General features: G+C 45.8%; 50 protein-coding genes, 1 pseudogene and 1 riboswitch (2 of these 52 cut by a window edge). Of the genes and pseudogenes, 36 read left to right on the forward strand and 15 right to left on the reverse strand.

Annotated elements, in window-relative coordinates:
- On the forward strand, positions 1-1,284 hold the 3' portion of the coding sequence (locus MKY42_RS15925; RefSeq protein WP_339852480.1) for an amino acid permease. 66 nt of this gene lie to the left of the window's left edge; 1,284 of the gene's 1,350 nt are visible here — the last part of the coding sequence; its start codon lies beyond the left edge, outside the window; the stop codon is at positions 1,282-1,284.
- 18 nt (positions 1,285-1,302) lie between these two features.
- Here the strand turns inward: MKY42_RS15925 and MKY42_RS15930 are convergent, their stop codons facing one another.
- The 6 genes from MKY42_RS15930 to MKY42_RS15955 form a co-directional block, all read right to left on the reverse strand.
- Positions 1,303-2,064, reverse strand: coding sequence for a YqcI/YcgG family protein (locus MKY42_RS15930; RefSeq protein ID WP_090897993.1), 762 nt, complete (start codon positions 2,062-2,064; stop codon positions 1,303-1,305).
- An 83-nt stretch (positions 2,065-2,147) separates the two neighbouring features.
- A complete protein-coding gene (locus MKY42_RS15935) occupies positions 2,148-2,774 on the reverse strand; it encodes a LysE family transporter (RefSeq protein ID WP_339852483.1) in 627 nt (208 codons plus the stop codon).
- A gap of 112 nt (positions 2,775-2,886) precedes the next feature.
- Positions 2,887-3,510 (reverse strand): urea carboxylase-associated family protein, encoded by a 624-nt coding sequence (locus MKY42_RS15940; protein WP_339852486.1) that lies wholly within the window; start codon positions 3,508-3,510, stop codon positions 2,887-2,889.
- A gap of 111 nt (positions 3,511-3,621) precedes the next feature.
- Entirely contained in the window at positions 3,622-5,127 is a 1,506-nt protein-coding gene (locus MKY42_RS15945) for an amidase (protein ID WP_339852489.1), read from the reverse strand.
- Between the two features lie 136 nt (positions 5,128-5,263).
- Positions 5,264-6,244 carry a DMT family transporter gene (locus MKY42_RS15950; RefSeq protein WP_090898002.1) on the reverse strand — a complete coding sequence of 327 codons (981 nt, stop codon included), beginning with the start codon at positions 6,242-6,244 and terminating at the stop codon, positions 5,264-5,266.
- Positions 6,245-6,388: 144 nt separating this feature from the next.
- Positions 6,389-6,540, reverse strand: a riboswitch (FMN riboswitch).
- A gap of 83 nt (positions 6,541-6,623) precedes the next feature.
- Entirely contained in the window at positions 6,624-7,121 is a 498-nt protein-coding gene (locus MKY42_RS15955; RefSeq protein ID WP_090898005.1) for a DinB family protein, read from the reverse strand.
- A 136-nt stretch (positions 7,122-7,257) separates the two neighbouring features.
- Between MKY42_RS15955 and MKY42_RS15960 the strand changes: the two genes are divergently transcribed.
- The 6 genes from MKY42_RS15960 (at position 7,258) to MKY42_RS15985 (ending at position 15,296) form a co-directional block, all read left to right on the forward strand.
- Positions 7,258-7,818, forward strand: coding sequence for a CGNR zinc finger domain-containing protein (locus MKY42_RS15960; protein WP_179264844.1), 561 nt, complete (start codon positions 7,258-7,260; stop codon positions 7,816-7,818).
- Between the two features lie 221 nt (positions 7,819-8,039).
- On the forward strand, positions 8,040-9,416 hold the full coding sequence (locus MKY42_RS15965) for an amidohydrolase family protein (RefSeq protein ID WP_090898011.1): 1,377 nt from the start codon (positions 8,040-8,042) through the stop codon (positions 9,414-9,416).
- A gap of 614 nt (positions 9,417-10,030) precedes the next feature.
- Entirely contained in the window at positions 10,031-11,398 is a 1,368-nt protein-coding gene (locus MKY42_RS15970) for an amino acid permease (protein ID WP_339852924.1), read from the forward strand.
- 312 nt (positions 11,399-11,710) lie between these two features.
- A complete protein-coding gene (locus MKY42_RS15975) occupies positions 11,711-12,784 on the forward strand; it encodes a hypothetical protein (protein WP_339852495.1) in 1,074 nt (357 codons plus the stop codon).
- Positions 12,785-12,811: 27 nt separating this feature from the next.
- A complete protein-coding gene (locus MKY42_RS15980) occupies positions 12,812-13,744 on the forward strand; it encodes a tyrosine-type recombinase/integrase (RefSeq protein ID WP_179264841.1) in 933 nt (310 codons plus the stop codon).
- A 184-nt stretch (positions 13,745-13,928) separates the two neighbouring features.
- Positions 13,929-15,296: a collagen-like protein gene (locus tag MKY42_RS15985; protein ID WP_339852498.1), complete on the forward strand. Its 1,368-nt coding sequence runs from the start codon at positions 13,929-13,931 to the stop codon at positions 15,294-15,296.
- Here MKY42_RS15985 and MKY42_RS15990 read toward each other — a convergent pair.
- Positions 15,268-15,879 (reverse strand): hypothetical protein, encoded by a 612-nt coding sequence (locus tag MKY42_RS15990; protein ID WP_339852501.1) that lies wholly within the window; start codon positions 15,877-15,879, stop codon positions 15,268-15,270. The genes MKY42_RS15985 and MKY42_RS15990 overlap by 29 nt on opposite strands.
- A gap of 22 nt (positions 15,880-15,901) precedes the next feature.
- Between MKY42_RS15990 and MKY42_RS15995 the strand changes: the two genes are divergently transcribed.
- Together MKY42_RS15995 and MKY42_RS16000 are read left to right on the forward strand one after the other, a co-directional pair.
- A complete protein-coding gene (locus MKY42_RS15995; RefSeq protein WP_339852504.1) occupies positions 15,902-17,089 on the forward strand; it encodes a hypothetical protein in 1,188 nt (395 codons plus the stop codon).
- 64 nt (positions 17,090-17,153) lie between these two features.
- Complete coding sequence (locus MKY42_RS16000) at positions 17,154-18,362, forward strand: hypothetical protein (RefSeq protein ID WP_090898033.1); 1,209 nt, start codon at positions 17,154-17,156, stop codon at positions 18,360-18,362.
- 174 nt (positions 18,363-18,536) lie between these two features.
- On the opposite strand, the gene MKY42_RS16005 is transcribed toward MKY42_RS16000, so the two are convergent.
- Positions 18,537-19,466 (reverse strand): L-lactate dehydrogenase, encoded by a 930-nt coding sequence (locus MKY42_RS16005; RefSeq protein WP_090898036.1) that lies wholly within the window; start codon positions 19,464-19,466, stop codon positions 18,537-18,539.
- Positions 19,467-19,778: 312 nt separating this feature from the next.
- Here MKY42_RS16005 and MKY42_RS16010 point away from each other — a divergent pair, with 312 nt between their 5' ends.
- Together MKY42_RS16010 and MKY42_RS16015 are read left to right on the forward strand one after the other, a co-directional pair.
- Complete coding sequence (locus MKY42_RS16010) at positions 19,779-21,056, forward strand: hypothetical protein (RefSeq protein ID WP_090898039.1); 1,278 nt, start codon at positions 19,779-19,781, stop codon at positions 21,054-21,056.
- A gap of 135 nt (positions 21,057-21,191) precedes the next feature.
- Positions 21,192-21,401 carry a hypothetical protein gene (locus MKY42_RS16015; protein WP_090898042.1) on the forward strand — a complete coding sequence of 70 codons (210 nt, stop codon included), beginning with the start codon at positions 21,192-21,194 and terminating at the stop codon, positions 21,399-21,401.
- A gap of 454 nt (positions 21,402-21,855) precedes the next feature.
- Here the strand turns inward: MKY42_RS16015 and MKY42_RS16020 are convergent, their stop codons facing one another.
- Complete coding sequence (locus MKY42_RS16020; protein ID WP_090898045.1) at positions 21,856-22,308, reverse strand: hypothetical protein; 453 nt, start codon at positions 22,306-22,308, stop codon at positions 21,856-21,858.
- Between the two features lie 46 nt (positions 22,309-22,354).
- Positions 22,355-22,801, reverse strand: a complete 447-nt coding sequence (locus tag MKY42_RS16025; RefSeq protein ID WP_339852509.1) for a hypothetical protein — start codon at positions 22,799-22,801, stop codon at positions 22,355-22,357.
- A 187-nt stretch (positions 22,802-22,988) separates the two neighbouring features.
- On the opposite strand from MKY42_RS16025, the pseudogene MKY42_RS16030 reads away from it, so the two are divergent.
- The 11 genes and pseudogenes from MKY42_RS16030 to MKY42_RS16080 all read left to right on the forward strand — a co-directional run.
- Positions 22,989-23,221 (forward strand): annotated as a pseudogene (locus MKY42_RS16030) (phage holin family protein); the annotation flags it as partial.
- Between the two features lie 398 nt (positions 23,222-23,619).
- A complete protein-coding gene (locus MKY42_RS16035) occupies positions 23,620-23,988 on the forward strand; it encodes a hypothetical protein (protein ID WP_090898051.1) in 369 nt (122 codons plus the stop codon).
- Between the two features lie 23 nt (positions 23,989-24,011).
- On the forward strand, positions 24,012-25,244 hold the full coding sequence (locus MKY42_RS16040; RefSeq protein WP_339852512.1) for a sialidase family protein: 1,233 nt from the start codon (positions 24,012-24,014) through the stop codon (positions 25,242-25,244).
- Between the two features lie 497 nt (positions 25,245-25,741).
- Positions 25,742-25,951 carry a YolD-like family protein gene (locus MKY42_RS16045; RefSeq protein ID WP_339852515.1) on the forward strand — a complete coding sequence of 70 codons (210 nt, stop codon included), beginning with the start codon at positions 25,742-25,744 and terminating at the stop codon, positions 25,949-25,951.
- A gap of 551 nt (positions 25,952-26,502) precedes the next feature.
- Positions 26,503-27,561, forward strand: a complete 1,059-nt coding sequence (locus tag MKY42_RS16050; protein WP_339852518.1) for a collagen-like protein — start codon at positions 26,503-26,505, stop codon at positions 27,559-27,561.
- 213 nt (positions 27,562-27,774) lie between these two features.
- On the forward strand, positions 27,775-28,167 hold the full coding sequence (locus MKY42_RS16055; RefSeq protein ID WP_062319566.1) for a DUF2500 domain-containing protein: 393 nt from the start codon (positions 27,775-27,777) through the stop codon (positions 28,165-28,167).
- A gap of 184 nt (positions 28,168-28,351) precedes the next feature.
- Entirely contained in the window at positions 28,352-29,101 is a 750-nt protein-coding gene (locus MKY42_RS16060; protein ID WP_339852928.1) for a glucose 1-dehydrogenase, read from the forward strand.
- Between the two features lie 204 nt (positions 29,102-29,305).
- A complete protein-coding gene (locus MKY42_RS16065) occupies positions 29,306-30,991 on the forward strand; it encodes a hypothetical protein (protein ID WP_256222059.1) in 1,686 nt (561 codons plus the stop codon).
- A 159-nt stretch (positions 30,992-31,150) separates the two neighbouring features.
- Complete coding sequence (locus MKY42_RS16070; RefSeq protein ID WP_090898102.1) at positions 31,151-31,573, forward strand: cell wall hydrolase; 423 nt, start codon at positions 31,151-31,153, stop codon at positions 31,571-31,573.
- A gap of 108 nt (positions 31,574-31,681) precedes the next feature.
- Entirely contained in the window at positions 31,682-32,083 is a 402-nt protein-coding gene (gene gerQ / locus MKY42_RS16075; RefSeq protein WP_244192903.1) for a spore coat protein GerQ, read from the forward strand.
- A gap of 235 nt (positions 32,084-32,318) precedes the next feature.
- Positions 32,319-33,890 (forward strand): sigma-70 family RNA polymerase sigma factor, encoded by a 1,572-nt coding sequence (locus MKY42_RS16080; protein WP_339852523.1) that lies wholly within the window; start codon positions 32,319-32,321, stop codon positions 33,888-33,890.
- Between the two features lie 202 nt (positions 33,891-34,092).
- Here MKY42_RS16080 and MKY42_RS16085 read toward each other — a convergent pair whose 3' ends face one another.
- A complete protein-coding gene (locus MKY42_RS16085; RefSeq protein ID WP_339852526.1) occupies positions 34,093-35,949 on the reverse strand; it encodes an alkaline phosphatase in 1,857 nt (618 codons plus the stop codon).
- A gap of 378 nt (positions 35,950-36,327) precedes the next feature.
- On the opposite strand from MKY42_RS16085, the gene MKY42_RS16090 reads away from it, so the two are divergent.
- The 8 genes from MKY42_RS16090 to MKY42_RS16125 all read left to right on the forward strand — a co-directional run bounded on the left by MKY42_RS16090 (position 36,328) and on the right by MKY42_RS16125 (position 45,492).
- Positions 36,328-37,644, forward strand: a complete 1,317-nt coding sequence (locus MKY42_RS16090) for a hemolysin family protein (protein ID WP_090898111.1) — start codon at positions 36,328-36,330, stop codon at positions 37,642-37,644.
- A gap of 160 nt (positions 37,645-37,804) precedes the next feature.
- Positions 37,805-38,713, forward strand: coding sequence for a winged helix-turn-helix domain-containing protein (locus tag MKY42_RS16095; RefSeq protein ID WP_339852529.1), 909 nt, complete (start codon positions 37,805-37,807; stop codon positions 38,711-38,713).
- A 322-nt stretch (positions 38,714-39,035) separates the two neighbouring features.
- A complete protein-coding gene (locus MKY42_RS16100) occupies positions 39,036-40,760 on the forward strand; it encodes an ABC transporter substrate-binding protein (protein WP_339852532.1) in 1,725 nt (574 codons plus the stop codon).
- Between the two features lie 101 nt (positions 40,761-40,861).
- On the forward strand, positions 40,862-41,818 hold the full coding sequence (locus MKY42_RS16105; protein ID WP_090898117.1) for an ABC transporter permease: 957 nt from the start codon (positions 40,862-40,864) through the stop codon (positions 41,816-41,818).
- Between the two features lie 14 nt (positions 41,819-41,832).
- A complete protein-coding gene (gene opp4C / locus MKY42_RS16110) occupies positions 41,833-42,774 on the forward strand; it encodes an oligopeptide ABC transporter permease (protein WP_090898120.1) in 942 nt (313 codons plus the stop codon).
- A 9-nt stretch (positions 42,775-42,783) separates the two neighbouring features.
- Positions 42,784-43,767 carry an ABC transporter ATP-binding protein gene (locus MKY42_RS16115; protein WP_339852536.1) on the forward strand — a complete coding sequence of 328 codons (984 nt, stop codon included), beginning with the start codon at positions 42,784-42,786 and terminating at the stop codon, positions 43,765-43,767.
- Positions 43,760-44,725 carry an ABC transporter ATP-binding protein gene (locus tag MKY42_RS16120; RefSeq protein ID WP_339852538.1) on the forward strand — a complete coding sequence of 322 codons (966 nt, stop codon included), beginning with the start codon at positions 43,760-43,762 and terminating at the stop codon, positions 44,723-44,725. Before MKY42_RS16115 ends, MKY42_RS16120 begins: the two co-directional genes overlap by 8 nt.
- Positions 44,726-44,997: 272 nt before the next feature.
- Positions 44,998-45,492, forward strand: a complete 495-nt coding sequence (locus MKY42_RS16125) for a hypothetical protein (protein WP_339852540.1) — start codon at positions 44,998-45,000, stop codon at positions 45,490-45,492.
- A 6-nt stretch (positions 45,493-45,498) separates the two neighbouring features.
- Here the strand turns inward: MKY42_RS16125 and MKY42_RS16130 are convergent, their stop codons facing one another.
- The 4 genes from MKY42_RS16130 to MKY42_RS16145 form a co-directional block, all read right to left on the reverse strand.
- Positions 45,499-46,467, reverse strand: a complete 969-nt coding sequence (locus tag MKY42_RS16130; protein ID WP_090898131.1) for a hypothetical protein — start codon at positions 46,465-46,467, stop codon at positions 45,499-45,501.
- Positions 46,445-47,035, reverse strand: coding sequence for a sigma-70 family RNA polymerase sigma factor (locus MKY42_RS16135; RefSeq protein ID WP_090898134.1), 591 nt, complete (start codon positions 47,033-47,035; stop codon positions 46,445-46,447). The genes MKY42_RS16130 and MKY42_RS16135 overlap by 23 nt, the downstream gene beginning before the upstream one ends.
- Before the next feature lie 211 nt (positions 47,036-47,246).
- Positions 47,247-48,479, reverse strand: coding sequence for an aminopeptidase (locus MKY42_RS16140; protein ID WP_339852548.1), 1,233 nt, complete (start codon positions 48,477-48,479; stop codon positions 47,247-47,249).
- Between the two features lie 83 nt (positions 48,480-48,562).
- Positions 48,563-49,795 carry an aminopeptidase gene (locus MKY42_RS16145; RefSeq protein ID WP_090898139.1) on the reverse strand — a complete coding sequence of 411 codons (1,233 nt, stop codon included), beginning with the start codon at positions 49,793-49,795 and terminating at the stop codon, positions 48,563-48,565.
- Between the two features lie 214 nt (positions 49,796-50,009).
- Between MKY42_RS16145 and MKY42_RS16150 the strand changes: the two genes are divergently transcribed.
- The 6 genes from MKY42_RS16150 to MKY42_RS16175 all read left to right on the forward strand — a co-directional run.
- Positions 50,010-50,276: a hypothetical protein gene (locus MKY42_RS16150; protein ID WP_083678844.1), complete on the forward strand. Its 267-nt coding sequence runs from the start codon at positions 50,010-50,012 to the stop codon at positions 50,274-50,276.
- 184 nt (positions 50,277-50,460) lie between these two features.
- The gene (locus MKY42_RS16155; protein WP_339852553.1) at positions 50,461-51,270 is read left to right on the forward strand and encodes an MBL fold metallo-hydrolase; all 810 of its coding nucleotides are present in this window, start codon (positions 50,461-50,463) and stop codon (positions 51,268-51,270) included.
- A gap of 214 nt (positions 51,271-51,484) precedes the next feature.
- On the forward strand, positions 51,485-52,495 hold the full coding sequence (locus MKY42_RS16160; protein ID WP_090898148.1) for an aldose 1-epimerase: 1,011 nt from the start codon (positions 51,485-51,487) through the stop codon (positions 52,493-52,495).
- Positions 52,496-52,719: 224 nt separating this feature from the next.
- Positions 52,720-54,108 (forward strand): class II fumarate hydratase, encoded by a 1,389-nt coding sequence (gene fumC, locus MKY42_RS16165; protein ID WP_339852557.1) that lies wholly within the window; start codon positions 52,720-52,722, stop codon positions 54,106-54,108.
- 177 nt (positions 54,109-54,285) lie between these two features.
- Entirely contained in the window at positions 54,286-57,030 is a 2,745-nt protein-coding gene (locus tag MKY42_RS16170; RefSeq protein WP_339852560.1) for a CHASE3 domain-containing protein, read from the forward strand.
- A gap of 255 nt (positions 57,031-57,285) precedes the next feature.
- Positions 57,286-57,671 carry the start of a PucR family transcriptional regulator ligand-binding domain-containing protein gene (locus tag MKY42_RS16175; protein WP_339852562.1) on the forward strand. 1,237 nt of this gene lie beyond the right edge of the window, so only the first 386 of its 1,623 coding nucleotides appear in the window; it begins with the start codon at positions 57,286-57,288; the stop codon falls past the right edge of the window.

Consider the following 57,671-nt stretch of genomic DNA (forward strand, 5'->3'; position numbering starts at 1 on the left):
GGAGCAGGATGTACACTGGGAACCGGATTTTTCCTCGGAACAAGTCTGGCTATTCATTGGTCCGGTTTATCCGTGCTAGTACTTTTGGTGCTGGCTGCCGCGGGGACCTATTTTGTATTTGGAGCATTGGCACAGATGACGGCAGAAGATCCGAAAGAAGGGGCTTTTCGAACATATGCCGGTGAAGCGTTCGGCCCGTGGGCCGGTTTCGGAAGCGGATGGATGTATTGGTCTTCCGAAATGCTGATCATGGGCAGTTCATTAACGGCGCTTGGATTGTTCTCTCAATTTTGGTTTCCCAAATTCCCATTATGGACGTTTGTTGCGGTATATGCATGCATTGGATTATTCATCGCCGCATTGGGAGCGAAAGGGTTAACTCAAACGGAGAATGTGCTGGCCGTAATCAAGTTAGCCGCAACGGTTGCTTTCATCGCGATTGCAGCAGCGGCTTGTCTGGGCTGGTTAGATGTGAAGATTACACCGCAGAAAATAACGAATGAATGGTTCCCTCACCAAATAAAAGGCGTGTGGACCGGGTTTATTTATGCCTTTTTTGCCTTTGCCGGGATTGAGGTCATGGGTTTAATGGCAGCCAAGCTGAAAGAACCTAAGGACGCAGTGAAATCAGGCAGAGTGATGTTGTTAACCGTCAGTACGCTGTATGTTGTGGCGATTGCCTTAATCCTTCTTCTGGTTCCTGCTGCTAAATTAACACCGGACGAGAGTCCTCTCGTCAAAGCGATGTCATCGATTGGATTTACGGTCGTGGTTCATATTCTGAATGGGATTTTGATTATCGCCGGGTTCTCCACGATGGTCGCTTCAATCTATGCGATTACGTCCATGTTGGTTAAACTGGGTGAAGACGGAGATGCACCGAAGATGTTTACGAAGACTTGGGGGAAAAAGAACATGCCCCTATATGCATTAGGATGCACTGCGGCCGGATTAATCCTTTCTACTCTCCTGGCGTTATGGATGCCTAAGAGCCTGTTTGAATATGTAACAACCGCAGGCAGCTTGGTATTAATGTATACCTGGCTTCTGATTTGTATCACGTATATCAAGAAAATGAAGCCAACAAGCTGGAATCGCATCAAAGTATGGACTGCTATGATTCTTATCCTAGCTGCAGTAGCTGGGACAGCCATGGAAAAAGCCAGCAGAAGAGGTCTGCTGGCCAGTATAGGTCTTGTTGCATTGATTGCCTTGATTACTTACATTGTAAACAAAGTACGAAAACCGCGACCGTCACCCTCTACTGAGCCATCCAAGTCCTGAATGGGTGTCTTATATCAGCTATTTCGTTAATTTACTCATGGCTTGCTTCATACGCATGAAGGGACACTTGGAAGGGGTCTGCTCGTCATCGGGCAGGAAATATTGTTTCCATTCCAGATTATCCTGCTGTCCATACCACATGAGCGAAGGGTGAGCGGGAACGGCATCATAGGCTGCCAAACGTTTGCGAATCAAGGTTTTCATTTTCCGGCCAAGAGGTGTGCTGTCATTAATCGATTCAAATACCCACCGTGGTTGAAAAGCAAACATAAGATAAGGGAAGTGCCTGCTGGCTCTAAGCTCGTGCGCGGGAGTGGCACAGAAACAAAAGTATGGCTCCCCGCCAAAGCAAAATTCCCATGTGGCTTCATGCGGATCAGTCGAAATATGTTCAGGCCAGGAGGCAGTATCAAGTGAGCTTACCCGGTTAAGCATCTCCCAGAACAAGGACTGATACTGCTCTACCGTTGTGTTATTTCTCAAATCATCCGGTGTTTCGCATATGACAACCAAAGAAGCATAGTGTCCCGTATCCCGGGAAACAGGCCCATATTGACGAAGCAATTCCGCCATGTCTTCAGCAGAAGCTTGTGTACGTGGATCCCTTGTGAATCCGTATCTTAGATGTCCTGAAAGAAAACCCATGCGTCCGGGTACACAAGGATACGTATTCCCCTCATCTGCAATCATATTGGCAAATTTAGAATATGCGTCCTGCTGCCATTCGGGTAGACCTTTGAATGATGCATTTATTTCATCGGCACTGAACAGCTCTGCCATGAATTCCCCAACTCCATTCCACATGATACCGTTAACGTATTAATGCGGAAGGCGTTGGGTGACTGTCCAGTGTAGTTTTTATGTCAGAAAAAGATGGATCGTATTGCTTCAAGCCCGAAGTACAGGCCAAAACCGATCAGACAGATACCTGAGATGATGGAGATCCAGCGCAAAACGGTTTCGTTGCTGCGTTTATGAAATCGGCTGGCCATGCCAGCCATGATGACATCCCAAACAAGGATTCCTATGAAAATACCAGAACTGTATAGTAGCAGATGAGCGGTGTCGGTATGCTTCACCGTTGTAGCGAGAATTGAGCCGTAAATGCCCAGCCAGAATAAAATATTCAGGGGATTGGATAAAGCCATGAGAAAGCCAGAGACAAAGGATTTTCCAACCTTTGCTACTGCTGTAGAGGAAGCCTGGATGCCGTCTTTTAACTTGGACAGTGTTTCCACACCGGTATACACCAGAATAAAGCTGCCAAAAGACCAAAGAAACGAGCGCATGAACGGCGTGTCCAGAAAATGAGCAACTCCAAAGTAGATCAGAAGCATGTACACCAAATCGGCAAACATGGCTCCCAGTCCCAAAAACCAGGCATGCATAAAACCGTGCCGGGCTCCGCGATCCAGCTGAGCGGCATTAATCGGACCAATTGGAGCTGATAGTGAGATTCCCAGAATAATATAACTAAACAGTACAGACATATACGCGTTCACTCCTTAACGGGTTAGACGAATTGTACCGGTAAGTCACACACATATGGGTACAAGTCATCGTATTCCCGTCTGGAGCAAATTAGAACAAGCCGTGTATCACTTAATCTGCTATCGGCTCTACATCCAGCTGGATGGCTGTGCAGTGATATCCGTTGCATGAGCTTTCTTCACATGGGCAGGCGGATAAACCGATAACCAGATCGGTCAATGCCTCCATCTCCACATAATCACCGGCGCGCGAATCTGGAGCTACGACATCAATTTTGCCCAGATCATCTACGACTGATTTCATAAACAGATTAAACGGATAATGCTGATCCGGCGGCAAGATCCCGAACGGTTCAAGTGCCTGATTTAGGTTATGATAGCAGCTGGCATGATCCTTTTTGCCATATAACACTTCATACATTTCCGGACGACAGGCGGAGTTGAAGAAATCATGAACACCAACCGTGTCACGAACGATCTTGAGCAGTGGCTGATATTGATTGGAATACACGGATTGTCCTGGTTTGATCCGGTAGGACCGCAGCACATCCATCGTTACACCAGGGTCTAGTCGATTATTGGCATTTTGAGCATCATATGCAACAAAATCAACGACCTGCTGACCCTCCAAATCGGTCACCCGAATTAATGAACCTTTAGTTACCTCGACGGCATAACCCGTTTTGGCCGGGATACGAACAGACTGTTTATGGCGTTCCGTTGTATTCATATTCATTCGTCACATCCTCCGCTGTTTTTGCTTTCAGTATGCGGAGCTGACATGGCTTTCATGCACTTTGGCAAACATAAAACTCACATTGAAAATGATATAGGTTGTATTCAGTGTTTATACTGGAAACAGTGGATTACCCTTCATGCCGACCCATAGTTCGGATGTTTCCAGCTGACCAGCCAGATGAAGCAACCAGTCCTCACGGCCTTTCGTTGCCATAATTTGCACACCCATGGGTAGACCTTCAGGAGTCAGATGCACAGGGACACTCATGGCGGGTTGACCCGTCAGATTCGCGAGCTGAGTGAACGGAGTGTATGTTAAACTTGGTTCAAACATCTCATAAATCAACTGCTGCTGCTGGATCTTGTCCAAATCGCTAATACGCATCAGATGTTCAATCTGTTCATTATGAGGCGTTAATTCGCCGATTTTGGGTGCTGGAAAAGCATTTACAGGTGTGACATAAAAATCATACCGTTCAAACAATGTGGACATCTGAGCTGCGGCAACATCCCATTCGGCCAAACTATGTACGAACTCGGCAGCGGATACTTTTTTGCCGGCTTCTGCCAGAACCCAGGACTCGATCTCCATATCATCAGAGGTTAAAGCTCTACCCATAGAACGTTCCATGGAAGAGATCATCGCCGCCATTTCGCCGCTGTTCATCATGTAATAGTTCTCCATCAGTTTGACACCATTAACCGGACTCAGCTTTTCTTCAACCTCATGACCTTGTTCTTCCAGCCAACGAACCATCTTATAAACGGCTTCTTTGGCTTCATCACTCACAGGTGTACCTACAGGTGAAGCTGTCGTGTATGCAACCTTCAATTTGCGTTGATGAGGATAGTGAATATCAGCCAAGTAGCTGCCTGGAAAGAGGGGGGCATGGAACGCAGCTTCGGGTTGAATCACTTGCAGTGTATCCAGTAAAGCAGCACTGTCGCGAACGGAACGGGACAACGCAAAATCAATCGAAGCACCCTGCCACTGACGACCAACTCCCGGTCCAACAGGTGTCCGCCCACGTGTAGGTTTGAGTCCGAACAGGCCGCTGAATGAAGCAGGGATTCGGATGGAACCACCACCGTCACTGGCTCCCGCAAGGGGTACAATACCCGAAGCTACTGCGGCAGCGGCGCCTCCACTTGAACCGCCTGGCGAGTGCTTGATATTCCATGGATTTCGACTTGGACCGTGAAGGCGGGGCTCAGTAATATTTTTCAGGCCAAATTCTGGCGTATTGGTATGTCCAATGATAATGAAGCCTGCATCAAGCAGACGGGATACGAAATTGGAATTCCGCTGTGCATGATGCTCACGGAGAAGACGAGAACCCGAGGTGAGAATTTCACCTTCTAGGGATTGAGAGATATCTTTCAATAACAAGGGCACGCCGGCAAAGGGCTGCTCTCCCGGGCGAACCATACTCGCTTCCTGACGGGCGCGTGTTTCATATGTACGAATGACTGCATTAAGCTGTGGGTTCACTTCTTCCAGGCGTGCATACGCCGCTTCCAGCAATTCGACAGGGGATATCTCCCGTGCGCGAACCAACTCAGCCAAACCTATGGCATCGTAGGATGTATATGAAAATGATGAAGATGAAGACATGATGATCGTTCCTCTCTAAATTAACTTGATCTACTATTTCATAAGTCATCGTAACACCGGAATAGCGAAAAGACAAAAGGCACTGTACATCTTGAAGGATGTGCAGTGCCTTAATTGATTGGCTTTTATATAAAATTTAATTTGTACGAAGCTTTGGTGCACCATCAGCCGGAGTCGCTGAGCGTTCTTGCTGTTTGGAGATGGCGAATAGGGCGATCCAGATGAGGATGAAACCCAACAGCTGCTCCCAGGTAATTAAAGTACGGAATGCAATCCAGTTTACCAGTACACCGGCCATCGGGAAGCTCAGCTCTGCAAGTGTTGCAACTGAGGCCTTGGTGGAAGAGAGACCTTTGTAATATAACAGAAGACTCAGTAAGCCTGGCAGTAAGGCCTGACCCAGAATATTAAGTGCCACAGCCGCCTGTTCACCTGTAGCGGAAGGGAATGTCCAGGCAGCACCTTCGTTCCACGTCATAAAGATCAGCAGTGGCAAGGCTACGACAAAGCGCAGGGAGGTGACCGTTTCATAACGGGTTTGCCCCAGCATCAGCCGCCCCATAACCGTTGAACCGCCCCACAAGGCAGCTGCACCCAGTGATAACAGGCTGCCTGCATGAATCCAATTGTTCCAGTTGCCAAGGGGAAGAGTGAATCCGAACGTGAGCAGGTATGTTCCTGCAAGTGCTATGATAAACAGTCCACCGAAGCGACGAGGCAATGTTTCTTTCAACAAAAGCTTAGCCAGAACAATCGCAAATAGCGGCTGCATCTTTTGCAATAACAAAACCGTGTTGGGATCGTTATGCGTGAGCGCAAGGGTAAACAATACTGTAGCGAGAGCAGATCCTCCCCAGGAGATAAAGATCACGGCAATCCAGTGCCGTGCACGCAGGTTTTTCAGATCAGCCCGGAACTTCCATAACACGGGAATAGCTACAAGGCTGACAATAATATGTTCCACCAGTACAATCTGAGTGGAGGTCATCGTTTTAAGCAAAATAATGCGGAACAGCGGATCTACACCCCAGAGGGCGGCGCCAAGCACGACGAGCCAGAATCCGGTATTGCTTCGTTCCTTGAGGTAAACTGTTGATGCATGTTGGGTCTTTTCCATATTCAGGACTCCTTCGTCAGAACACGGAATCTTCAGTTGGCAAAGTCGACAAAAGCCCCCGTTTTGGTATACACCAAATAAACGGGGGCTCAATCATTGACATGTCGTACGAAAATAAGCCTTTCGTTAACGGCATGTTAATGTGTTGATCTTCTCTCATCCGGACTGTACCGTCGGCCTTGGAGTCACACCAAGTCAGTCGCTGAATCCCTACATTGGGTCAAACAGCGAGTCGCGGGCTGGTTCCGAAGAACATCACCGCCGGTTGGGAATTGCACCCTACCCCGAAGATCCTATTCAATTATATTGTGTATTGAACAAGCTGTAACATTAATAAGTCCATCTTATTCCTGTAAGCGCTAGCAGTTCAAGTGTTTTTTTAGAATATGATATTCCAGCTTCCCTGTTGTCTGCGTAGTAATACAATCTGTCCTGCATGATACGCATCGTGGAGCAGCCAGCGGGCAAGTGCATGTGCCCATTTTTCATCCGTATTCATGTAAGAGGCTTCAAGATCAGATTCTTCTAATGAAGCGAGCTGATCACGAAGCTGTCCGGCTAATAGTGTTGTATTTTGCATAAGTGTACTCCAGCCAGTGGTATCGGAAGGGTCGCCAGGATCTCCAAAGGTGGATTCATTGTTTTCGGCAGGTGTACCGGAGGGTGTTTTGCCCTGAATGCGACTCAACAAACGATGATTATAGTAATACATATGGTTGACCAACTGCCAGATGCTTAATCCACCGGATGATGGAACCCAGGTTGCCTGTTCAGCAGTCAGTCCTTCGATTGCCTTGGATAAAGGCACAATCCAGTTACATTGATCCCAGGTATCATCTTTCTGAATGAGCAATAGTTCTGTTGCTGTTGTAGTCATTGATTTTTCCTCCCTAAAATAAGTTCATGGTAACTAGCTAAAGTGCAAAAATGTGGTTACAATTAATATAACCCAAACATGAATGTTTGTAACTATCTTTTTCGTTTTAGGAAGTTACAATTTAGCGGAGGTACGTATGGATAGACTATGGACTGATTTTGTGAACAGTGATTACCACGACTGGCGTGGTGGGGATCGTTCAGAGGACAGGGTTGGCAAAACCGAATGGCAGCAAGGATTTCTTAAACAATGGCAACTGAATGCATCTGTACCTGCTTCTTCTGAAGAGGAGGAAGCCTTGAGAAACTTTAGAAATGAATTGCAGGCTCTTGCAACTCGTTTATCTGAAGGAAATCCATTATCGAGCAAAGATCAGGAATGGCTTAACGCCAAGATGAAGGAAGGTCAAGTCATAAGAAGACTGAACGCTGGAGATGAGGGACTGAAACTTTCACTTATTCCTGTGGGAACTCGTTGGCAGCAGGTCATGGCAGAGGTCGCAGCCGATTTTGCAATCACAGTAGTTGAAGGGGATGGGGGAAGAATTCGTATCTGTGACAATGCAGATTGTCGCTGGATTTTCTATGACGATACACGCAGTAGAACCCAGAAATATTGTGATGACAAGATGTGTGGTAATCTGATGAAGGTTAGAAGGTTTCGGGCAAAACGGAAGAAGGAACAGCAGCAAGAGTAGGCGTATACACTGAAAGTGTGATTTGCTGTACTTTGCGACAACCAGGAAAATACTCCAAAGAAAATATTTAAATCCAGAAATTGCATGTTACCAATAACTGCTATATAATATATATGTACTTAAAATAATTCAGTTAGTAGTTCAGTCAATTCAATTCAATTCAGTCAGAGATTAACACTCGGGATTCAAGCGTATATCCAACAAAAAAACAATGATTGGAGATGTGTCTTGTGGGGACAAGTTATCTACTGAAAAATGGTTGTGTATTGTCTATGGATTCGTCGGTGGGTCAATATAAGCGGGCGGACGTTCTCATTGAGGATTCTCTTATTACTGCTATTCAGCCTGATCTGAGTTGCACGGAAGCGGAAGTGATAGATGCATCGGAGATGATCATACTCCCTGGACTTGTAGATACGCACAGGCATGTGTGGGAGTCGCTTGTAAAAACAGCGGGAACGAACTGGTCACTGCCGGTCTATCTGCAAAATCTCTACTATGGGGCGATGGGAAGTAAACTCCGGCCACAAGACAGCTATATCGCCAATTTGCTAGGTTCATTGGAAGCGCTTAACGCAGGAGTGACCACGCTACTTGACTGGAGTATGCCGTATTCACCGGAGCACACGGATGAACTGATTCGCGGACTTCAGGATGCGGGGATTCGGTCGGTTTTCGCTTATGGTGTACCGGGTGAGACTACCTACTGGAACAGAGAGAGCCAGCTGACGTATTCGAATGATGTGAGAAGAATCAAGGAACAGTATTTTTCCTCACGGGATCAGTTGCTTACGTTCGGCCTAGCTATTCGTGGACCGGAGTTCAGCCATTGGGATACCACAGTGAAGGAAATTCAGCTTGCCCAAGAGCTGGATGCGATATGTTCCATGCATGTTGGCTTTGGAAGCTGGGGATCTGTAGATCGTTCGATAAGTAAAATGTATGAGGCTGGTTTACTGAGCCCAAGTCTGAACGTCGTACACGGTAATACGATGGATACGGATGAGTATAAAATGTTGGCCGATAGCGGCGCCTCACTGTCTGTTACACCGGAAGTGGAGATGATGATGGGGCACGGTTATCCGGCAACGGGGTACTTTCTCGAACATGGAGGAACTCCAACGCTCGGAGTGGATGTTGTAACATCAACAGGTGGGGATATGTTCTCCCAGATGAAATTTGCACTTCAGGCCGAGCGTTCCAGAGGCAATGAACAACTTTTGCAACAAGGTGAAATGCCTGGGGAGCTAAATCTGCAATCCAGTCAAGTGCTAAGATTTGCAACTTCTGCTGGAGCAAAGGCTCTGGGACTTGAAAGAAAGATAGGCACACTTACGCCAGGTAAAGAAGCAGATCTGATTATGATCCGAACCACCGACCTTAATTTGTTCCCGGTGCATGATCCGGTTGGAGCCGTCGTTCAATTTGCCAATCCATCGAATGTGGATACCGTGTTTGTAGCAGGTCGGCCCGTGAAGCGTGAAGGCAAGCTGCTGCATGTCGATCTGAACGAGGTTCGTCGGAAGGCTTTGGACAGCAAGGAATATCTGCTATCTCAATATCGGATGTCGGATGCAGAGCGAATTGTATTTTCATAAGTTAGATGATCCATGTGAATGAAAGAGTAATTCTTTTTCAGAATTCAATAGAGTGGATGTCCTTATCTGAATTATGGATCTAATAGTGTTGCGAGTGTGGGCCGCATACGGATATGCGGCTCTTTGGCGTACCTGTTTATGGTGCGTCATGACAGAGGGAGCAAGAAATAAACCGCAAAAAGAGGCGGAAAGTTACTCTATTTACATAGTTGCATGTAACAACGAGTTAATAATGTTTTGTTATAGAAAAAAGGGGTTAAAAAACTGCGCATAATATAAATTATACGCAGTTTTCGTTTAAATCGATTTTCATATTCGTCCCTGTCCAACAGATCATGATAATTTCCGCCTGAATCGCACAAAATATACGATCTTCCTAAAATAAATTTAACAAAGCAACGCGACAAAGTGTAGAAATCAATAGATTTTTGTAGTTGGCTAGTAAGATAGAACAAAGGGCTTTTTCATAGAACAGATGAACCAAACCAAAATTCGTAAAGTATAGGACACATTCATATTTTCAACACGAGAGGAAACTGTGTATGAATCAAAACCAGAATCGATCTTCCCTGTTTAGAAAAAAGCCGATTGCCACCGGAGATAACGAAAGCAATATGTTGAAAAGGGTGCTTGGCCCATTGGATCTGATGACTCTAGGGGTAGGTGCGATTATCGGTACGGGTATCTTTGTACTCACAGGCGTTGCTGCCGCAAAATATGCAGGTCCCGGTTTGGTACTGTCTTTTCTGCTGGCAGGTATTATCTGCGCCTTCGCTGCATTATGTTACTCGGAGTTTGCATCCAGTGTGCCTGCTTCAGGAAGTGCGTATACGTATAGCTATACCGCTTTTGGCGAAGTCATTGCCTGGATTCTTGGGTGGGATCTTATTCTGGAGTATGGATTTGCGAGTGCGGCTGTTGCCAGCGGCTGGTCTGGATATTTTCAAACGTTATTGTCCGGATTCGGGTTGCAAATCCCCCATGCGCTCACCAGTGCATTTAGTCCTGAAAAAGGAACCTATTTTGATGTCACCGCAGCGGCGATCACATTAATCATTACATTCCTGCTCACCCGTGGGGTGAAAGAGGCTGCTCGTGCCAACGGAATCATGGTAGCGATTAAAATTATCGTGGTGCTGATCTTTATCGGTGTGGGTGTGTTCTATGTACAGCCAGATAACTGGCAACCGTTTCTTCCGTTTGGCATCTCAGGGGTAACCGCAGGGGCAGCAACAGTATTTTTTGCATACATTGGTTTCGATGCGGTATCTACGGCTGCGGAAGAAGTGAAACGTCCTCAACGGGACTTGCCGATCGGTATCATTGCATCCCTTGCAATCTGTACCGTGCTTTACATCGTGGTATCGTTGATCCTGACAGGAATGGTGCCCTTTCACATGCTGAATGTGAGTGATCCGGTTGCCTTTGCCTTTGAATTTGTGCAGTTGAAGGGCTTGTCCTGGATTGTTTCGCTTGGAGCGATTACGGGAATTACCACGGTATTACTTGTTATGATGTATGGTCAGACACGTTTGCTTTATTCCATGTCACGGGACGGACTGTTGTCTCCGGTATTCTCCAAAGTCAGTGGCAAAAGCCAAACACCCGCTACGGGAACTTGGGTTGCTGGAATCATCGTCGCTTTATTCTCGGGATTCATCTCACTTGGCCATCTGGCAGAGTTGACCAACATCGGAACACTCTTCGCTTTCGCGGTGGTGAGTCTGGGGATTATCGTATTGCGGAAAAACAACCCGGAACTGAAGAGGGGATTCCGCGTGCCTTTTGTTCCACTCATTCCTATTCTGAGTGCTGTTGGCTGTATGTATCTCATGACACGTCTTGCAGCTCTGACCTGGATTACATTCTTCGGTTGGTTAATTATTGGTTTAATCATCTACTTTGCCTACGGTCGTCATCACAGTCATTTGAATCCGGCACGGCGTATATCGGACACGTTCAAAACAACTAAGGGGAAATAGCGTTCATAGCTGATTCCTATATTGTAGAGATATCGTGAAAAGTTAGTAAATTTATTTGTCACACTGAAACTATACGTGAATAGAGTCAACTGTATTGTCTCATACTGCATCGCCAAAGCGGCGCGGTATGGGGCTTTTTTTGTGTGAGCTGTTCGTTTGATTTGAAAAAAACGGTAATATTTAAGGTTATATATGGGTATCTAATAAGTAATATATCTGTCCTAGTGAGCGGAACCGGGGTTGCGGTCAGGGCAAATATGACATATATTTGGGGGTGTGACATGCCATCAGACATAGGAGAGGGGATGTATCATGAACATAGCATTACATACCAATCAACATCACCGAAATTCGAATTTCGGCTTTGCATTGGCGGATTCAGCCGTACTTGCAGAGACAAAGCTAATCCTTTCACATCCAGAGTACTCAAACGAATATCAATTGGATATTGATCCGCAGCGTCGTTTGAAGGATGGACGCAAAGTATCGGTAGTTGCACAGCATATGGATGCACCGCTGGATCGGCAAGATGCCATTATCATATATGGGGAAGAGCTGGGATTTGCACAATATACCGTTGCTCTGCGACCAGATAGTACATGCTCACTCACTCCCATTGAAGGAATAGATCATCCGATCATGTTGAATTGGGGTGACTTTGCAGAAGGGGAGTATGAGCTGCGAATTTCACTGCATGTCAAAACACCCCGCATCGCAGAGGGACCACTGGAGCCCGAGCAGCAAGCCATGGTGAAATATGCTCAGGTGGTAACTGTAGCGATATGTCTGTTTCCAGCCGAAGTTGTACAGATGAACGCTGTACCCGAGAAGGTCTGGACACGGGATAATCATGTGTTTGACTCCTACGGCAGTGGTGGCTTTATTCTCGCAGATCTGCCTCGTATGGCGAAACGTGTAGAAGATCTGATCGGTTCTGGAAACCATAATCTGATTGAACAATTCAGTGAAGGTGACCTCTCAGACACCTTGCTGGAGGACGGTCTCATGGCGATTGCCTGGGGAGTAACACCATGGTGTTATTCAATATATTCAGCTCCGGATGAACATTCGAGAACTTTACTTTCGGTAGACAAGCTGGGTGATGAACCTCAGACCACGGGAATATACCGTGTGCATCCTGAAATTAAACAATTAAGTATAGTGCCGGTAAACGAATTGGCATACTGGCCATCATGTACTGAGAAAGCATGGCCTGTAATCGATGTTGCGGGTGAAGGGGAGACGTTGCGTATGGACTTGTATGTTCAGATTTGTGAATCAGTGAATGGACTACACGAAAATCCACTGCCTTCATTTGTACTCACCCGCACCGAGGGACAGCCCGAGGCGATCATCGCACTCATCGACGTCGTAATTGTAGACTAATAAATAGAAGTGTGGTGACGAACACAGATGATGACTGAAGAGATTCAGGAGCAATACGCCGATGAGCTTGAAGCTTTTCATATATGGATGAAAGATGCGGGCTACACGGGACATACGGTAAAATCATACACAGGTGACGTTGCTGAATTTCTCGTCTCTATTCATGGGAAGTCATTGGAGCAGGTCAAAAAACTTCATGTGTTATCTTTCTTATCCCGAGCTCGGGAAAGAGGGGTCAGTGACTCGACGCGGAATCGAAAACACGCAGCGGTGAACTGTTTTTATAAGTCATTGATTGAGCTTGAATTGGTGACCAATAACCCGGCTTTCGGAATCAAGAAATCCAAAACCGAGCAAAATCGTGCCCCCGTCTTCCTTGACGAAAGCGGTTTGGAACGATTTTTGCAATCGGTGGAGGGCAAATATCGTACACGAAACCTGGCTATTTTTCTACTCATGGGATACATGGGATTGCGGGTCGGAGAGGTGCATGCCTTGAACTGCAAAGACTATAATGCGGAACGGCGCACGCTGGACGTTTTCGGTAAGGGCCGAAAATGGCGTACATTGCCTGTGCCAGAGACCGTTGCCGAACTGTTATCCCAGGCTCTTCAGGAGCGAGTGGATCCATGGCGGGCGAAAGAAGAGGCATTATTCGTCTCGCAAAAGGGGAAACGATTGTCGATTCGCAGTATTCAGCTTATATCGACCGAAACCTTTGAACGCTTTCAGCAGGAATCAGCCTCCAATCAGCGTGTGAACTACTCCAGTCATAAACTGCGTCACTCATTCGCGACCATGATGCTTAGACGTGGAGCAGATCTGCGAACGGTTCAGGAGCTGTTGGGTCACTCCTCCATTCAAACGACCACGGTGTACACCCACGTAACCAGCCGTGAGAAGGAAGAAGCGATGGCCTTGCTGGATGTCAAACTTCCTGCGTTTGTGGCTGATATGTAAAAGAGAAACTTGTTTATATAATAGAAGAAAGTAATGGTAGAGAAGCCTGTCCAAGTGACAGGCTTTTTTACTTCTCAAATGCTGAATTATGCGATGGTCTCACTCTTAGCAAAAATTTGAATACCTTATGAAATAAGTTGAGGTATTTGAGTGAGTGAAATGGTTAAGAGGGGAGGGGTATAATATGGCTACTTTATCAACTGGACCTATTGAGAATAATCCGGTTAGTGGCGTAAGGCCAACGCAACAGTTGACGATTAAGATCGATAATAGGGATCTGGTCAATAATGCGAGTATTTTGATTCAAGGATTTTATTTGAATGGGACCAGAACTCTGTACGCACTTGAACTAATTAGTATAAATCCAAATCAAGCAATTACGAAGAACTATTTTGCGAATCTAGATGTATTTGAATTTGTCTTTACAACAAGTGGTGTCGCAGAACAGCAAATAGAAATATCAGTATGGGGAAAAAATTCTGCAGGACAGCTTGTAACGCCTCACCGTATCGTATCCTCAGAATTGTTAGGAGCAAATGGCACAACGGGAGTAACGGGGGTTACTGGAGTTACTGGTGCTACCGGAGATACTGGGGTAACCGGAACTACCGGGGTCACTGGAGTCACTGGAGTTAGCGGAGTAACGGGAGCTACTGGGGTTACTGGGGTTACTGGAGTTACTGGGGTTACTGGTGCTACTGGGGTTACTGGGGTTACTGGAGCTACTGGTGTTACTGGAGCTACTGGAGTTACTGGAGTAACGGGAGCTACTGGTGTTACTGGAGCTACTGGTGCTACTGGTGCTACTGGGGTTACTGGGGTTACTGGAGCTACCGGGGTAACCGGAGATACCGGGGTAACGGGAGCTACTGGGGTTACTGGAGATACTGGTGCTACTGGAGCTACTGGAGATACTGGGGTTACTGGAGATACTGGAGCTACTGGGGTAACCGGAGATACCGGGGTAACGGGAGCTACTGGGGTTACCGGAGTCACTGGAGTTAGCGGAGTAACGGGAGCTACTGGAGTAACTGGTGCTACTGGAGTTACTGGAGCTACTGGAGTTACTGGAGTTACTGGGGTTACCGGAGTTACTGGGGTTACTGGAGATACTGGTGCTACTGGAGATACTGGTGCTAGTGGAGATACTGGAGTAACTGGGGCTACTGGTATAACCGGAGTAACTGGAGTTACCGGAGTTACCGGAGTTACCGGAGTTACCGGAGCTACTGGGGTTACTGGAGCTACCGGGGTCACTGGAGTCACCGGAGTCACCGGAGTAACTGGAGCTACCGGGATCACTGGAGTCACCGGAGTTACTGGAGATAATGGAGTTACTGGTACTACTGGAGATACTGGGGTTACTGGAGTTACTGGAGCTACTGGGGTTACTGGTGCTACTGGAGTTACTGGTGCTACTGGGGTTACTGGTGCTACTGGGGTTACTGGTGCTCCTGGAGTTACTGGAGTTACTGGAGCTACTGGGGTTACTGGAGATACTGGAGCTACCGGGGTTACTGGAGCTACCGGGGTAACGGAGATACCGGGGTAACGGGAGCTACTGGGGTTACCGGAGTTACTGGAGTTACTGGAGTTACTGGAGTTACTGGAGCTACTGGAGTTACCGGAGCTACCGGAGTTACTGGAGCTACCGGAGCTACTGGAGTTACTGGAGCTACCGGGGTAACCGGAGATACCGGGGTAACGGGAGCTACTGGGGTTACCGGAGTTACTGGAGTTACTGGAGTTACTGGAGTTACTGGAGTTACTGGAGTTACTGGAGTTACTGGAGTTACTGGTGCTACTGGGATTACTGGGGTTACTGGAGCTACTGGGGTTACTGGAGTTACTGGGGTTACTGGAGCTACCGGGGTCACCGGGGCTACCGGGGTCACCGGAGTTACTGGAGTTACTGGAGCTACTGGGGTTACTGGAGCTACTGGGGTTACTGGAGCTACTGGGGTTACTGGAGCTACCGGGGTCACCGGGGCTACCGGGGTCACCGGAGTTACTGGAGTTACTGGAGTTACTGGAGTTACCGGGGTAACCGGAGCTACCGGGGTAACCGGAGTTAGCGGAGCTACTGGAGCTACTGGAGCTACTGGAGTTACTGGGGTTACTGGTTCAACAGGCACAGTTGATCCTACTGTAGCTATAGTGGGGGTAGGCCCAAATGTTAGCTCTCAGTTTAGCGAATTAAGAACAAGTGAAAAAACGCCGATCATTGAATTGACTTCGGTGTATGGTCTATCTAACCTAAGAGACATCGTAACCACACTGGGAGCTGCAACGGTTGGAAGTAATAACACTGAGTTTCAATTAAGCACAACAGCATCTGGAGCAGATACTGCCATTCTACAAAGCTCAGAGAGAGGAAGATACGAGTCAGGGTATGCTGGAGAAGCAGGGATAGGTGTCCGGTTACCTGTTGCGCCTACTGGGACACAAGTGGTAAGATGGGGATTTTTTGATGACCAAAATGGCTTGTTTTTTGGTCAGAGTGTTGCAAATGGAATATTTGTAGCAGTTAGAAGAGCAGGTTCTGACACCATTATCCCTCAAGCATCCTGGAATGTTGATAAATTAAATGGAACAGGTCCTAGTGGAGCGACGCTTAGTCTGGCTAAGGGAAATATATTTCAAATTCTATATACTTGGTACGGGTATGGTGTCATTGAGTTTAGAGTCGTTATTCCTGATCCTACGACTTTAGCGCAAGAAGTAATTACCGTTCAGCGATTTTCACCAACCGGGCAAACGAGTCTGGCCGACCCTAATCTTCCTCTCCGTGCAGAAATTTCGAATAGTGGAACGGCCTCTGCACTTAATTTATTTGTTGGAGGAAGACAATATAGTATTGTGGGTAGATATAGTCCCGTATTCAGAATTACTTCTGAAAGAAGAACCGTAACTGCAACAGGAACCCTTACACCGATATTAGCCTTCCAAAGAAAAACAACCTTCCCAGCAGGTTCGGGCAGAACGAATTCAGTCAGTGTAAAACTTGAAGGGATCGACCTTGTAACATCAGATGATATTTACTACCAGATCATATTAGGTGGAACAATTGATGGAGCCTTTGCAGCTTTTCCAACGGCAACGACGAATATTCCAAACTCGGAGACAGGTCTGTTAGTAAATAGTACGCTAACGACCATTACTGGAGGTCAAGTACTATTGCAAGGCTTAGCAGCTGGAGTTGAAGGAAGTGCCAGAATTTTAGCTTCTGCTTCATTATTGAATTTTCAATTACCAGACACTGAATTTATCACACTGGCTGTAGCCAACTTAAGTGGCGGTACGAATTCTGTCACAGCAACCTTTAGTGTCACTGAAGAATGGTAGTCAATAAAAAGCTGGGAGAAGAATATTCACTTCTTCTCCCTCTTTCTGCAAAGGAGGAAAAACATTGTCAGACATTATCATCTCCAATATTGGACCAAATGTCAGTTCCCAATTCGATGAGCTGCGCGTAACACAAAAAACTCCGATCGTAGAGTTAACTTCTGTATATGGCCTATCGATTCTAAGAGATGTAGTAACGACTACTGGGGCTGGCACGGTTACAAATGATGCGACTGAATATAATTTAAGCAACACTGCCAGTGGAATAGACTCAGCCATTTTAGAAAGTGTATTGCGGGGGAGATATGAACCAGGTTATGCAGGGGAGGCAGGAATAGGCGTTCGTATCCCTTCACTACCTACGGGTAGCCAAGTTGGACAATGGGGATTATTTGATACTCAAAACGGAGCCTTTTTTGGAGTGAATAGTACAAATGTTTTCGTATCCGTACGTAGAGCTGGAGTTGATACAACAGTTCCTCAAAGTTTATGGAACGTAGATCCATTAAACGGGACAGGACCAAGCGGAGCGACATTAAATTTGTCTAAAGGCAATATATTTCAAATCATGTTCACATGGTATGGTTACGGAGTGATCGAATTTAGAGTTGTCATACCTGACCCCGTAACTTTAGCGCAAGAGGTAATAACCGTTCATCGATTCTCCCCAACAGGTCAAACAAGTTTTGTGGACCCGAATCTTCCATTAAGAGCACAAATCGCTAATAATGGAACCGGTGCTGCTTATAGTATATTTGTTGGAGGAAGACAATATAGTATTATTGGAAAATATGATCCAACCTATAGAGTCACTTCCGAACGAAGAAGAATTACCAATGTGACATCAACAATAACGCCTGTCATTTCATTTACTAGAAAAGCTGTGTTTCCAGCAGGTTCAGCTAGAACGAATTCGGTACAGGTGAATTTGGAAGAAATCAATATTATTTCATCCGTTGATCTAAGTTACCAAGTTCTTGTGGGGGGGACGCTAAATGGATCTTTTGTTAATTATCCCACGGCTACAACCATTATTCCTGATAGCGAAACCGCACTGCTGGTCAACAATATCTCTACAACAATTACAGGAGGAGAAGTGGTGTTTCAAGGCATTACAGGAGGGGGAGCAGGGAATACCAGAATATTGGCCTCTTCAGAACTTTTGAATTTCACTCTTCCGGAAAATCAGGTTGTAACTTTAGCCGTATCGAATATTGGTGGTGCAGGTTCGAACACAGTTGATGTGGTATTTAGAGTAACTGAGAGTTGGTAAATATTATCAGTTACAGTGTGGTAGCATCTTGATAATTAGGAGGGAACAAAAAATATATAAATTAAAGATTAACAAAAGATATATTATGTAAACTTATTTGTGGATTATATGAATAGTAAGCACCTGAATATCCGTTATTAAGGGAATTCAGGTGCTTACTGGTTTTTAAGTATACTATTCCAATCCAGCGATTTGTTCTTTTAATTTGTTAGCAGAGGCCTGGAAAGCGACTTTCTCCGTCTCATTCAAAGGCAGTGGCAGAATCTCACGCACGCCGTTGCGATCAACCACACATGGAACACCCAGATATACATCTGATACGCCATTATAATCTTCCAGCAATGTGGATACGTTCAGTACGGAGCCTTCGTTGCCCAGAATGGCAGCTACAATTCGGTCCAAAGCAAGCGCAATTGCATAGGAAGTGGCTCCTTTGGCATTAATAATCTCATAAGCCGCATTTTTGGTCCGGTCGAAGATATCTTGTTGTGTTTCTTCATCCAGCTCCAGATTCGTTCCTGCAACGTTGGCGAGACTCCATACGGGTACTTCAGAATCGCCATGCTCCCCGATAATATGAGCGTGAATGCTGCGTGGATCAATTCCTTTGTTTTTACCAATCAGGTAACGGAAACGTGCACTGTCCAGTAACGTACCGGAACCAATTACGCGAGAAGCAGGCCATCCGCTTTGTTTCCATGAGGTATAGGACAAAATATCTACAGGATTCGTTGCAATCAAAAGAATACCATGGGAATTAACTTCAGTAATACGTTCAATGATCTCTTTGAAAATGCTTGCATTTTTCTTCAGCAGATCAATGCGAGTTTCTCCTGGTTTCTGGGAAGCACCCGCTGTAATAATAATGATGTCTGCGTCTTTGCAGTCGGAGTAATCGCCTGCCCAGACTTTAACGCCTCCGGTAAAAGGGAGACCGTGGTTCATATCCAGCATTTCGCCAGTAGCCTTATCATGATTCACATCCACAAATACCAACTCGGACGAACGCTGTCTTAACATCAGCGTGTATCCCGTTGTTGTTCCCACCGCACCCATGCCTACAATAACGACACGACTTGGTTTGAGCGCTGCACTGTTTACCATTTTCATATCCTCTCCTTTTTGGGGTATACTTCCATTCATATTAAGGGAAAAGCGTGCGAAAAGCGAGTCGTGTCTATAAACTTTTTCACATTTCATGTCTTTTTACGGAAAATTTCGTCGAAAACCTGGTTTATGTTTTATAGAAAAAACAGATGCAGCAAAAAGATCGCTGTCTGCTTCCAGGGAGTGGAGATGAACCTTTTCGACATCGTTTGTGGTAGAATAGGAGAAGTGGATTCAGATGAATCGTAAAAACAACATGAATGGACAGGCATGCGCGCCTGCTTATTGGATGAGAGAGGTGGAAACCACTTGCGTTCGCAATGGATCAAAATCGCGCAGACAGCACTGCTGTTTATCGGCATAGCTGCACTGCTCGCGGCTTGCACCGATTCGGTAGAGACCCCGGTGGCAGAGCCTCCGCAGGAGCAAGAAGATAACGGGAATATGGGCCAGACCTTAACTGTTGTTCCCCCCGCAAACAGTACACAAGCTGCGGATACAGCCAAATATCAAATTCAGACCCGTTTAACCGATTTCCAGTTGCTTAATGGTAACGGTGGATTAGCATGGGGAGTGACGCGGAACGCCCTGCGTCTGTATTATACTCAGGATCAGGGAAGTACCTGGACTAACATCTCACCTTCGGAAAATGTACAGTTTCCTGCTAATCCGCAATATGGACAAAGCATTTATTTTGTAGATCGTACACATGGATGGATTGTTCGTGAAGGAATGGGCGGAACAGATACAATGGTGCTGCGCACGAACAACGGAGGAGCGAGCTGGAGCCTGTCCTCTTTGTCGAAGACGGATAAGGTGACGGCCATTACATTTGTTTCTCCTGAAAAAGGCTGGATATTGACTACAGTGGATACTTCCATAGGCAAGCAAGACAAGAAACTCTATCTTACAGAAGATGGCGGTATTACCTGGAATCAGATGACATCCAGTGACGAGGACGGCAAACCAGCATCTGCGGAGATCCCTACACGGGGGTATACGACTGGGTTGACTTTCTCGGACGCGGATCACGGGTTCTTGACCGCTCTAGAGTTCGGTACGCCAAAATTGTACGTTACAGCGGACGGTGGCCAGCATTGGAAGGCGGGACCGTCGTTCTTTGACCGAAACAAATTTAACGGATGTGGTAATTTTAATATCAGCTCTCCACAGTTTTTTGGACGGGAAGCTCAAACAGCTTGGATGTCGATATCCTGTTCTCAAGGGGAAAGCACCAAATTCAACGGTTTTTTCACAACCAATGGTGGAGAGAGCTGGCAGTTATCAACGTTCAGTTTGAATAAACAAACCGGAATCAATCGTGGTCTGACTCCTACATTTCTGAATTCTTCGGAAGGCTGGGTCATGCAGAATGAAAAGACTTATTATACGAAAGATGCTGGCAAGACATGGAAGGCACTTCCTGCAAGTCAAGTATTGGAAAACATTCTCAAAGAATACCCGGAGATCGTCAAGCTCCAAATGGTTTCTTCGAAACTAGGCTGGATTTTGGTCGAAAATACGGATGCCAAAAGATCGCTGTTGCTGCAAACCGTAGACGGCGGTGTGCGCTGGAAAGTACTATAATTGCTCTAGAATAGAACGTCTTTAGAAGAGGAACCTGCGGGTTTCTTTTCATTTCACTTACCTTGTGAATTAAATCACAATAAATCCCTTCAAATGATGTTATATTGAATTCAAGAAGAGATGGGAGTGATGAACATGAGAACGAATGAACAAGCTCAATTCACGCAAGCGGACGAGTTAACCAGATACATGCTCCAATTATGCTACACATGTGATGATGCCAACCGTTGTACCACCGAGGAAGAAGTTAAAGCCTGCATGGCGAAATACGCACAGGCAGATGAACCGGAGCAGACGGATGGTGGAGAAGTAACCCGAGGGTTCATGGATCTGATGTACGCTTAGTTATCAAAACTGATCAAAAAAAGCTGATATATCAACGTTTTGCCCCCAACAGGGGGCTTTCTTATTTTAAAAAATCACTAAAAAAAATCACATTTCCTGCAGCACACTCATTTTTAACACTTCAGCAAAATGTTTTTTTAATTTTTGGTCCGCATTATTTTGCATTTTCTGAGTGACATGAGTATATAATCCCAGAGTTATTTTTTTCATCTCGATGACCCACTCGTTGCAAAATCAATTGAGAAGAATTAAGCTTGGGGCAATTAAAATCTTAGCAACCGCATTGGCGTTAGAATTATTGAAAGACATTGAGTTTAGTAAGGAATCTGTTTGTTAGAAAATGAATTACAGTATAAAGGAGAGATAATGAGTTCAGCTCTCCTTTTTAGAACTAATAAATACAAAGTGAGAAAATGATCGCGAAATTAACTCCTAACTATTATTGAAATTTATATTAATCGTTGGAATAAACTGTAGCATTGAAACTTTCAGGTCCTAGGCGCAGGTTGCTAACATTGTAAATTGGATTATAAGTGAATATAGCGTACACAGAATAGACAAGCTGCCCATTCACTGGTGGTGTCACATTATAATCTGAACCGGAAAAGCTTAACACGCAAGGACTGAAAAATGGGTTGTCCAGAACGATTGTACCCGCACGATAAACAAGCTGCTGAGAACTACCCAATCCTCGGTAAACTTCTATGACAAGATTTCCGTTAACAGGCAGTTGATCGGCAGTAACTTCAACAATACCCGAAAAAAACGTCCGGATAACCATCCCTGGATTATTTACCTGTAGTCCAACCTGAGCGAATAATTGTGGGACTCCATTCGTAAAGCTGGGGGTTACAATGTTCTGTCCGTTGGAGCCTTGGGAAGTCCGTGCATCTAACGTTTTAACCATGAAATTTCCTCCTTCCTTATTTTCATAGAGTCCTTTTAGCATTGAGTTAATCGTCGCTGTATACAACCGCATTGAAGCATTCTGGGCCAACGCGGCTGGCTTGCTCTGATGGAGATGCCGGAACAAATGTCACAAAACAAGAATAGATAAGCTGCCCGGTAGGAGGAGGAGGCACATTGAAATCAGAACCATCGAAGCTTGCCAGTATGCTTCCCTCAGAAGGAAATATAGGTTGGGAAACGACATAAATCGGGGTACCTGTATTAGTCGAGCCTCTGAATATTTCAAATCGAATGGAAGAAGGTTGTGAGGACAAATCTGCTACCGAAATCCGATAGGTTCCGTTAAATTGAGTGCGAATAACTAATCCTGGATTGACAATGTTCAGACCAACGATACCCACCAAAGTAGGAGTATTTGGAACGAGCGGGACATTAAACGGAGCAACGCCGTTAGACCCAAGCGAAGTCCGGGCGTCAAGCGTACGAACCATAATGTTTTCCTCCAATCTATTATTTTGAAATATCATATGTTTTTGGTTTGAAAGAGTTATCCGCTTAAAGGCAAGAAGTTTCATTGAACTATAAAACTAATTTATGCTTCATCAACAAAATGATGGACGCTAAATAGCATATAAATCATACTTTTAGATTTAAGATGTACTGACTATTGACTTGGTTATGATGAAACGCACAGCTTCAATAGCGGCATAATTTGGGGGTTGGTCTGCTGTGCGTGGAGTATTGCTGTTCTTTGTAATACTGGATTATTTGACGGGTGTTGCTGCAGGTGGAGCTACTGGAAAACTTAAGAGTAAAATTGGCCTTATCGGGATTGCCCGAAGGTCTTTATTTTTGCCATGGTCGCGGTTGGGCACTTGGTGGACGGTATCTTGGGAGATGGCCATTTTTTTCTACATGTATTGTTTAATCACATAACGCCTCCGGTGCTTGTTTGACCGCAGCTCAGCTGCAGCTTTGCGGCCCAGTAATCGTTTGAGGATCTGGACCGCTTGATAATATTTATCTGCCCTACTTCACATAAATGTAAGTGATGTCTCCTGTGCTGTTGTACTTCAAGGTAGTTGCATTCCCAATCTAAAAATTTGTGGCACTTTTAAATTTTTTTAACATATATTTAATTCATGGGTCTACCTCCTACTTGTACTTGTGAGCATGCCCCCCTACAGGGATAGCAGGGGGTATTTAAATACTGTATCTATACAGAAGCCGAGCCACTCAAATGAATGTTGACGTACAATATTATTGTAATAAAATTCTCATTTTTTCAAATGAGAGGAGGTTAATTCCAATGCCAAACTCTACGGGATTGATTTATAACTCGCCAACAAGTGGAAGCATGGCCACCCAGATTATTGTAACTTGTATAAACGACTCTCTTAATATTCCTGCAAACATTGAACTAGAAGTATTTAAATGGGATACAACTCAAAATGCAAGAGTTCCTATCGGTCATGATTTATTCCAAATTGGACCTCAGGTCTCCCGGACACTTGTTTACCCGCTCATTACAGCAGCGTTTTATGAAGTTCAAAGTGACTACTTTAGTGCTACGAGTACAATTATTCATGTATACGGTGTAGATTCAACAGGTGGAGTTATTCAACGTGTGTTACAGTCTGAAATGATATGGGTTGATAGATTTACCAACATCCCTTAATTAACGAAATGGAGGTAAGCGATTTGCCAGTTGTTAATATTACAGGTGCACTCGGTGGGAATCAATTTGAACCCTCGATCGCTTCCAACGAGTTACTTCCTAATATTATGTGTGCCGTTGCTGTTGATACAAGTACAGGCCCTACACTTATAGGGTTTTATCGCTCTACCGATACTGGACAGACATGGTCGACTACTATTTTACAGCAGCCTGCAGGATATGCTGGTGCAGAAGCCCCAACCATTGATTATACCTTTCCGAGCACGTTTATTGTGACGGTTCACATATTTAACGGAGACAATGATGGTACGATTATTAGCTATACATCCCTGGATGATGGAGTGACTTGGTCACCTCCAGTATTTGTGAACAAGGGATATGGCCTTATTGTTCATAATGATGAGCCTTTTATTGCAGTAGATCGCTCTCCAGGGAGTCCGTACAGAGGGAATGCTTATGTTGGCTACACCCCTCTTGCTACGTTGGCCTCATCTATTTTTTTGCAAAGATCTTTGAACCAGGGAGTAACATGGGAAACTCCAAGCCGAATTTCAAGCCCCAGAGGTTTTCATGATAGAGCGGCTATTGCAGTTGGATTTAGTGGCGAAGTATACGCAGGATATATTACTACAGGCCCGGATACTCCGTATGCTTTATTAAGAATCTCTTATGATGGAGGAGCTTCATTCCAACCGCCGGTTAATCGACAATCTACATTAATTTCTTCCGTGGTACCCGCACCTTCGCCATTACCCGTTCCCGATTATGCTTTTCGAGTGCAGACAAATTTGAGTTTGGGTGCTGATATATCCAATGGGCCAAACAGTGGTTCTGTTTATGCGACCTGGAACGATGCAAGGAATGGCTACACCGATATTTTCTTGTGTAAATCTCCAGATGGACTTTTATGGTCAGATCCCGTTAGTATTACCGGAGCACCAGCAGGTTCACAAAATTTCTTTCCATCCATTACTGTGTCGCCATTCACGGGAACAATAAGGGTCATTTATTATTCGAATCAAATCAATGGGTTTCTTTTAGACGTTTATGTTGCTGAATCATTTGACGGAGGAGCTACCTTTGCGAACCGCAGACTCACGACAACCTCATTTAATCCCAATGGCAATTCTCCAGTACCGACTGTGTTGATAGGGGATTATATTACTGCTACAACGTTTGCTCCGGACAATCTGGCAGCAGTTTGGATGGCAACAACTCCTCCTACTGGGAAGCTCGATGTTTACTTTGGGTCTTAGTTGGCAAATAATGATGTATAAATAGGATTAGCCCACAATATTATTATCCTTGTCACATATAATTTAGAGCGAAACTTACATCTAAGTAGCTCTAAGTTAATGGGGCTTTTTTCTTGTTGTATAAAGAACGTGAGTTCGCATATAATGCAAACAAATGTTCTTATCGAAAGGATGAACATGCCAGTTAAATACTTGGGTTGGTTGAGATTATTTATGAGGATCAAAGCGGCAAGATCACAAAACGACGTATCCATACGCTGGGAGGATAAGTCTAATACGGCCAATATTGTGATTCCTGGAGGGATGGGAGCGAGAAGAGGAAAAAGCCTAAGCTGCCCAAGGCAATGTCGCCAACCAATTCATCGAATATAAATTACTGGACTGAGTATTAAGGGGCGTGTGTAGTATGGCTAGTAAATTGACAGGTAACGGTATTTTTGAAGGATCTCGAATTATTCTTCCCGAACATCGTGAGGCCTTTCTTCAGGAAATGAGTTGTGCAGGAAAGACGAGGAAAGCCGGTACCGGACGAACAGGAGATCCAGCTCATTGAAGAAGCTATCTTCGAATCGTATCAGGAACGCAGGTCAATCAAATTGACTGTATTCAATCCGTTCGACGATGAAGAGATAAAGGGAGTAGTTGAATCAATCGACAGGCAAAGCGGACGAGTTAAACTTGTACGTGTTGATGAAGACTACAGTTGAATTCAGATAGAAAAGAGCAGTAAGATGGATCTGATGTACGCTTAGACTCATAGGATGAGTATCCAATATTCTTAATATTACCGTCAATTCATTAAGAAACGTCTCTAAACGGGGACGTTTCTTTTTGGGTGTTTGAATAAACAATAAGCTTGAGTGTCACTGCTCGTTTACTTCTCAGATAAGCTCATATGAATTGTTATAAATTTGGATTGTGTAGAGGCCTTTCCGCAGCCAACTCTATACAGGCTTGGCTTTATTAATATGGAATGTTATACCTCTGTCGGCTAACGCTGTCAGAGTCTTTTTTTGCATTATTCCTCTTAAAAAGGGCTAATCTACCAAGCAAATAGCCTTTTTTTCCTAAATATAGGTTGTAGTTTAGTTGAGAATGGTTTTCCGTCCATACACTAAACTAACGACATACGTACATTAAACTATGTCTATAGGGAGGTGTCCAAACGATGAGCAGTTCAGAAGAAAAGAAGCGATCTAGGAGAAAAAAGGTAACGGTATATCCTTGCAAATCTAAAAGAAAAAATTGCAAAGTGAAGGTGGCAAAGAAATTAGTTCAGGTTAAATGTCCGCCGCCTAAAGTGAAAATTATTACGCCTACGGTTACTGGTCCCACAGGACCACAGGGAATTCCGGGAATTCAGGGCGTACAGGGAATTCAGGGCCAGCAAGGGGTGCAAGGACCACCTGGAGCTCAGGGTCCAGCCGGAGGCCCTCCAGGTCCACAAGGACCTCAAGGTCAACCGGGACCAGCGGGAGCCATGGGTCCACAGGGACTGGCTGGTCCAGCCGGACCGATGGGCGTGCAGGGTATTCCTGGGGAACAAGGACTTGTGGGTCCACAAGGACCTCAGGGTGTGCCCGGCCCAGCTGGCGCTATTGGACCGCAAGGCTTTCCTGGTGCGACTGGGGCCACGGGCGCAGCTGGTGTTGCGGGTCCAGCCGGTGTCACTGGAGCTACGGGTGTTGCAGGAGTGGCAGGTCCAGCGGGGCCTACTGGGGTGACAGGCGCAGCTGGTGTTGTGGGTCTAACGGGTTCCACCGGTGCCACGGGAGTGGCAGGAGTGGCAGGCTCAACGGGTGCCACTGGGGTGACAGGTGCGACAGGTGTTGCTGGTCCAACAGGCGTCACAGGAGCAACGGGTGTTACTGGAGCTACAGGTGCAGCCGGAGGAGTTCTGGGATTTGCTGATTTCTTTGCGCTGATGCCTCCAGACAATGCGGCAACGGTCGCTCCAGGCACGGACGTAAGTTTTCCGCAAGATGGACCTACAAGTGGGACTACAATTACTCGTACAGGACCGAGTACATTTAATTTGGCTGCAATCGGTACGTATCTAGTTTTGTTCCAGGGAAGTATGAATGAAGCTGGGCAACTTATGTTAACACTTAATGGCGCTGACCTCTCCAATTCCGTAGTGGGGCGGGCAACAGGCACAAGTCAGATGCCAGGAATGGCTATCGTGCAAACAACAGTCATTAACTCCATACTGACTGTACGAAATCCAGCTGGAGAATCAACGGCACTAACCATGACCCCCCTTGCCGGAGGAACAAGACCCGTTTCGGCACACCTGGTTATTACTCAATTAGCATAGAGAGGGGGGAGGGTACCTCAACTGGGATAATGCTCATTCATCAAGGCGCTATCCCAGTCGGTGCCGAGGATTTCATTAGGAAGAGCGCATTGATATGTTAATACATATTGGATTTGGATCCGAATAACAAGTTCCGTGTTAACGTGCATATATATTACAGGAGACGGGTCAAGACTCCGGCTGTCCTAGGTTTGATGAACGGAGGGGAGAGACATGGGCATTGAATCATCCTGGATGTTTGATTTTTTTGGAACCGTCTTTCCGGTAGTATTTGTCCTGATTATAGGTATTGTTCTTCTGTCGGTAGGGAAAGAGGTATGGAGATGGGGGCGCAATAACTCAGAGCCTCTGCTTACTGTACCTTCACGGATTACCAGCAGGAGAATGCAGATGAGTCAGTCGCACTCCGAACCAGGAAGTACAGCCCGTACGCTTTATTACATCACTTTTGAAGTGGAGAGCGGGGATCGGCTCGAATTCAAGGTGAATGGTGATGAGTACGGCTTGTGCGCCGAGGGAGATGAAGGTCGACTCTCTTTCAAGGGAACGCGTTATGTAGGCTTTGAACGCTACAATCGTTTGTATTCAGAGCGTGTACGCGGATAAACCGGCTGGCTTGCGCCATAGTGGCGTAAGCTTTTTTTAATATTCTTTTATGGACAAGCGTTTCTTAATGGGGCTAACATGTTTGTATATAAGAAGAGACTTTATTCATATTATGGTTCATATTCGGTGAGTCGATGTAGACTTATATGATGAATGGACCATCCCAATAGAGGAGGAACTAATGATGTCATTTACAGATCAAGTCGTGGTTGTGACGGGAGCAGCTCAAGGAATCGGTCGAAGTGTAGCTGAGGCCTATGCGGTTGCAGGGGCTAAAGTCGTACTTGCCGACTATGAGGAAGCGGAAGGGGCTGCGGCGGCAGCTTCGATTCGCAATGAAGGTGGAGAAGCGATTTTTGTTCAATGTGATGTACGTCAAGAGAAGGATATAACGAACCTCATTCAAACGACAATGGATGAATTCAAACAAATTGATGTGCTCATAAACAATGCAGGTGTCTCCAGATGGAAATCTCCCTATGAGTTAACGCTGGAAGAGTGGGACGATATACTCAATACCAATGTGCGAAGTTGCTTTCTCGCAAGTCGGGAAGCAGGCAAACATATGAAGCACAACGAAAATGGTGGAGCGATTGTGAACATGTCCTCAACACGTGCCTTCATGTCAGAGCCGGAAACAGAGGCCTATGCTGCATCCAAGGGTGCGATCGTGGCGTTGACGCACGCGATGGCGGTCTCCTTGGGTAAGGACAAAATTCGGGTCAATTGTATCAGTCCGGGATGGATTGAGACAGGCAATGTTGAAAAATTGAAGCCAGAGGACCATGAACAGCACCCGGCAGGACGTGTAGGCGTTCCTTCGGATATCTCCCGTGCTTGTTTATATTTGTCCGATCCGAGCAATACCTTTGTCACAGGGACCAACCTGATTATTGATGGGGGCATGACCCGAAAAATGATATATGAGGACTAGTACCGGGATTTCTCCGGTCAATTGTAAACTTTTGAAAACATAGCAGAAATAAGCCCAAGTTAAGCACTTGGGCTTATTTGATTTTGATAACTCGGTTGCTATAATAAATGTGATTTTACCACAGTACAGGAATGGAGGGAGATTATGTTCGGGAACTCATCCCGGAAAGTGTTTTGGCTACTACTGCTGATTGGAGGGATTATAATGACAGGCTTTGAATCTACTGCTGAAGCTGACGCAGATATACGAGCAGCCTGGGTATGGCAGGCCAAGTCTGTCAGTGATGGAGGAAATGAGCTGCTGGAGAATGCGGCTAAACATAAGATTAACAGACTATATGTGAATGTGGATATGAATCTGTCAGAGGAGGTCTATCATACATTTATATCCAAAGCCAGCAAGGCTGGAATTGCAATTGAAGCTCTTGGTGGAGATCCGTCATGGGCAGTCAGCGGTCGTGAAGGTCCGATGCTCAAGCTGGCGTCCTGGGTGAGTAAGTATAACCTGGCCGCAAAGCCGGAAGAGCGATTTGACGCCCTTCACCTGGATATCAAACCTTATGTATTGCCACAGTGGAAAGAAGATGCCAAACCGCTGGTGCAGTCCTGGGTTGTCAATATGAAGCTCTTGCTGGAACAAGTGAAAAAGGATGGGGCGGTTGAAGTGAATGTCGACTTGCCTTTTTGGCTGGATTCTTACACGGTGACGGGTAGCAGAACGACTGACGATGCGGATAACGAGTCGTTGTCACACTGGTTTATCGGACAATTTGATCATATTACGCTGCTCGCTTACCGTGACAGTGCGCAAGGAAACAATGGAATTATACGTTTGGTAGAACAAGAAATGATATGGGCTGACGCCAGAAATGGCTCGATTACCGTTGGCGTAAACACCAAGCCGATGCCTGGAGAAGAGTTCACGACTTTTGCTGGCAAAGGTGCGGCGCAATTGGAGAGTGTCTTAAGTGAAGTGGCATCTGCATTCACAGATCATGCTTCCTATGCAGGTTCAGCTGTGCATGACATCGTGTACTGGGGGCAGCTGGAGCCAGGGGAAGTACCATTACCAGAGAATCCATCCAATCAACCTGAAATCCGAGGAACCTATATCTGGCAGGCTTCTCAGGTTACGAATGACGGTGGAGATCACATTCTGGAGTTCGCCAAAGCGCAAAACATTAATTGGTTATACGTCCGGCTTGATTTGGATCAACCGTATTCCAGCTATCGTAGTTTTGTGAAACGTGCACAGGCTCAAGGTATTGAGGTTCACGCTATGGGCGGCCATCCAATCTGGGGTAAAAAGGAAAATCGGCCACGGATACAACGCTTGATCGACTATGTGAAAAATTATAACGCCGAATCGGAACCGGATGAACGCTTTAAGGGAATCCATCTCGATATTGAGCCATACACCTTACCTGAATGGGAAAATGATCGGGATACGCTGCTGACCGAATGGGCTGCCAATATTGCTTATTTCCACGAAGAGACGAAAAAGGACAGTGATCTGGAAACGAGTGCCGATCTGGCCGTTTGGCTGGATACGTTCCCGTTACCGGGAAGAGACATGTCTGTCAGTGAATACATGATCACAACGCTGGATCACGTCTCTCTGATGGCATTCCGCAACATTGCCGAAGGCTCCAATGGAATTGCCGACGTGGTCAGTCAGGAAATGAAAATTGCGGATCGTTTGGGTAAACCGCTGTTGATCTCGGTGGAGATGAAAGAGAATTTTGAAGGTAGACATATTTCATTTTATGATAAGGGAGCAGCGGAGATGGAGCGTCAGCTGGCACTGCTTCCAGATCTGTTAAGCGAGTATAAAGCCTACAAAGGCAATATTGTACATGCATACGATTACTGGATTCAAGCCAAGCCCTGAATAGGCAGGTTATATAGGAAATGTTATGTCTCGGGACTTCACATAAGGTGAGGTTCCGGGCTTTTTTTATGGTAAAAAAATAAAATCGTGTCACCGAATGGGCATCTGCACAATATTATATACGGTGATGAAGAGGTTCAACAAGGGAGGAAACAGGATATGGCTGTTATTAAAGCCAACTCGGAAGACGTCAAGCTGCTCGCTAGACTGATGAGAGCGGAGGCTGAAGGTGACGGCGAACAAGGCATGCTGCTTGTAGGCAATGTAGGGGTAAACCGGGTGCTTGGTGATTGCTTGGATTTCGGTGATATTCGGGACATTAATCGAATGGTGTTTCAGAATCCGGGTGGCTTCGAGTCTACGCAAAAAGGGTACTTCTACCAACGGGCAAGACAATCAGAAATACGCTTGGCACAGCGTGTCATTAATGGTGAACGCTTCTGGCCAGCCAGCAACTCTCTGTGGTTTTTCCGTCCCGTGGGGGAATGCCCTCCAACCTGGTATAACCAGCAAAATACAGGCCGCTTCAAGGCGCATTGTTTCTTCAGTCCGACAGGCGAAGACTGTCCATCCGTATATTAAATTTTGGGAGGAATCATGATGATTAACCAGCCTTATCAACCAACACAGGTTATGGGCCAACAGGCCAATTCGCAAGTCCAAGGAACATCCTATAAAATTGGTAACGGAATGCCGATGATGTCGCCAACTCCAGGCATGGTTTCACCTAGCTCCACAAGCGTACCTCCGCTCGTATCAAGCGGTGCTCCAATGACACCTACGGGTGGAGTTGCAACCACAACTGCGCCACAGTTTGAACAATCCTACATCGAAAATATTTTACGGCTTAACCTGGGTAAATGTGGAACATTCTACATGACTTACGAAGGAAACAAAGAGTGGAATGCCCGCATTTTCCAAGGTATTCTGGAAGCAGCTGGTCGTGACCATATCATTATCAGTGACCCTAACACTGGAAAACGGATCATGCTTTTGATGGTCAATTTCGACTACGCCACATTCGATGAGCCGTTGTTGTATCAATATCCAGGTGTGATCGGGAACTATCCGCAACAACCAAGCAGACGTTAATTAGCAGGGAAAAGAGAACATAATATAATACGGCCATACACAGGCTGTCTCGAATGCGGATGTTATTACGCAAACGGGGCAGCTTTTCCTATATGATGGTATAGAGCATTAAAGAAATAAATAAACAAATAAACAAATAAAAAATGAACCTAAACAGAAGTAACCTTTTTCTCAAATCAAGGCACTTAAAGATAAATACATCAAGCAGCAAGCGCACAGGAAGGAGCAAAACATATTGAAGACATGGATCGAGGGAGCAATCCAGGGGCAAGCCGAGGCTTATGAACAGCTGGTGACGCAATTTCGCGGGATGGCACTGGCTGTCGCCTATCAAAAATTAGGGGATACGTTCCTGGCCGAAGATGTGGTACAAGAGGCGTTCACAGAGGCCTTTGCGAATTTGTCCAAACTGGACAATCCCGATGCTTTTCCCGGGTGGTTCAAAGTTATCGTGGAGAGACAGTGTTACCGTCTAATGAGGCGTAAGCAGCATGGCACTGTCCCGGTTCTGGAGATTCAGGATGTAATTCAAGAAGAGGATCAGACTCATAATCCCGAAGAACAGGCTTTGAAAGGAGAGGTGCATCGCCTTCTGCGAGATTCGATTTCCATTTTGCCAACCTCCATGCAGCTTGCTGTTGAACTGTTTTATTTTCAGGGCTACTCCCTCAAGGAGATGTCGGAATTCCTCGGGGTTCATGTTCCGGCTCTGAAGAAACGGTTGTATGATGCCAGATCCAGGCTAAGACGTTCATTGCCTGTGGCCGACGTGATTTCAGTATTTAGTGAATTATACGAAGGAGGAAAAGGGATGCTTCACATTATGAATGGTGACCATGCGGCAGATCGGTTAAGACAAAGCGGGATTCAAGGTGAAATTCTGGTTTGGCGAGAGCTTTATACATTTGGACCGATAACGAGAAATATGAGGAATGAAAAGGCACGAAGTGGACGAGCGCAATATTTGGAGCAGCACTTGGGCATTCCGCAGACTGAATATTTGAAAATCAAGGAACTTGAGCAGACACTTCGCTCATTCCATCAATATGAAGAGATCGTACTGTGGTTTGAGTATGACCTCTACGATCAGGCGATGCTATCGCATCTGCTGCACTATTTCAAGGAACAGGACCTGAAGAATACCAAGCTGAATCTGTTATGCATCGATACCTACCCGGATATTGAGCATTTTCGGGGACTTGGGCAACTCACATCCACACAGATCGGACGTTTATCAGGTACCTGGCATGTGATGGGGGCAGAGGAAATCCAGGCTGGCAGCGAGTTTTGGGCAGCGTATGCATCATCTGACATTCAGGACCACAAGGACTACTTGCTTGAAAATACATCGGTGCTCCCTTTTGCACATGCTGCATTCAAGGCCCACCTGTCCCGTCTGCCTTCTGTATCGAACGGACTGGGCATAATTGAGCAATCCACACTGGAGGCCGTAAGAGAGGGCGTGGATAGCCCTTATTCATTATTCAAGCATGTTGGAGATCAATTGCATATCTTGGGAATGGGTGATCTGGAGTACTGGGCTCATCTGAAGAGAATGACGGAGGAACCTCATGCTTTACTTCAAATAAAGGGTGTACAAGCTTTTCCTACCTTCCAGCAGCATCATGACGAATTCCGCCACGGTGTCTTGTCTTTGACCGAACTCGGTATTCAGGTGCTGAGCGGAGAAGCAGATTGGGCACGATTAAGACATGATACATCATGGATTGGCGGTCTTCAGATAGGCGAAGGGAAAGGTAGGCCGTGGCGCTGGGACACCGTTAATGAGAACGTAGTGATCTTATAGAGAATGATGGATGCAATCAGAAACTGAATAAAAGCAATAGAAGCAATAGAAGCAGTAAAAGCAGTAAAAGCAGTAGTAGCAGTGAACATTAATTGGTAAACTAACATGCATCTGATCTCATTATCCATAAAATCATGAAAAAAGAGTATCCCGCCATGCCTGAGCATGAGCTAGGATACTCTTTTGTTAGTTCAACCGTATTCTACTTGGACGCATCCAATTTCAATGCGGTTACCATTTTGCGGAACACGTCCGTATTATCGAGATAGCCTGAGAACAGGCGTGACCCGGGTCCCGAGGCATTGATTGGCACATCGTCGAATGTGTGGACTTCCTGGCCTTCATCATGAGGCAGATTACCCGTGTAGTGAACACCGTCCGGGTCTTTGTCCGGGTTAGCGATATACCATGCTTTGTCTTTGACGTTAGGGTCCTGAATGGTAGGACTGATTGGCACCGGATTAGCGAGATAATTCTCATTGTTATCCGGCATATTGCCCCAGCCAACAGCGATCTTCCACTCGGAATCCGGATTGTCCGGGAAGCCATCTCCGTTTGCATCCACATACGTCGGGAACTTGGAATCAGCATATGTGCCGATCAATTCACGGAGTTCGTCGCCTGATTTACCTTTGGCGGCTTCCGTGTTATACGTTCCGTTGAGGGTAAGGGAATGACCGTGATCGGATGTGACGATAACGAGCGTATCCGGGTGTTTTTTCGCATATTCCTTAACCCGGCCCACCGTTTGATCGAATTCAATTGCATCCCATACGGAACGTTCAAAATCCATCGTGTGAGCCTGTTTATCAATCGATGCACCTTCGACCATCAGGAAAAATCCGTTTTTATTCTGTTCCAGCACCTGAAGGGCTGTGTCGGTCATTTCCATCAATGTAGGTTGGTCCGTGTCCTTGCCCACAATATCGGTATTGTTGGGCTTCGTGTATTCTCTGTCATAATATACGTTCATGTTGCCTTTGCGGAATAATCCCAGCAAAGATTTGGTAGAGGCAGACTTGTCCAGATTCGTTGCATCTGTAACGTAGGTATATCCTTCTTTTTTGAACTCCTCTACAATATTGCGTCCATCTTTGCGTTTTCCGCCGTCAGCTGCTGGAAGGAACCACTCCAGTCCACCGCCCAGAATAACATCTGGTCGATTCGCTTCATTCAGATACATACTTGCGATCGCTTCTTGTTCACCGCGCTTACGTGTATGTACAGCCATTGCAGCAGGTGTTGCATCTGTCACATCCGCAGTCGTTACAAGGCCAGTAGCCATGCCACGGGTGCGTTTGACCAGCTCAACGATGTTTTCCACCTTCGGATCGTCAAAAGGGTCTGGTGTATTGTCCGGGTAGACCCCCTCGGCATTGACTGCCGTTTTGTGGCCAGTTGCATAAGCGGAAGCACTATTGGCCGAATCGGTGACGATGGAATCCATACCAGACGTCGTGACCATGCCCATCGCATCCATTTGCTCCATCTCCAGCCAACCCTTGAATTTGCCTTCGTTAATACCCTTGGATACAACACGAGCGGCGGTGCGAATATTGGCACTCATGCCATCGCCAATCATCAGAACGACATTTTTGGCTTGCTCACCGTTTGTTAGTAGGGCCGTATCTTTGGAAGGATCAAACACTTGGTATACGACCCTTGAATATGTACGCTTGCCTGTAGCAATCGTTTCCGCGGTTACCACAATGGAATCACTCTCTTTAAAAGTAACATCCCGAATGGTGTATTCCGTGCTCAAGTCGTTGCTGCTTGTCCACGTTCCGGACTTGCCGAAGTATTTGTCCGGAGACAAGCCATTAACCTGGATTTTAATATCATTCGATTTCAGCTTGGCACCATTCAGCTCAACCAGGAAATCGAGCTTCTGGCCTGCGAGAATCTGAGCACGGTCAATAGGTAAAATGGTAAATGCGGCAGGGGCCGTCTGTTGCTGGGCAGATACGGGTTCAGCATTGACCTGCCAAGGCACGGCTGTCATCGCAACAGCCGCGCTGAGTAGTAAAGCATTCCATTTCATAGCATGATGGCTTTTCATGAACATACCTCCGAGATCAATTTGTTGTTCTATTTGGAAGTATATAGCTGGATGATTAACTAAGCGTAAGAGAAAAGTTAAACCGTGAGCAAGAAGATGCATATATTTGTTAGTAAAACGTAAAAAAAACGGAGTATTCAATACATTTGTTAACGAAATAGCCCGTATGCATCATTTCGTTGTCATAGGACACGGATTGACTGTGTAGTGTAGAATTATATAATAAAAGAAGCATATCCTTGTTATTCGACAGAAAAAGGTGGAGGTGAACGCATTGGGAAGTTGAAACTGCATATGAGCGGCAGAATGGCAAATATCCTACATTTTCGAAGGAGGTGGACCTATTTGCCGAAGAATGACGGCGAATAGGATGATAATTTGAGTGACCCCTTACCGAGTATATTAAATTTATTTTTAATTGCTTTGCTTGTATTGATGAATGGTTTCTTTGTCTCGGCAGAATTTGCCATGGTCAAAGTTCGTGGCAGCCGGATTGAAGCTTTGGTGGAGACAGGTAATAAAAATGCGATTTATGCTTCCAATATTGTACGCAACCTGGATGCTTATCTGTCCGCGTGCCAATTGGGTATAACGCTTGCTTCACTTGGACTCGGGTGGCTGGGAGAGCCAGCGATTGCTCACCTGTTAGAGCCCATGTTTACTGCATTTGGACTGGGGCCGGTATACGTACATGGCATCTCCATTGCAATTGCTTTTGTTATTATTACGATTTTGCATATTGTACTCGGGGAACTTGCTCCCAAGACGATGGCTATCCGCAAATCAGAGACGATCACGTTATGGTCTGCGGCGCTGCTTACGTTCTTTTACAAATTAATGTACCCCTTTATATGGGCATTGAATGGTATGGCGAACAGCCTGCTGAGAGTATTTCGCATGGCACCGGCCTCGGAGCATGACTCAGCGCATAGTGAAGATGAAATACGCATTCTGATGAAAGAAAGCAATAAGAGCGGTTTAATTGACAATACTGAATTGGCGCTTGTTGATAATATATTTGATTTTACGGCAACAACCGCCCGTGAAATTATGATTCCGCGGACGGAAATGATCTGCCTGAATGCCAATCAGTCCATGCTGGAGAATCTGGAAATTGCCAGTGAAAGCATGCGTACCCGTTATCCGGTTTATAACGGCGACAAAGACCATATTATCGGTTTTATTCACATTAAAGACCTGATGCGATCTCAGCTTACAGATACCATCTCGGTGATTCGGCCGATTCTCGCAGTACCCGATTCCACTCCGATCAGTGACCTGCTCAAGCGGATGCAGCGCAGCAAGACACAGATTGCGATCCTGATTGATGAGTACGGAGGAACCTCCGGCCTTGTAACGCTTGAAGACATCATGGAAGAGATCGTGGGCGAGATTCAGGACGAATTTGACCAAGAACGTCCGGCGATTGAGAAAGTGGATGAGATGGAATACTCCATTGACGGCCTCATGCTGATTGAAGAGGTTAGTGAGCGCTTTGGGCTGGATATGGACCGGGCGGATTATGATACGATTGGCGGCTGGTTATACTCCAGAGTAGAAACCATCCCACCCGAAGTAGGGCAGTCGGTAGAGTATGGTGGATATGTCTTTGTAATTCAAGAGACCGAGCATAAGCGGATTTCGCGTGTGAATGTGATTAAGCTGGATCTGATGGTTGAAGGCGAAGGCGCCTAATCCAAAGTATTATTTTTTGGAGACAGGAGATCCCAGTCTATAGAGAGGCCGTACGGTGGATTATTTCACTGTGCGGCTTTTTGTTTACCCTATTATCGTAGCATGCACGGCTGCAAACAGGGTATAATGGAACAACTTTGCAAGATAGGAGAGGTTGAGATTGAGCTATCGCATTGAGGTTGCATTTACACCTGTATTTGAATTCATGGCCAGTTTGCATACATATATTTGCCGAAAATCGCATAAAAAGATTGATTTATCCACAGCGTGGGCCCAAGAAATAGAAGGAGAGCTAACCCCTGAGCTTGCTGCTGTCTTGCAACATATGAACGTGGATGATGATTGGAAATGGATGTATCTGCTTGTCTGTCTGCGAGTGGAAGCTGAGGAGCCGGAGGATTTTATTGAATGGTTCAGCCAACGAACAGTGCTTGACCTTCATGACATTTTTAGCAAGTACAGTTTCCCGTATACGGATGATATCTCTGCTTTCCAGACCAAGATGACCTATGTCTTAACCGGCTGGAATGAGCAATATTTTCGCTTGCTTGATCCCACCATCTTACAACATCTGCGCCAGGAGGTTCAGAACCGCAAGGAACAGTTAAGTCAATCGCCCCAGGAAGAGGTACTCGACGATGCGACCAACGGGTTGATGTTCCGGGACATGAAGGGGTTGGATAGACTGCTGCTTGTGCCACAATTTCATTTTCAGCCGCTAAACGTCATCCTGCATTTTGGGGATACGCTGCTGTGCCATTATTCCTCCAGATTGTATATGGGAGATCATGAGTATATTCCGACCCATCATTTGCGTGTAATCCGCAGCTTGGGAGAGAAGAACAGACTGAAAATCATGCGTTTTCTGCATCAGGGACCACGTTCATTTATAGAAATTGTTCGTCACTTGAAGCTCTCCAAAGGAATTACTCATGACCATCTATCCAAGCTTCGTGGAGCAGGGTTGGTCTATGCTCATTTTGAAGGAGAGAGCCTGGTTGAGTATTCACTCCGTCTTCATGCGCTCGAGCAAATTTTACCGAATGTCATGAATTATTTGGAGCAATAACGTTTATCAAAATGTGGTTTTTAGAAAAAATGTATACCTTCGATACAGCCGTATGTTTGTTGTGGCCGAACTGAAATTTATTCAGGAAATCCGCGCAAAACATACGGCTATTTTATCGCTTTAAAGTGGATATTAATGGGTTTAATATAAATATTTTTTTGTGGTTCTCTATTTACAGAACCAAATGCAATTCTTATAATAGGGCTTATCGAACTTATACCTTACTAATTTCATAGGAATTATATAAATTCTGAATTGTTTCGGAAATTAGGAACGGCTGAGCGAGAAAAATATGGATCATTTATGAATTGGGGAGGATTTTATGAGAGTGAAAGGTTTATCCGTGGCATCGTTAATCATCAGCAGTGCGATTGTGTTATCGGCATGTGCTGGAGGTGGGGGAGCAGAGACCAATACTGCTGGAAGCGTAACAACAAATTCGGGCACTCAAGCGACTCCGGTTTCAGCAGCACTGGATGCGCCATTTCAGGCAACGGACTTGAATCAATTACCTGAGACGGCAAAAAAACGAACGGATACGGTGATTGTGGGACTTACGGATCCCAGCGGGGCTTTCACACCGTACTTCCATCAGAGTGGATATGATGGCAACGTGGCTTCATTGCTATTTGCTTCACTTGTAACCGTAGATGAGAAAGGTTTACCTGTTCCTGATCTCGCTGAAAGCTGGGATGTGTCCGACGATCAGTGTACATACACGTTTCATCTAAGAAAAGATTCCAAGTTCAGTGACGGCTCCGCGCTCACCGCAGATGATGTTGCTTTTACATGGACAATTCTGCATGACAAGTCATATGACGGTGGATTTGATATTTTCTCCACCAAGGTGAAGGGCGGGAAAGCGTATACCGAAGGAAAGGCAGATCACATTGAGGGTATTAAGGTCATTGATCCGTTAACGATCTCGGTCACCCTGGAACAACCAAACGCAACTGCTCTGCTTACATTGGGCTCAGAGGTATTGTCCAAAGCCTACTACGGCAAAGACTATCAATTCGGAAAGCTCGAATACATTAAAAATCTTCATGCAACACCTGTAGGCAATGGCCCTTATAAACTTGAAAAGTTCATTCCAGGTCAGGAAGTTCGATTCGTTGCCAACGAGTTCTATTACAAGGGCAAACCAAAAACCGAGCATTTCATATATAAAACATCGGAAGGAGACACCTGGCAGTTTATTGAGACCGGAGAGATCGACTTCACTTCGTTCACGGCTACCCAAGAGAATATTGATAAGCTGAAAAAAATCCCATACCTCAACCTTCTGCCTTACACACCAAGTACATACGGATATTTACAGCTTAATCTGGAGCATGAACAGCTTCAGGAAAAAGAAGTACGTCAAGCCATCACCTATGGCCTGGATCGTCAGTCCATCTATGTGGACGCAAACCAAGGGGCAGGTGCTGTTGCCAACATCCCGACTTCACCTATTTCCTGGTCATATACGGAAGAAGGTATTAATCCATACGCCTATGATCCGGACAAAGCTAATCAATTGCTGGACGACGCAGGCTGGGTGCCTGGAGCGGATGGCATCCGTGAGAAAAACGGGAAGAAGTTGTCCCTGCATTTCCTCGGAACGAAAAGTCCGGCCACAGATATCTTCATTGCTGTAGCCAAAGAAAACTTTGAAGCGATTGGTGTGCAGTTCCAGCCTGAAGTGTTTGCCGATTTCAACTCACTTGTCTCCAAAGTGGAGGGCGGCGATTACGACGTGGCTTCCTTCTCCACACCGATGTTAACGGATCCTTCAGACGGGGTACTGCAATTTGTGGATGGCGAGCTTAAAGGGTACGACAATCCCAAAGTGAAAGAGCTGTACAACAAAGGTCTGGCTACGACAGACATTGAGGAACGCAAGGCAGTATACAAAGAGCTGTACCAATTGCTCAACGATGAGCTGCCTGTCATTTTCACCAGTTACAAAAAAACAGTTTACGCCTATAACGGTCGCATCGATGGACTTTCTGTCAGTCCATACCGCGGGATTGCAACCAGCTTGCCGGAATGGTCTCTGAAATAAGCAGGGGTATGAATCAAGAAACATCAATACTGGAATAAACAAAATGTCCCTTGTGTTTGCGATGTCGCAGATGCAGGGGACGCATTGATAAGGAGCCTGATATGAGCACTTACATTGTGAAACGGATGACATATATGGTTCTTATTTTGCTGGCCGCTTCCGTTCTTATCTTCAGCCTGTATGCACTTACCCCTGGCGACTACATCTCCAGCAACATTAAATTAAGTCCCGAGCGCAAGGCCGAGCTGCGAGAATTGTATGGACTGGACAAGCCTGTTATCGAACGGTATCTCATCTGGATGAAAAATGCTGTACATGGGGACTTCGGATATTCATTGGCACAACAAAAACCCGTGCTCGCGCTGTTTAACGAATATATCTGGAATTCATTCCTGTTAGCTGCTGTGACCACGTTCCTGACCTGGTTCATCGCGGTTATTATCGGTGTGATTGCTGCCTATAAGCAGTATTCGTGGTTCGATACTTTTGTGATGATAGGCATATTTGCAGCCATGTCCGTGCCTTCTTTCTTTATCGGATTGTTTTTGATTAAACTGCTGGCGGTTGACCTAAAATGGTTGCCTCCAGGGGGCATGATGACCACGGGAAGTAATGCTACCGGTCTGGCCTATGTCAAAGAGGTGATTCAGCACATGACCTTGCCCGTAATTGTTATGACTCTGCTTGGGGTAGGCTCACTTACCCGTTACTTCCGCAGCAATATGATTGATGTGATCAAACAGGATTATATTCGAACAGCACGAGCCAAAGGTTTAAAAGAAAGCAAAGTGTTATATACCCATGCCTTGCGCAATGCTCTGTTGCCTGCGATAACACTGATTGGATTCGAGCTGCCGTCCTTATTCGGCGGTTCACTGATTATTGAGAAAATATTCAGCTGGCCCGGTATCGGCCAGTTATATATGCAGTCCTTCTCGCTGCGGGATTATCCGCTGCTGATGGGCTTTACCATGTTCATCGCCATCCTGACTGTCATTGGAACGCTGCTGTCTGATGTGCTCTATCACATCGCAGATCCGCGTGTCCGTTTGCAATAAGGGGGGCTTTGAACATGACAATCTCTTCATCGCCTGTAACGAGAAATGCCGCAGAAGCTGCCTTACCTTTAAAGGTTCCACCCAAGTCTTCTTTATGGAAATTGTCGATCCGAAGACTGCTCAAGAACAAACTTGCTGTTGGCGGATTCATCGTAGTTTTATTGATGTTTGTGGCTTGTTTCATTGGCCCGTTGTTCTCACCTTATACCGATAACAAGATCAATATGACAGCGATGAAACAAGGTCCCGGCATTCATCACTGGCTTGGCACAGATGCGCTCGGCAGGGATGTGCTCACCCGTGTGCTGATGGCTGGTCGTATCTCGCTCACTGTTGGTTTGGCTTCCATGGTTCTATCCGTATTTATCGGCTCCTTGCTTGGAGCTATCGCCGGATATTATCGCGGCATGGTTGATCAGGTCATTATGCGGATTGCTGACTTGCTGCTCACGATCCCGGGACTGCCGCTGCTGTTCATTTTCGGTGCGTTGTTATCGGATTGGAAAGTTCCGCCGGATTCCAGAATGTATATCGTCATGCTGATGCTCAGTTTTGTCAACTGGCCCGGTATGGCCCGAATGGTACGGGGACAGATGTTAAGCTTGCGCGAGCGTGAATTCATGCAGGCTGCTGTTGTTCTTGGCTTGCGTGACCGTCGCAAACTGTTTCACCATCTTCTGCCCAATATTGTCCCGCTTCTCATCGTCATGGCGACTCTGAACATCGGAGGGTCCATTCTCAGCGAATCGGTACTCAGCTTTTTTGGACTCGGTGTCATGCCACCAACGCCTACATGGGGCAATATGATCGATGCGGCCAACAACATGATTGATTTTCAACAGCATCCGTGGTTATGGATTCCGCCAGGGCTGTCCATTTTCGTGACCGTTATTGCGATCAATATTTTTGGTGATGGTCTTCGAGACGTATTAGATCCCAAACAGAAGAGAAGGTGAGCACGCCTCATGCAAAATATGATTGAAATTGAACATCTTGAAACTCATTTTTACTCAGAAGAAGGCCATGTCAAAGCCGTAGACGGTGTAAGCCTGAATGTACGAGAAGGGGAGACGGTATGCATCGTTGGTGAATCAGGCTGTGGCAAAAGTGTAACCGCCATGTCAATCATGGGATTGATTGAGGAACCTGCAGGCAAGGTGGTAGGCGGTGCAATTCGTTTTGGTGGACGGGATCTGCTTCGTGAAAGTAAATCTTCGCTGCGTGCCATTCGGGGCAATGACATCTCCATGATTTTCCAGGAACCGATGTCCTCGTTGAATCCCGTGCTTAAGATCGGTGAGCAATTGATGGAGCCGCTGATTGTACACTTGAAAATGAGTAAAAAGCAGGCTCGCGCACGAGCGGTTGAGCTGATTGCCGAAGTTGGCATTTCACGCCCGGAACAGATTGCGAACAGTTATCCGCACGAGCTGAGTGGAGGTATGCTCCAGCGCATTATGATTGCCATTGCCATCTCATGTAACCCGAAACTGTTAATCGCGGATGAACCAACCACCGCTCTTGACGTGACGATTCAAGCGCAGATATTGGATATGTTACAGCACATCAAGTCCCGGTCAGGAACCTCTATTTTGATGATCACGCATGACCTTGGCGTTGTAGCCGAAATGGCGGATTATGTCGTAGTAATGTATGCAGGCAAAGTGGTGGAAGAGGGGGAAGTTGTGCAATTGTTTGAATCTCCCAAACATCCATATACTCAGGGATTGCTTCGCTCCAAGCCGATTATCAATCAACGGCAGGACGAATTGTATTCGATACCCGGACATGTACCTGATCCGCTATCCTTAAAAGATTCCTGCCATTTTGCTGATCGTTGTGAGCACTGTATGTCGATATGCACCACGCAAATGCCTACGCTGAAGCAGCTTGGGCCCGGACAGAAGGCTGCATGCTGGCTGTATGAGGAGGCGTTGAGTCATGTCTGAACCTCTATTGGAAATCGAACATCTCAAAACCTATTTTCCAGTGCGCAAAGGCTTATTGAATCGTACAGTAGCCCATGTGAAAGCAGTCGATGATATCAGCATCACAATCCATGAAGGCGAGACGTTTGGATTAGTGGGTGAATCCGGAAGTGGCAAGAGCACTGTTGGAAGAACGATCGTGCGCTTAACGGAAAAAACGGAAGGACAGATTCGTTTTCAAGGTGTTGACTTGCATCAGTTATCTATGCAGGAAGTGCGGAAGATCCGTCCGCAGCTTCAACTTATTTTCCAGGACCCCTACAGTTCACTGAACCCGCGCATTCGCATTGGTGATGCGATCGGGGAGGCTGTATTAGATCACGGGTTGGCTACCGCAAGCGAGGTTCTTGATCTCGTCAAGGAGGTACTCGGAGCCTGCGGATTGTCATCTTATCATATTGATCGTTTTCCCCATGAGTTCTCTGGTGGACAGCGACAACGGATTGGGATTGCGCGAGCTTTGATCTTAAATCCAAAACTGATTATCGCAGATGAACCGGTATCAGCACTGGACGTGTCCATTCAGGCTCAGATTATCAACCTGTTCAGACGGCTTCAGCAAGAGCGCGGCCTTGCTTACCTGTTTATTTCGCATGATTTGAGTGTGGTGGAACATCTGTGTGACCGTATTGGCGTGATGTATCTGGGCTCCATGGTCGAGACGGCCTCCAGAGATGAGTTGTTCGGCAATCCACTGCATCCGTATACGAAAGCCCTGCTATCAGCAGTACCTGTGCCGATTCCCAAATTGAAACGGGAACGGATTGTGCTTAAAGGGGATATCCCAAGTCCAGTGAATCCGCCAACTGGATGCAAGTTCCATACACGTTGTCCATGGGCAGAAGATATCTGCAAGCAGCAAATTCCAGCGTATCGAGACGTTGGAGCGGATCATTTTGTAGCCTGTCATTTGGCCTGAACATCGTTATTGCGCCGATGGAGCATGAATGAAGAGATCGGCATAAAATGACGGTGTATTTATTGGGGTTGATGTATACGCAAGAGGTTCTACTCATTTGTGCATCTTTCATGTGAGATTTATCTTCTTCTAAACTCGATAACGCTTTTGAGCCAAACTTCTCCATAACTCTACTCTACTATTTTAAAAAGGATTTTTTTTGAAACCATATAGTTTCACATTGCGTAAACACCTATGAATATCCAAAATATGAAATTGGAGGAATGAACTAAATGATGACAAAGAGTTTGAATCCTTTCTTAAAGGTGACATTAGCAGCCGCATTAACTTTACCCATGATCTTAGCAATACCTGATGGAAAAGTCGAAGCTACTCCAGATATTTCGAGTGTTAAACCCGTAGCCTTGACCTCACCACCACCGGAGAGCCAAAGCATTCAGAGCTTGGCTCAATTCGAGAACATTTATCAAGCAAGTGGCAATGTTATTCCTGTAGGAGGACTCACTGCATTGGTGAGTACAACGACAACAACTTACACCAAAATGAACAGTATAACGGTACAGTATAGTCTCCAACGATGGACAGGATCCGATTGGGTCACATATAAATCGAATTCTGTCACGAAAAATAATGTTTCGGCATTGGATGCAAGCTCCAGCTGGACTGTTATAACTGGTTACTATTATCGTGTGGTGAGCATTCACAGCGCAAATAATGGCTCAAAAACTGAAACAAGCACACATACATCATCAAATGTGCTTTTCTAGTCAACTTTAATGACTGTTCCAAGGAAACCTTTGATTCTGAAGGTTATTGGCAATGGATAACATCTCTTCTTCGCTGAGAGTACCGAACAAGCTGACGTTGGTTGAACCCATCATCCATTGAAAAGAGTTATAACGAGGGCCAATTGACATAAAAGCCTCGCTACCATCGCCCAGTTTAACGACACTTGTCTCTCGAAGTAAAGGACCTTCAACTATTTCACCAGGTTGGATCCAGGCATAATCAAATTGTAATATTTCTTCTTGTCTATCTTTGATTTTACCAGTGTAGAGTACTCGCATATGGTTTGATTTAATATTACTGTCTATAGGGAGTGGCAACTCTGCATCAAGCATCAGCTCGAACTTGATGTCGGTAAATCGCTCGGGGATTACATTTGAAAGTAGAAAGTCACCAATAAACCCTGAGCGTGCTTCTTCTTCAGTTACTTCAACAGGAACCAAAATTTGTGTTGAATCTATATCGAATTCATAGGGATTGTCATCATAATTTTCAGGGGGAATTTGAGGAGCGTCCTCGATACCACGCTCAGGTGGTGCAGACGTCTTTGCAGCTAAAGGATCCAATCCAACAATTTCGTTTGTGCGGTCTTTAATGATAATGGATTTCATTCCATTACCCCAATCTTTGATCGTTTGCACAAAAGGGGACACTGCCTGTGTGTCCGTAGGAACACTGAATAAAACTGCACCTAAGGCGACTGAAGCGGCGATAACGAAAGAAAGCCGCAAGGTCCGCCTTCTTTTTTTGCGTGCGTTAATCTTATTAATTTCATATTCAACTTTAAGCCAGGAATCATGCATAACTTGGGAATTTGTATTCTTTGGATCTAGGGGAGCAGATACAGCCTGATGGAAGGCTTCGTCAAAAGCCATATCAAACGCGGCATCGAAAAAATCGTCTTCCAGCTCTGAATCGAATGAATCAATATGCTTATCGGACTTGCCTTTGCTCAATGCTTCCACCCCATTCCTTATGTAATTTCTTTTTGATACTTCCGCGGGCTCTGAACAAACGTTGCTTCACAATTTCTTCGGATGTATCAAGCAGATCAGCCATTTCCCGATAGGAAAGACCCTCTTTCCAGCGCAGCTCCACGAGTACACGATATTCCGGCTTAAGCTGTTCCAGATAGAACTCGATGGATTCCTGCATCATTTGAGTCTCCACCGTGCTCTCTACGGAAGCTGCCGTCTGATTAATTGTCTCCATATCTATAAAAACACTATCCGTATCCAGTTGGTTACGGTTATTTTTATTTTTTCTCAGATAATTAATGGCGGTATTTCGTGTGACAACCTTCAGCCATGCTTTCAATTTGACTTCGTTGTCGAAGAGAGGTTTGTTTTTAATGATTTTGATAAAAGCTTCCTGAATGATATCTTCTGCTGCAGCACGCTCTTTGATGATGTAAACGATAAGACCATGTACCATATTATAATATTCGTAGTACACTTCTTCTTGAAGCTGAGGGCTCAAATTATGGAAATCTGAGGCTAAGAGTAATTGGAGCCGATTGGCCATGATGTTCTCCTTTCTGGTGAACAATCCACAAACATTGGTATCATTTCATTTTACAACATTATATGGAAGCGATACAATGGGAGGTTCGTCCGACAGATGCAGAAAAAGTATAGCCGAATCAAAGAGAGGCCACCTCACGAACCAAGTAAATTATGGTCAGGAGTGCGGCCTCTATGTGTTATTTAATAATCGTAGAATAATAGAAACTGGCTTAGAATGCCCAGTCGCCGTTCAGGAAGATAGCTTCACGCTCGCCATTCGCTGTCACGCCGTAAATGTTCGTTTCCGGCGAACCCATCATGAAGTCTACGTGAGTAATGCTGGAGTTCATGCCGCGAGCTGCAAGCTCCTCGGTTGACATGGTTTTGCCACCATCAATATTGAATGCATAGGAACTACCGATAGCGAGGTGACATGAAGCATTCTCATCATAAAGCGTTGTGTAATAGAGAATACCACTTTCCGAGATTGGAGAATGGAAGGGCACCAAAGCGACTTCGCCGAGATAATGCGAGCCTTCGTCCATATTGATGAGTCTTTCTAGTGTATCCTGTCCTTCTTCGGCATGGAAATCAATGATGCGTCCGTTCTCAAACGTAAGAGAGAAGCGGTCAATGATACTTCCGCCATAACTGAGCGGTTTAGTACTGGACACTTTGCCGTTCACCCCGTATTTAGCAGGTGCGGTGAACACTTCCTCTGTCGGAATGTTGGCCACAAAACGAGTGCCTTGTTCGTTAATGCTGCCCGCTTGCGCCCAAATGTGCCCTTCAGGAAGCTCAACGGTAAGGTCGGTTCCCGGTGAGACAAAATGCAGAGCTTTATACTTTTTGCTGTTCATGGCAACGGCTTTGTGCTCCAAACGCTCGATATGCTGCTCCCAAGCCGCTACAGGATCTTCCAGATCAGCTCTTACAGCAGCAAAAATGGCTTCCCAGAGCTGTTTCATCTGCTCGGCAGGGGGAAGGTCAGGGAAAACTTTGGCGGCCCAATCCGGCGAAGGACAGGCTACTCCTGTCCAGCTCATTTTGTCGGCCTGCTGGTACTGGCGATATTTGGACATCGCCTGACCGTATGTACGCTGGTGGGTGGAAATGCGTTCTGGATCGATGCCTTTCAGCAGGTCCGGGCTGGATGACAATACAGTCAAGAACGCAGCATTGTTCGCTGCCAGCTCTTCAAGTTCCGCGGCATGCCATTTCGGCGGGTCTTGGAAGGAGTCCTCAGGCGCCATTTCAAAGCGCAGCCGATTAACAGCTTCATCTCCATATTTGACGATAACTTTTTTTGCTCCAGCCTCGTAGCCTTTACGCACCAACAAACGCACGAATTCAGCTGTATCAATCATCGCGCTGATCACGAAGATTTGTCCGGGCTGAACGTTGGCTCCGACTTTTACAGCCAGTTCAGCATAACGATCCAGTTTTTGTTCAAAACTCAACATATCAAGTTCCTCCATATCATGAATTCCCCGCTTACGCAGGAAAAGAGAGGAGTGACCCTCTCTCTCATTTACACCGTTTTAAATTAGAAAGCCCAGTTGCCTTGCAGGAAGATTGGCTCTTCGCTACCTTCGGAAGTGACACCGTGAATGTTCATTTCTCCTGATCCAATCATGAAATCCACATGAGTGAGACTGGAGTTCATGCCATGGCTGATCAATTCATCCTTGGACATCGTTTTGCCACCTTCCAGACAGAAGGCATAGGCGTTACCGATAGCCAAATGGTTGGATGCATTTTCATCAAATAGCGTGTTATAGAACAAAATATTCGTATCCGAAATCGGTGATTGATGTGGAACGAGAGCTACCTCGCCCAGATAATGTGCGCCTTCATCCATTTCGATCAAGCTTTTCAATGAATCAAGTCCTTGTTCAGCAGTATAATCGACAATTCGACCATTTTCGAAAGTGAGGGAGAAGCCGTCGATCAGGTTGCCACCATAACTCAGTGGCTTGGTGCTGCGAACTGTGCCGTTAACTCCGGTTTTCAATGGAGCGGTGAACACTTCCTCTGTAGGCATATTGGCAACGAAGACATGTCCCTGCTCATTGATGCTGCCACCGGATACCCACAGATGGCCTTCAGGAAGCTCGATCGTCAGGTCTGTGCCAGGGGCTGTATAGTGAAGCTTTTTGTATTTCTTCTCGTTAAGCAGATCTGCGCGGGAGTCGAGATTCAGCAAATGTGTTTTCCATTCTGCGACAGCATCCTGCTCACCTATGCGTACGGTTTTGAAGATGACATCCCACAATTTATCGATTTGCTGCTCTGCCGGGAGATCAGGAAATACTTTGGCTGCCCATTCAGGGGAAGGAACAGCCACAATGGACCAGCTGAACTTGTCTGCCATTTGATAGGAACGATATTTCTCCATCGCTTTACCGCGAACTTTCTGACTAGTCACGATCCGTTCTTGAGGAACGCCTGCCAGCAGGTCTGGATTTTCTGCGATCACATGCAGGATGGCGGCACCTTCTTCTACGAGTTCAGTCATTTCCCCTGCAAACCATTTTGGTTCAATGGAGAAGGATTCCTCTGGTGCGAGATCATAGTGAAGACGTGTAATAACCTCATCGCTCCAGTTCACTTTGACCAGCTTGGCACCTGTGCCATAAGCGGCTTTAACGATCAGGCGTACAAAATGCGCTGCCGAGATTGGTGCATTCACGACGAGAGTCTGCCCAGGATGCACATTGACACCGACTTTGACTGCCAGTTCGGCATATTGTTGTAAATTCGTTTCAAAATGGTTCATGCTATTTGTTCCTCCCGTTTGATATAATGTCGTAGCTGTTTGTTATTATAGTCCTCATTACAGGTATGTAAGGAGTCAGTATGGTTCCCTCATTGAATAAGGTATACGTTGCTACGATATATATTGTACAATTAACCAATAATAATTACCAAACTAGGTTTACCATAAATTATGGAGACCTGCAACTGATGAGAGATTAAAGGAGAGAACGATTGTGAATATTGAGATTATTCGTGCAGAGATGCGTCGTGAAGATGAGAAGAATTATGTGGGAAATACGGTTTTTCGTGCAGAAGGCGAAAAGTCCGTTTATGAGATTACGTTTATGAGCAAGAACGGCAAGGACTGGGATTATAGTCTGCATTTCACTGAACAATCCGGTGATGAAGACGAATTGCTGCGTATGGACGAGCTGCTGGAAAACGATGACGATATGTACAATCAGCTGCTTGATGCGGCACTGGACGCTTTCCCTGCATAATAGGACCGAGAGGTTCTTGTTCTAATATGGAATGCAGCTGATTATACTAGACGGTGTATGCCTGAAACAGGGCGTCCACCGTCTATTTTATTGGGAATAAGGAATAGTTACTCCAGAAAAGGGAAGTCTATGACAGATGAATGGAACCAGAGAGACAATCCGCCTGAATGGGAGGTAACCGTGAATGGCATCTGACAATCTGATTACAGCAGGAATGACGGGACTTGAAGAAGTCGCGCACGATATCCTCAGTCTGCGTACACTGTTCGTTAATGTTGTGTTCATCGGGGAGCCTGGAAGCAGGAACTGGGTGCTCGTGGACACTGGAATGGCGAGTTTCACTGATCAGATTCTTCATGTTGCAACTGAACGCTTTCCTGGTCCACCGTCTGCGATTATTTTGACACATGGTCATTTTGATCATGTGGGGACCGTCATCGAACTGGAACAATTCTGGGGTGTCCCGGTGTACGCACACCCGCTGGAACTGCCTTATTTGACAGGTGTGAAGGATTACCCTCCGGCAGACCCTGCTGTAGGTGGCGGTTTGATGGCACGGCTGTCATTTGTTTATCCTAATGAAGCTATTAATCTGGATGATCGGATATTCAGTCTGCCGGATGATCATTCCATCCCAGGTGTTTCTGGCTGGGAATGGCTGCATACACCCGGTCACACACCGGGCCATGTGTCGCTATTTCGAAAAGAAGACCGTATTCTGATTGCGGGAGACGCCATCGTGACCGTGAAACAGGAATCACTCTGGAGTGTGCTGCTTCAGGACAAACAGTTACACGGTCCACCCGCATATTTCACGACGGATTGGCAAGCGGCCCATCGATCGGTTCAGCATATTCGAAGACTGGAGCCCATGGTTGCTGTTACCGGGCACGGACATTCCTTAACCGGAGAAATGCTGAGAGATTCGCTGGAGCGGCTCGATCTTGATTTTGAAGAGAGTGCCATCCCGGATCACGGCAAATATGTGGATTAAGCGAACTGATGCGCTGCTTGGGCATAGCATTGAAATCAGGAATGATTTCATTACGGCAGCCTTAGGGGATGGAGACAGCCACGGAGCATCGTAGCTGTCTTTTTTGTCGTTCTATCATGAATTTGTTCTCTATCATAGATTGGTATTTTGTGCGCGGTCATGATATAGTCGAGCCGTATAATATAACCTTAGTATGCAGGAGGTACATATAACGATGACACAGCAAAATGCAGCTTTCGAAGAACAATTTGGAGGTATACCAGCCGTCTGGCTTCGTTTTAATCAATTCGAAGCGGCTGTTATTCCGAGCGTGGGTGCCAACCTTGTCGCTTTTCGTGATACAGAGCAGGGATTCCGTTATTTGCGTGAGCCGGACCTGGAACATATGGACGAATTTATGGCTGCACCTGCCGTATACGGTATTCCGATTCTTTCCCCACCGAATCGCTATGAGGATGGTCGCTTCCCCTGGAACGGTGAAGTCTATCAACTTCCTGTAAACGAACCAGCTACAGGCAACCACCTGCATGGATTCCTGCATGATGCCGAGTGGAAGGTTGTGGGCTACGGATCTGACGAGCTGGAGAGTTATGTTGTGCTCAGTCAGGAAGTGAAAGAAGGACATGAGTTCTATAAGTACCTTCCGTTCACCTTCACAGTGACGCTCCGTTATTCACTGAGTAGTCTGGGACTTCAGCAGCAATTGAATGTCCGCAATCACGGGAAAGAACGTATGCCGAATTTGTTCGCATTCCATACAGCCATTAGCGTTCCTTTTGCACCGGAAAGCCAGGCATCTGATTACACGGCTAAAATAACGATTGGTCAGCGTCGTGAATTGAATGAACGTTCTTTGCCTACGGGACAATTTCAACCGCTTACACCAGAGGAAGAGCAATTAAAAGGTGAGGGCGTTAATCCGTTTTTTGCAGCCATGGACAACCACTACACGGCTGAACCGCAAAATGGTCGCAACTATATGGAGCTTACCGATCATCGTACCGGTGACAAGCTGGTATATGATGTCGGGACGTCTTACAAGCACTGGATGATCTGGAATAACAACATGGCTGGTGGGTTCTTCTGTCCTGAGCCTCAGATGAACCTGGTTAACGCTCCGAATGTACAAGGCATTCCTGCTGAAGAGATCGGTCTTATTGGTCTTGAGCCGGGCGAATTATTCGAGCAAGCCAGCCGTCTTTATCCGATCAAAGCGCAAAAATAAATACTCGAAGGATTTGCGTCACGCTTACATTTTTGTCGAAAAGGTGAAAACCGGTCAGGCAATCATGTATAATATGACAAGATACACAAGCTTTGCTCATAAAAGTATTTTGCATAAATCCCAAGGATGACTTTGGAATCAACAGATGCAAGATGCTGTGAAGAAAAGAATGTATACGTATTTTTGTAGGGACCCAAACCATCTTTTTGGAGGAGGAAAAGCAAGTGGAATACCGCATTGAGAGAGATACGTTAGGTGAAATGAAAGTACCAGCCGACAGGCTGTGGGGAGCTCAGACGCAGCGCAGCAAGGAGAACTTTCCGATTGGTCGCGAGCATATGCCGATGGAAGTTGTTCGTGCTCTTGCCATTTTGAAAAAAAGCGCTGCTGCCAGTAACCATAAATTAGGTAAATTGTCCGCTGCCAAAGCGGATGCAATCGCTTATGCTGCTGATGAAATTATTGCTGGCCGGATTGATGATCATTTCCCGCTCGTGGTGTGGCAGACGGGTAGCGGAACACAGTCCAACATGAACGTAAACGAAGTTATTGCCAATCTGGGTAACCAGCTGCTTGAACAAAAGGGCAAGGAAGAACGTCTGCATCCGAATGATGATGTGAACATGTCCCAGAGCTCCAATGATACATTCCCAACGGCTCTGCATGTTGCAGGGGTACTTGCTGTTGAAGATCAGCTCTTGCCAGCAATTGCGGTGCTAAAAGCCACCTTTGCAGATAAATCCGAAAAATTCAAAGATATTATCAAAATTGGACGTACCCATCTTCAGGATGCAACGCCAATTACACTCGGTCAGGAGATCAGCGGCTGGGAAGCGATGCTTGATAAGAGTGAACGCATGATCCGGGATAGTGTGAATTATATGAAAGAACTCGCAATTGGTGGCACAGCTGTAGGAACCGGAATTAATGCACATCCTGACTTTGGTGATTATACAGCCAAGGAAATTGGCAAGCACACTGGCAAAGATTTTGTATCCGCACCCAACAAATTCCACGCGCTTACAAGTCATGATGAAGTAGTCTATGCCCACGGTGCAGTTAAAGCGCTTGCAGCTGACTTGATGAAAATTGCCAATGATGTTCGCTGGCTGGCTAGTGGTCCACGCAGTGGTCTAGGAGAGATTCGTATTCCAGAGAATGAACCGGGCAGCTCCATTATGCCAGGTAAAGTGAATCCAACCCAGAGCGAGGCGATGACCATGGTGGTTACGCAAGTCATGGGGAACGATGCGGCGATTGGCTTCGCGGCAAGTCAGGGTAACTTCGAGTTGAATGTGTTCAAACCAGTTATTATCTATAACTTCCTGCAATCTGTTCAGCTCCTTGCTGATTCCATCGTTGCATTTAACGATAAATGTGCGGTGGGCATTGAGCCTAACCTCGCCCAGATTGAACATAATTTGAATAACTCGCTTATGTTGGTTACCGCTCTTAATCCGCATATCGGTTATGAGAATGCAGCCAAAATTGCCAAGCTTGCGCATAAGGAAGGACTGTCTCTGAAGGAAGCAACATTGCAGACAGGTTTGCTTACGGAAGAACAATTCGATCAGTATGTTGATCCAGCGAAAATGATTGCCCCGAAAGCTTAATCAGTCATTATCATGCGAACTTCATTCCAATAAACAAGCGACCTGCATACGCAGGTCGTTTTTTAGCTCGTGATGTTCTTGAACTAATGCTTGTCAGTCTATACGTATACATATAAAATACATATGCGACTATTTTTTAATTGATCGGAACTGTTTATTTCATTGGAGGTTTCTGCGTTGTCGAAAAAGAGAAGATTTACGATTCGCTCCAAAATTCTATTGGGCTATCTAGTGGTTGTGTTGTTATTTGGTGCCGTTTTGCTAGTGTTATCTGCCCAAATTGATGCATCGCAGAAGGAAATTGATTTTATCAGCCACCACGACCTGGAAGTGCATAACCTGACCAATGCCATTGAGAAAAATGTTCTAAATATGGAAACAGGACAGCGGGGATTCATGATTACCGGGGAAGAAAGTTATTTGGAACCTTACAATCAAGCGCTAACCCAGTGGAATTCCAATTATGCCGAACTGTATGAGCTGGTTAGTGATAACCCATCCCAGCAAAAGACTCTGGAAACCATTAATACACATATTGTCCGCTGGATTGATGTTGCCGGATCAGCCTCGGTGGCCTTAAAGAAACAAGGAGATCAGGAGAAAGTCATTGAATTTTTCCATTCCGACCCAGGGAAAAGTGAAATGGATCTGTTAAGATCCGAGTTCGAGAACTTCCGCAATACAGAGTTGCGACTGACGGAAAGCCGGGTGAAAGAGCTCGCAGCACGAAGCTCCACATTGCTTACCATTATGTATACCTTATGGGCTGCCGTTGCCGGACTATCTGTTGCCGCTTCGCTCGTCATTTCGGGCAATATCGTCAAGACCCTGCGTGAAGTCAAACATACCATCAGCGACATATCACAAGGTGGCAATCTCACACAGCGTATTATTGTCCGTACACAAGATGAGGTCGGTGATTTAGGTAAAGAGACGAACTTATTGCTGGACACGGTACAGGAACAGAATCGACTTAAGGATCAGGTTGCCAGCATAGCTACACTCCTGCAGAACCCTACAAGTTTGGAGGGACTGTCAAGGTTGTTTCTAAACCAAGTCGCGATCCTGCTAGAAGCCCCTTATGGCGTGTTATATGCGATGAAAGAGAATCGTCTCATTCGTGTAGCTGCGTATGCAGCAGATGGAGAGAAAGAGCGTTCCCTCGGTAAAGTATCCGTTGCACCGGGTGAGGGATTAGTAGGTCAGAGTGCGATTGAGAAGCGAGTTTTGCAGATGAACGACTTGCCTCAAAATTATATTCGCATCTCATCGGGACTTGGTGAAGCGTCAGCTGCATCACTCACAGTAGCGCCGGTGGTATTTGAAGGTAAAACGATAGCTGTTATCGAACTTGCTTCCATGAAGCCAATCGAACCCAAGGAAACAAAGCTGTTAACCGAACTGATCGAAATCTTCGGGGTTTCTCTTCATTCCACCATAACACGCATGGAATTACAGCATTTGTATGATGAATCCCAAGTGTTGAATGAAGAATTGCAGGCTCAATCGGAGAAACTGCAGGCACAGACTGAAGAGATGGTATCTCAGACGGAAGAATTACATATGCAAACAGAAGAGCTGCATATACTGAACGAGCGTCTGGAAATGCAGAAAAATGCGGCAGAGACTTCTGCCAGTGAACTTGCAAAAGTAGCGGATCAGCTGCGGACAAGCTCTGGTTACAAGTCTGAGTTCTTGGCGAATATGTCGCATGAACTTCGTACTCCACTGAACAGTATGCTGATTCTGTCCGAGATTTTGGCTGAGAACAAGCATCAGCACTTAAACAGTGAAGAACAGAAATATGCTTCGGTGATCCATGCATCAGGTAAGGACCTGTTGAATCTGATTAACGATATTCTCGATCTTTCCAAGGTGGAAGCCGGGGAGATGGAAGTGGATTTGGATGATGTGCATCTTGAAACCCTGCCTGAAGCAATGAATCAATATTTTTTGAAAACGGCGGAGCAAAAAGGGATTGATTTCCGGATTCAGCTTCAAAGCCCTCTTCCGGAAACAATTGTTTCCGACGAGATGCGGTTACACCAGATTTTGCGGAATTTGCTCTCCAATGCATTCAAGTTTACCAATGAAGGTGAAGTGGCCTTAACCATCTCCAGAGTGAGTCTGGCCAATCTGGAAGACAGCGGGGCAGAGAAGGAGGTTATAGCCTTCTCGGTTAGTGATACCGGGATTGGCATTGCTGAGAACAAACTGCTGCAGATCTTTGATGCGTTCAAGCAGGCAGATGGAGCCACAGCCCGAAAATACGGCGGAACTGGACTGGGACTGTCGATCTCTCAATCCCTTGCCAATCTGTTGGGAGGATCAATCTCAGCAACGAGCCGTGAAGGACAAGGAAGTGTCTTCACGTTATTCCTCCCACTTAGAAGGGAAGAGCCTGAGGTTATGCAGAACCCCAGATTGTTCTTGAACGAGGTTGCCGTGACTGATCCTGAAATTAACAGTGCTTCAGCAATGAATTCAACCAAAATCGAGATGTTACTGACTCCACTGGAAGAATCATTATTGAATGGTCGTCAGGTTCTCGTTGTCGATGATGATATTCGAAATGTATATGCCTTGGCAAATGCCCTTGAGCAGTATGACATGAAGGTGATTACAGCTCAGAATGGCTACGAGTGTCTGGAGATGTTAGAGAGCGGAGAAGCGAATCCGGATATTATCTTGATGGATATCATGATGCCAGAGTTGGATGGGTATGAGACCACTCGCCAGATCCGTGAGAGATTAAATCTCAAGCAGCTCCCTATCATCGCTCTGACTGCCAAAGCCATGAAAGAAGATCGTGATAAATGTATTGCAGCAGGGGCCTCGGATTATATTAGCAAACCGCTGAATATAAAAGAGGTACTGTCTCGGATGAAATTATGGCTGAGTCATGAAACGTTGGGAATTTGATCTTTTTCGTTTGTAATTCAACATGTATCAACTCCAAAATAAAACCTATGCCAGTTGCGCAACGATTGCTGCAATTGTGTCATGGGTTTTATTTTTTTCTCATGTAAGCTATTTAAATGAAAATGATGTTATAATACTTAACAAGAATTAAGGTTTATTGCAAAATAATGGATGGATATAAGTGTATAACCTTTGTTTTCGTTCAGTTAAGGATATAAAAGGTTTAACGTGTTATATATATGGGAGGTAATGTCCATGCAGCTTACGGTTAAAGAGGCTTTACAGGTGTACCCGTTGTCTGAGGCCAGACTGGTTGCAGGTGGGGAAGGGACTTCACGGATGATGAAATCCGTTAACGTCATGGACGCTCCAGATATAGCGGATTGGATCAAATCCGGAGAACTGCTGTTCACAACCGCATTTATTATGAAAGACAACGAGACCGATGCACTTCGTTTGATGCGCCGCCTGAACGAACGTGGTTGTGCCGGATTAGGCATTAAATTGGGCCGTTTCTGGCAGGCCATTCCGCAAGGAATTATTGAGGAAGCAGATCGACTGCGGTTACCGCTGCTGGAACTGCCGTTTCAGTTTACATTTTCCGACCAGATGAATGCGTTATTCAAGGCAGAACATGAACG

Origin of the sequence: Paenibacillus sp. FSL W7-1088 (assembly GCF_037969855.1) — a bacterium.
Lineage (GTDB): Bacteria > Bacillota > Bacilli > Paenibacillales > Paenibacillaceae > Paenibacillus.

Coding starts and splice junctions, on each gene's coding strand:
- MKY42_RS15930 (WP_090897993.1), bottom strand. CDS start 2,064: ATGGCAGAGCTGTTCAGTGCCGATGAAATAAATGCATCATTCAAAGGT.
- MKY42_RS15935 (WP_339852483.1), bottom strand. CDS start 2,774: ATGTCTGTACTGTTTAGTTATATTATTCTGGGAATCTCACTATCAGCT.
- MKY42_RS15940 (WP_339852486.1), bottom strand. CDS start 3,510: ATGAATATGAATACAACGGAACGCCATAAACAGTCTGTTCGTATCCCG.
- MKY42_RS15945 (WP_339852489.1), bottom strand. CDS start 5,127: ATGTCTTCATCTTCATCATTTTCATATACATCCTACGATGCCATAGGT.
- MKY42_RS15950 (WP_090898002.1), bottom strand. CDS start 6,244: ATGGAAAAGACCCAACATGCATCAACAGTTTACCTCAAGGAACGAAGC.
- MKY42_RS15955 (WP_090898005.1), bottom strand. CDS start 7,121: ATGACTACAACAGCAACAGAACTATTGCTCATTCAGAAAGATGATACC.
- MKY42_RS15960 (WP_179264844.1), top strand. CDS start 7,258: ATGGATAGACTATGGACTGATTTTGTGAACAGTGATTACCACGACTGG.
- MKY42_RS15965 (WP_090898011.1), top strand. CDS start 8,040: ATGTGTCTTGTGGGGACAAGTTATCTACTGAAAAATGGTTGTGTATTG.
- MKY42_RS15970 (WP_339852924.1), top strand. CDS start 10,031: ATGTTGAAAAGGGTGCTTGGCCCATTGGATCTGATGACTCTAGGGGTA.
- MKY42_RS15975 (WP_339852495.1), top strand. CDS start 11,711: ATGAACATAGCATTACATACCAATCAACATCACCGAAATTCGAATTTC.
- MKY42_RS15980 (WP_179264841.1), top strand. CDS start 12,812: ATGATGACTGAAGAGATTCAGGAGCAATACGCCGATGAGCTTGAAGCT.
- MKY42_RS15985 (WP_339852498.1), top strand. CDS start 13,929: ATGGCTACTTTATCAACTGGACCTATTGAGAATAATCCGGTTAGTGGC.
- MKY42_RS16005 (WP_090898036.1), bottom strand. CDS start 19,466: ATGGTAAACAGTGCAGCGCTCAAACCAAGTCGTGTCGTTATTGTAGGC.
- MKY42_RS16015 (WP_090898042.1), top strand. CDS start 21,192: ATGAGAACGAATGAACAAGCTCAATTCACGCAAGCGGACGAGTTAACC.
- MKY42_RS16020 (WP_090898045.1), bottom strand. CDS start 22,308: ATGGTTAAAACGTTAGATGCACGGACTTCCCAAGGCTCCAACGGACAG.
- MKY42_RS16025 (WP_339852509.1), bottom strand. CDS start 22,801: ATGGTTCGTACGCTTGACGCCCGGACTTCGCTTGGGTCTAACGGCGTT.
- MKY42_RS16035 (WP_090898051.1), top strand. CDS start 23,620: ATGCCAAACTCTACGGGATTGATTTATAACTCGCCAACAAGTGGAAGC.
- MKY42_RS16055 (WP_062319566.1), top strand. CDS start 27,775: ATGGGCATTGAATCATCCTGGATGTTTGATTTTTTTGGAACCGTCTTT.
- MKY42_RS16060 (WP_339852928.1), top strand. CDS start 28,352: ATGTCATTTACAGATCAAGTCGTGGTTGTGACGGGAGCAGCTCAAGGA.
- MKY42_RS16065 (WP_256222059.1), top strand. CDS start 29,306: ATGACAGGCTTTGAATCTACTGCTGAAGCTGACGCAGATATACGAGCA.
- MKY42_RS16070 (WP_090898102.1), top strand. CDS start 31,151: ATGGCTGTTATTAAAGCCAACTCGGAAGACGTCAAGCTGCTCGCTAGA.
- gerQ (WP_244192903.1), top strand. CDS start 31,682: ATGCCGATGATGTCGCCAACTCCAGGCATGGTTTCACCTAGCTCCACA.
- MKY42_RS16085 (WP_339852526.1), bottom strand. CDS start 35,949: ATGAAAAGCCATCATGCTATGAAATGGAATGCTTTACTACTCAGCGCG.
- MKY42_RS16100 (WP_339852532.1), top strand. CDS start 39,036: ATGAGAGTGAAAGGTTTATCCGTGGCATCGTTAATCATCAGCAGTGCG.
- MKY42_RS16105 (WP_090898117.1), top strand. CDS start 40,862: ATGAGCACTTACATTGTGAAACGGATGACATATATGGTTCTTATTTTG.
- opp4C (WP_090898120.1), top strand. CDS start 41,833: ATGACAATCTCTTCATCGCCTGTAACGAGAAATGCCGCAGAAGCTGCC.
- MKY42_RS16115 (WP_339852536.1), top strand. CDS start 42,784: ATGCAAAATATGATTGAAATTGAACATCTTGAAACTCATTTTTACTCA.
- MKY42_RS16120 (WP_339852538.1), top strand. CDS start 43,760: ATGTCTGAACCTCTATTGGAAATCGAACATCTCAAAACCTATTTTCCA.
- MKY42_RS16125 (WP_339852540.1), top strand. CDS start 44,998: ATGATGACAAAGAGTTTGAATCCTTTCTTAAAGGTGACATTAGCAGCC.
- MKY42_RS16135 (WP_090898134.1), bottom strand. CDS start 47,035: ATGGCCAATCGGCTCCAATTACTCTTAGCCTCAGATTTCCATAATTTG.
- MKY42_RS16140 (WP_339852548.1), bottom strand. CDS start 48,479: ATGTTGAGTTTTGAACAAAAACTGGATCGTTATGCTGAACTGGCTGTA.
- MKY42_RS16145 (WP_090898139.1), bottom strand. CDS start 49,795: ATGAACCATTTTGAAACGAATTTACAACAATATGCCGAACTGGCAGTC.
- MKY42_RS16155 (WP_339852553.1), top strand. CDS start 50,461: ATGGCATCTGACAATCTGATTACAGCAGGAATGACGGGACTTGAAGAA.
- MKY42_RS16160 (WP_090898148.1), top strand. CDS start 51,485: ATGACACAGCAAAATGCAGCTTTCGAAGAACAATTTGGAGGTATACCA.